Annotated in this window: 51 protein-coding genes, 1 tRNA gene and 2 pseudogenes (1 of these 54 only partly in view); 25 read left to right on the forward strand and 29 right to left on the reverse strand. The window is 66.5% G+C overall.

What is annotated here, in order from left to right; translation table 11 throughout:
- Positions 1-157: pseudogene (locus QZM15_RS22630) on the reverse strand (efflux transporter periplasmic adaptor subunit); the annotation flags it as partial.
- A 399-nt stretch (positions 158-556) separates the two neighbouring features.
- Between QZM15_RS22630 and QZM15_RS22635 the strand changes: the two are divergent.
- Positions 557-1,198 carry a TetR family transcriptional regulator gene (locus QZM15_RS22635; RefSeq protein ID WP_059578528.1) on the forward strand — a complete coding sequence of 214 codons (642 nt, stop codon included), beginning with the start codon at positions 557-559 and terminating at the stop codon, positions 1,196-1,198.
- Between the two features lie 37 nt (positions 1,199-1,235).
- Here the strand turns inward: QZM15_RS22635 and QZM15_RS22640 are convergent, their stop codons facing one another.
- Complete coding sequence (locus QZM15_RS22640) at positions 1,236-1,901, reverse strand: cysteine hydrolase family protein (RefSeq protein WP_302107276.1); 666 nt, start codon at positions 1,899-1,901, stop codon at positions 1,236-1,238.
- A 154-nt stretch (positions 1,902-2,055) separates the two neighbouring features.
- Between QZM15_RS22640 and QZM15_RS22645 the strand changes: the two genes are divergently transcribed.
- A complete protein-coding gene (locus tag QZM15_RS22645; protein ID WP_302107277.1) occupies positions 2,056-3,063 on the forward strand; it encodes a helix-turn-helix domain-containing protein in 1,008 nt (335 codons plus the stop codon).
- Between the two features lie 59 nt (positions 3,064-3,122).
- Here the strand turns inward: QZM15_RS22645 and QZM15_RS22650 are convergent, their stop codons facing one another.
- The 6 genes from QZM15_RS22650 to QZM15_RS22675 all read right to left on the reverse strand — a co-directional run bounded on the left by QZM15_RS22650 (position 3,123) and on the right by QZM15_RS22675 (position 8,501).
- A complete protein-coding gene (locus QZM15_RS22650; protein WP_059578536.1) occupies positions 3,123-3,830 on the reverse strand; it encodes a CoxG family protein in 708 nt (235 codons plus the stop codon).
- A 28-nt stretch (positions 3,831-3,858) separates the two neighbouring features.
- Positions 3,859-4,218 carry a DUF427 domain-containing protein gene (locus QZM15_RS22655; protein ID WP_302107278.1) on the reverse strand — a complete coding sequence of 120 codons (360 nt, stop codon included), beginning with the start codon at positions 4,216-4,218 and terminating at the stop codon, positions 3,859-3,861.
- Between the two features lie 129 nt (positions 4,219-4,347).
- Positions 4,348-4,785 carry a carboxypeptidase-like regulatory domain-containing protein gene (locus QZM15_RS22660; RefSeq protein ID WP_302107279.1) on the reverse strand — a complete coding sequence of 146 codons (438 nt, stop codon included), beginning with the start codon at positions 4,783-4,785 and terminating at the stop codon, positions 4,348-4,350.
- 103 nt (positions 4,786-4,888) lie between these two features.
- Complete coding sequence (locus QZM15_RS22665) at positions 4,889-6,370, reverse strand: DegQ family serine endoprotease (protein WP_059578544.1); 1,482 nt, start codon at positions 6,368-6,370, stop codon at positions 4,889-4,891.
- 118 nt (positions 6,371-6,488) lie between these two features.
- The gene (locus tag QZM15_RS22670) at positions 6,489-7,835 is read right to left on the reverse strand and encodes an ATP-binding protein (protein ID WP_060315136.1); all 1,347 of its coding nucleotides are present in this window, start codon (positions 7,833-7,835) and stop codon (positions 6,489-6,491) included.
- A 3-nt stretch (positions 7,836-7,838) separates the two neighbouring features.
- Positions 7,839-8,501, reverse strand: a complete 663-nt coding sequence (locus QZM15_RS22675) for a response regulator (protein ID WP_050014536.1) — start codon at positions 8,499-8,501, stop codon at positions 7,839-7,841.
- A gap of 186 nt (positions 8,502-8,687) precedes the next feature.
- Here QZM15_RS22675 and dacB point away from each other — a divergent pair, with 186 nt between their 5' ends.
- The 3 genes from dacB (at position 8,688) to QZM15_RS22690 (ending at position 12,679) form a co-directional block, all read left to right on the forward strand.
- Positions 8,688-10,220 carry a D-alanyl-D-alanine carboxypeptidase/D-alanyl-D-alanine-endopeptidase gene (dacB, locus tag QZM15_RS22680; RefSeq protein WP_226225290.1) on the forward strand — a complete coding sequence of 511 codons (1,533 nt, stop codon included), beginning with the start codon at positions 8,688-8,690 and terminating at the stop codon, positions 10,218-10,220.
- 312 nt (positions 10,221-10,532) lie between these two features.
- On the forward strand, positions 10,533-11,447 hold the full coding sequence (locus QZM15_RS22685) for a sterol desaturase family protein (RefSeq protein WP_059643095.1): 915 nt from the start codon (positions 10,533-10,535) through the stop codon (positions 11,445-11,447).
- Between the two features lie 95 nt (positions 11,448-11,542).
- Positions 11,543-12,679, forward strand: a complete 1,137-nt coding sequence (locus tag QZM15_RS22690; protein WP_059643092.1) for an SGNH/GDSL hydrolase family protein — start codon at positions 11,543-11,545, stop codon at positions 12,677-12,679.
- An 89-nt stretch (positions 12,680-12,768) separates the two neighbouring features.
- Here QZM15_RS22690 and QZM15_RS22695 read toward each other — a convergent pair whose 3' ends face one another.
- The 6 genes from QZM15_RS22695 to pyk form a co-directional block, all read right to left on the reverse strand.
- Positions 12,769-13,797 carry an L-threonylcarbamoyladenylate synthase gene (locus QZM15_RS22695; protein WP_302107280.1) on the reverse strand — a complete coding sequence of 343 codons (1,029 nt, stop codon included), beginning with the start codon at positions 13,795-13,797 and terminating at the stop codon, positions 12,769-12,771.
- Between the two features lie 11 nt (positions 13,798-13,808).
- Positions 13,809-15,005: a 5-(carboxyamino)imidazole ribonucleotide synthase gene (locus QZM15_RS22700; protein ID WP_302107281.1), complete on the reverse strand. Its 1,197-nt coding sequence runs from the start codon at positions 15,003-15,005 to the stop codon at positions 13,809-13,811.
- 90 nt (positions 15,006-15,095) lie between these two features.
- Entirely contained in the window at positions 15,096-15,617 is a 522-nt protein-coding gene (gene purE / locus QZM15_RS22705) for a 5-(carboxyamino)imidazole ribonucleotide mutase (protein WP_302107282.1), read from the reverse strand.
- Positions 15,618-15,634: 17 nt separating this feature from the next.
- Positions 15,635-16,525, reverse strand: a complete 891-nt coding sequence (locus tag QZM15_RS22710) for a phosphoribosylaminoimidazolesuccinocarboxamide synthase (protein WP_059643078.1) — start codon at positions 16,523-16,525, stop codon at positions 15,635-15,637.
- A gap of 233 nt (positions 16,526-16,758) precedes the next feature.
- On the reverse strand, positions 16,759-17,823 hold the full coding sequence (gene fba / locus QZM15_RS22715; RefSeq protein WP_059578563.1) for a class II fructose-bisphosphate aldolase: 1,065 nt from the start codon (positions 17,821-17,823) through the stop codon (positions 16,759-16,761).
- Between the two features lie 317 nt (positions 17,824-18,140).
- Positions 18,141-19,577, reverse strand: a complete 1,437-nt coding sequence (gene pyk / locus QZM15_RS22720) for a pyruvate kinase (RefSeq protein ID WP_302107283.1) — start codon at positions 19,575-19,577, stop codon at positions 18,141-18,143.
- Between pyk and QZM15_RS22725 the strand changes: the two genes are divergently transcribed.
- Positions 19,576-19,704 (forward strand): hypothetical protein, encoded by a 129-nt coding sequence (locus tag QZM15_RS22725; RefSeq protein ID WP_023476234.1) that lies wholly within the window; start codon positions 19,576-19,578, stop codon positions 19,702-19,704. The two genes, pyk and QZM15_RS22725, sit on opposite strands and share 2 nt — an antisense overlap.
- A 154-nt stretch (positions 19,705-19,858) precedes the next feature.
- Here QZM15_RS22725 and QZM15_RS22730 read toward each other — a convergent pair whose 3' ends face one another.
- The 3 genes from QZM15_RS22730 to QZM15_RS22740 all read right to left on the reverse strand — a co-directional run bounded on the left by QZM15_RS22730 (position 19,859) and on the right by QZM15_RS22740 (position 22,410).
- Positions 19,859-21,055, reverse strand: a complete 1,197-nt coding sequence (locus QZM15_RS22730) for a phosphoglycerate kinase (protein ID WP_006481732.1) — start codon at positions 21,053-21,055, stop codon at positions 19,859-19,861.
- A 279-nt stretch (positions 21,056-21,334) separates the two neighbouring features.
- Entirely contained in the window at positions 21,335-21,658 is a 324-nt protein-coding gene (locus QZM15_RS22735) for an AzlD domain-containing protein (RefSeq protein ID WP_059578569.1), read from the reverse strand.
- Entirely contained in the window at positions 21,655-22,410 is a 756-nt protein-coding gene (locus QZM15_RS22740; protein ID WP_059578571.1) for an AzlC family ABC transporter permease, read from the reverse strand. Before QZM15_RS22740 ends, QZM15_RS22735 begins: the two co-directional genes overlap by 4 nt.
- A gap of 207 nt (positions 22,411-22,617) precedes the next feature.
- On the opposite strand from QZM15_RS22740, the gene QZM15_RS22745 reads away from it, so the two are divergent.
- The 6 genes from QZM15_RS22745 to QZM15_RS22770 all read left to right on the forward strand — a co-directional run bounded on the left by QZM15_RS22745 (position 22,618) and on the right by QZM15_RS22770 (position 27,177).
- Positions 22,618-23,541 carry a branched-chain amino acid transaminase gene (locus QZM15_RS22745; RefSeq protein ID WP_011546109.1) on the forward strand — a complete coding sequence of 308 codons (924 nt, stop codon included), beginning with the start codon at positions 22,618-22,620 and terminating at the stop codon, positions 23,539-23,541.
- Positions 23,542-23,592: 51 nt separating this feature from the next.
- Entirely contained in the window at positions 23,593-23,787 is a 195-nt protein-coding gene (locus QZM15_RS22750; protein ID WP_006482499.1) for a zinc-finger domain-containing protein, read from the forward strand.
- A 139-nt stretch (positions 23,788-23,926) separates the two neighbouring features.
- A complete protein-coding gene (gene waaF, locus QZM15_RS22755; protein WP_059578574.1) occupies positions 23,927-24,964 on the forward strand; it encodes a lipopolysaccharide heptosyltransferase II in 1,038 nt (345 codons plus the stop codon).
- 115 nt (positions 24,965-25,079) lie between these two features.
- A complete protein-coding gene (locus QZM15_RS22760; protein ID WP_006477934.1) occupies positions 25,080-25,526 on the forward strand; it encodes a nuclear transport factor 2 family protein in 447 nt (148 codons plus the stop codon).
- 33 nt (positions 25,527-25,559) lie between these two features.
- Complete coding sequence (locus QZM15_RS22765) at positions 25,560-26,597, forward strand: hydrolase (protein ID WP_059578575.1); 1,038 nt, start codon at positions 25,560-25,562, stop codon at positions 26,595-26,597.
- Positions 26,590-27,177, forward strand: a complete 588-nt coding sequence (locus QZM15_RS22770) for a DUF2946 family protein (protein ID WP_302107284.1) — start codon at positions 26,590-26,592, stop codon at positions 27,175-27,177. Before QZM15_RS22765 ends, QZM15_RS22770 begins: the two co-directional genes overlap by 8 nt.
- 39 nt (positions 27,178-27,216) lie before the next feature.
- On the opposite strand, the gene QZM15_RS22775 is transcribed toward QZM15_RS22770, so the two are convergent.
- Entirely contained in the window at positions 27,217-28,911 is a 1,695-nt protein-coding gene (locus QZM15_RS22775; RefSeq protein ID WP_302107285.1) for a M48 family metalloprotease, read from the reverse strand.
- A 271-nt stretch (positions 28,912-29,182) separates the two neighbouring features.
- Here QZM15_RS22775 and moaC point away from each other — a divergent pair, with 271 nt between their 5' ends.
- The 5 genes from moaC (at position 29,183) to QZM15_RS22800 (ending at position 36,068) form a co-directional block, all read left to right on the forward strand.
- Positions 29,183-29,671, forward strand: a complete 489-nt coding sequence (gene moaC, locus QZM15_RS22780; RefSeq protein WP_059643063.1) for a cyclic pyranopterin monophosphate synthase MoaC — start codon at positions 29,183-29,185, stop codon at positions 29,669-29,671.
- A 120-nt stretch (positions 29,672-29,791) separates the two neighbouring features.
- A complete protein-coding gene (locus QZM15_RS22785) occupies positions 29,792-32,479 on the forward strand; it encodes a type VI secretion system Vgr family protein (RefSeq protein WP_302107286.1) in 2,688 nt (895 codons plus the stop codon).
- Positions 32,472-33,416: a hypothetical protein gene (locus QZM15_RS22790; protein WP_302107287.1), complete on the forward strand. Its 945-nt coding sequence runs from the start codon at positions 32,472-32,474 to the stop codon at positions 33,414-33,416. Before QZM15_RS22785 ends, QZM15_RS22790 begins: the two co-directional genes overlap by 8 nt.
- Positions 33,417-33,495: 79 nt before the next feature.
- Positions 33,496-34,662 carry a glycosyl hydrolase gene (locus QZM15_RS22795; protein WP_302107335.1) on the forward strand — a complete coding sequence of 389 codons (1,167 nt, stop codon included), beginning with the start codon at positions 33,496-33,498 and terminating at the stop codon, positions 34,660-34,662.
- A gap of 8 nt (positions 34,663-34,670) precedes the next feature.
- The gene (locus tag QZM15_RS22800) at positions 34,671-36,068 is read left to right on the forward strand and encodes a glycosyl hydrolase (protein WP_302107288.1); all 1,398 of its coding nucleotides are present in this window, start codon (positions 34,671-34,673) and stop codon (positions 36,066-36,068) included.
- Between the two features lie 23 nt (positions 36,069-36,091).
- On the opposite strand, the gene QZM15_RS22805 is transcribed toward QZM15_RS22800, so the two are convergent.
- From QZM15_RS22805 to recA, 9 genes are all read right to left on the reverse strand, one after another.
- Positions 36,092-36,442 (reverse strand): TonB family protein, encoded by a 351-nt coding sequence (locus QZM15_RS22805; RefSeq protein ID WP_059578589.1) that lies wholly within the window; start codon positions 36,440-36,442, stop codon positions 36,092-36,094.
- 453 nt (positions 36,443-36,895) lie between these two features.
- Complete coding sequence (locus tag QZM15_RS22810) at positions 36,896-38,674, reverse strand: Wzy polymerase domain-containing protein (RefSeq protein ID WP_302107289.1); 1,779 nt, start codon at positions 38,672-38,674, stop codon at positions 36,896-36,898.
- A 155-nt stretch (positions 38,675-38,829) separates the two neighbouring features.
- Complete coding sequence (locus tag QZM15_RS22815) at positions 38,830-39,426, reverse strand: pilin (RefSeq protein WP_302107290.1); 597 nt, start codon at positions 39,424-39,426, stop codon at positions 38,830-38,832.
- Positions 39,427-39,521: 95 nt separating this feature from the next.
- Positions 39,522-40,226, reverse strand: coding sequence for a TerC family protein (locus QZM15_RS22820; protein ID WP_059578598.1), 705 nt, complete (start codon positions 40,224-40,226; stop codon positions 39,522-39,524).
- 157 nt (positions 40,227-40,383) lie between these two features.
- Complete coding sequence (gene sucD, locus QZM15_RS22825) at positions 40,384-41,265, reverse strand: succinate--CoA ligase subunit alpha (RefSeq protein WP_006477916.1); 882 nt, start codon at positions 41,263-41,265, stop codon at positions 40,384-40,386.
- 69 nt (positions 41,266-41,334) lie between these two features.
- Positions 41,335-42,501, reverse strand: a complete 1,167-nt coding sequence (gene sucC, locus QZM15_RS22830) for an ADP-forming succinate--CoA ligase subunit beta (RefSeq protein WP_006477915.1) — start codon at positions 42,499-42,501, stop codon at positions 41,335-41,337.
- Positions 42,502-42,569: 68 nt separating this feature from the next.
- Entirely contained in the window at positions 42,570-43,178 is a 609-nt protein-coding gene (locus tag QZM15_RS22835) for a DUF2889 domain-containing protein (RefSeq protein WP_060315087.1), read from the reverse strand.
- A gap of 146 nt (positions 43,179-43,324) precedes the next feature.
- The gene (gene recX, locus QZM15_RS22840) at positions 43,325-44,221 is read right to left on the reverse strand and encodes a recombination regulator RecX (protein WP_302107291.1); all 897 of its coding nucleotides are present in this window, start codon (positions 44,219-44,221) and stop codon (positions 43,325-43,327) included.
- Positions 44,221-45,291, reverse strand: a complete 1,071-nt coding sequence (gene recA / locus QZM15_RS22845; protein WP_059578606.1) for a recombinase RecA — start codon at positions 45,289-45,291, stop codon at positions 44,221-44,223. Before recA ends, recX begins: the two co-directional genes overlap by 1 nt.
- A gap of 190 nt (positions 45,292-45,481) precedes the next feature.
- On the opposite strand from recA, the gene QZM15_RS22850 reads away from it, so the two are divergent.
- The 8 genes and pseudogenes from QZM15_RS22850 to QZM15_RS22885 form a co-directional block, all read left to right on the forward strand.
- A complete protein-coding gene (locus QZM15_RS22850; protein WP_059578609.1) occupies positions 45,482-46,210 on the forward strand; it encodes a response regulator transcription factor in 729 nt (242 codons plus the stop codon).
- A 17-nt stretch (positions 46,211-46,227) separates the two neighbouring features.
- On the forward strand, positions 46,228-47,775 hold the full coding sequence (locus tag QZM15_RS22855; protein WP_302107292.1) for a sensor histidine kinase: 1,548 nt from the start codon (positions 46,228-46,230) through the stop codon (positions 47,773-47,775).
- 227 nt (positions 47,776-48,002) lie between these two features.
- Complete coding sequence (locus QZM15_RS22860) at positions 48,003-49,661, forward strand: MFS transporter (protein ID WP_302107293.1); 1,659 nt, start codon at positions 48,003-48,005, stop codon at positions 49,659-49,661.
- Positions 49,662-49,820: 159 nt separating this feature from the next.
- Positions 49,821-49,897, forward strand: a tRNA-Met gene (locus QZM15_RS22865).
- Between the two features lie 115 nt (positions 49,898-50,012).
- Positions 50,013-51,143: a DUF6499 domain-containing protein gene (locus QZM15_RS22870; RefSeq protein WP_302107294.1), complete on the forward strand. Its 1,131-nt coding sequence runs from the start codon at positions 50,013-50,015 to the stop codon at positions 51,141-51,143.
- A gap of 107 nt (positions 51,144-51,250) precedes the next feature.
- Entirely contained in the window at positions 51,251-51,487 is a 237-nt protein-coding gene (locus QZM15_RS22875; RefSeq protein ID WP_302107295.1) for a helix-turn-helix domain-containing protein, read from the forward strand.
- Positions 51,488-51,846: 359 nt separating this feature from the next.
- Positions 51,847-54,042: a phage/plasmid primase, P4 family gene (locus tag QZM15_RS22880; RefSeq protein ID WP_302107296.1), complete on the forward strand. Its 2,196-nt coding sequence runs from the start codon at positions 51,847-51,849 to the stop codon at positions 54,040-54,042.
- A gap of 282 nt (positions 54,043-54,324) precedes the next feature.
- Positions 54,325-55,422: pseudogene (locus tag QZM15_RS22885) on the forward strand (IS110 family transposase); the annotation flags it as partial.
- Positions 55,423-55,526: 104 nt separating this feature from the next.
- Here the strand turns inward: QZM15_RS22885 and QZM15_RS22890 are convergent.
- Positions 55,527-56,144, reverse strand: a complete 618-nt coding sequence (locus tag QZM15_RS22890) for a hypothetical protein (RefSeq protein ID WP_302107297.1) — start codon at positions 56,142-56,144, stop codon at positions 55,527-55,529.
- 8 nt (positions 56,145-56,152) lie between these two features.
- A protein-coding gene (locus tag QZM15_RS22895; RefSeq protein WP_302107298.1) for a ParA family protein crosses the window boundary here: on the reverse strand, positions 56,153-56,742 show its 3' portion. The gene runs 340 nt beyond the window's last position; the window shows 590 of its 930 coding nt (coding positions 341-930); the start codon falls outside the window, past its right edge; its stop codon occupies positions 56,153-56,155.

Below are 56,742 nucleotides of genomic sequence, written 5' to 3' on the forward strand. Positions count from 1 at the left end.
GGTCGGTGAAGACCGGTACGGCTTGCGGCTGGACGGTGACGACGCCGACTTCCGGCGTTTGCGGCGGCGGTGCCGATTCTTTTTTTCCGCAGGCAGCCAGGAAAACCGCGGCTGCCGCGACAGTGATCAAGCGGTATGGAACCCGTTCGACGCGCATGGAGCGACCTCTGTGTGTAACCAATGGAATAAGTGCGGCACCCGGCGGGAGCGCAACACGGATGCGCCTCGCGGCGCAGATCGAACACCGAATTACTGGACTGCTGGATACAGCACGTCGGCACGAGACCTCCGTGCCGACGGGGATGCCGCGAACTGCGGACTGATACTAGGGCGGGAATCAGCAGAGTGGGATATTAACTGATTGCCACTTGGGTCATTCGATCGTAGGGTGGTATTGTATATACATTCACGAATGTATGTAAAAAGCCCGTTCGTGCTCCGCCGGCTGTTCAGTCTTACGGATTGTTACCAATCGCCAGCATAGCCCGTCCGCATGACGGCGACGAGGGGTTGCGGACCCTATATTCATCCACGATCGATCCAATCAGGCCTGCACATGGTCAGACGTACCAAGGAGGAGGCGCTCGAGACGCGCAATCGCATTCTCGACGCCGCCGAACACGTGTTCTTCGAAAAAGGCGTGTCGCACACGTCGCTCGCGGACATCGCCCAGCACGCCGGCGTGACGCGCGGCGCGATCTACTGGCATTTCGCGAACAAGAGCGAACTGTTCGATGCGATGTTCGACCGCGTGTTCCTGCCGATCGACGAATTGAAGCGGATACCGCTCGACGCGCCGGGCGGCAATCCGCTGGAGAAGGTGCGCCAGATCCTGATCTGGTGCCTGCTCGGCGTGCAGCGCGACGCACAGCTGCGGCGCGTGTTCAGCATCCTGTTCATGAAGTGCGAGTACGTCGCGGACATGGAGCCGCTGCTGCAGCGCAACCGCGCGGGGATGAGCGAGGCGCTGCACATGATCGACGCCGATCTCGCGGCGGCCGTGGGGCTCAAGCTGCTGCCCGAGCGGCTCGATACGTGGCGTGCGGCGCTGATGCTGCACACGCTCGTCAGCGGCTTCGTGCGCGACATGCTGATGCTGCCCGACGAGATCGACGCCGAGCAGCATGCGGAAAAGCTCGTCGACGGCTGCTTCGACATGCTGCGCTACAGCCCGGCGATGCTGAAGGACGGCGACTGACCGGGCGGCGCATCGCGCGCCGCGTCGCCGTACCGGGTCAGGCTGCCTTCGCGCGCCGCGCGCGGGCCCGCCGGTTCGACGCGGCCACCGAATCGCGCGCCGGCATCGCCGCGCCGGCCAGCCCCGCGATCCACGTGTCGGTCGACATCACCGCCGCGAAATTCGACTGGAACACTACCCCGTACGCGCGGTGAATCTCTTCGGCGCTCGCCGCGCCCGCTTCGTTCTCGTAAGGCAGCGCGCCCGTCGCGTCGCTCAGGTACTCGACCTTCAGCCCCGCATGCGCCGCGTGATAGACGGTCGACGCATTGCAGTTGTGCGTCATGTAGCCGGCCACCGCGAGCGTGTCGATCCCGTGCGCGTCGAGCCACGCGGCGAGATCGGTGCCGGCGAACGCGCTCGCCTGCGCCTTCTCGATCCGATGCGCGTACGGCCGGCTGGCCACCACCGCGTGCAGCGCGACGCCGTCGGTGCCTGGCGCGAAGATCGGCGCGCCGGCCGGCGCGACGTGCTGAACCACGATCACCGGCACGCCGGCCGCGTGCGCGGCGTCGATCGCGCGGCCGATGTTCGCCAGCGACACGTCGAGCGGCGGATATTCGATCGGCAGGTTGCCGGTCACGTATTCGTTCTGCACGTCGATCACGATCAGTGCGCGACGGGCAGCGGGACGGGAAGCGGAATGCGGGGCCGTGTTCGACATGGCGATCTCCTGGTCGGGGAGGCGCTGCCCCGCCCCGGAGCGGGGCGGCCAGCAGTGCGATGCGATGCATTGTCGGCGCGCGCGACCCGGGCTGATAGTGGCCTGATAGCCATTCTTCGATAGAATCGGGCCATCACCTTCCCGGAACCGCGCCATGCTCGCCGCCGCGTCGCCCGTCAGCTCCATTCCGACCGTCGTCGCGGTGATCGCGTACGACGGCATCAGCCCGTTCCACCTGTCGGTGCCGTCGGTCGTGTTCGGCCAGGCACGCGACGCGGCCGTGTCGCCCGCGTTCGAGTTCCGCGTCTGCTCGGCCGAGCGCGGCCCGCTCGCGACGACGGGCGGCTTCACGATCACCGCGCCGTACGGGCTGGACGCGCTCGACGATGCGGACATCGTCATCGTGCCTTCGTGGCGCGACCCGGACGAAACGCCGCCCGACGCGCTGCTCGATGCGGTCCGCGCGGTCGCCGCGCGCGGCGTGGAACTCGTCGGCCTGTGCCTCGGCGCCTACGTGCTCGCCGCGGCCGGCCTGCTCGACGGTCGCCCGGCCACCACGCACTGGGCGTGGGCCGACGATTTCGCGCAGCGCTTTCCCCGCGTGAAGCTCGATCCGGACGTGCTGTACGTGGACGACGGCAACCTGATGACGTCGGCCGGCACCGCGGCAGGCCTCGACTGCTGTCTGCACGTCGTGCGGCGGCGCTTCGGCTCGGACGCCGCGAACCGCATCGCGCGCCGCCTCGTGATCCCGCCGCACCGTCAGGGCGGGCAGGCCCAGTACGTGCCGCAGCCGGTCGCGGCGCACCCGCGCGACGCGCGGCTCGCGGGGCTGCTCGACTGGGTACGCGGCCATCTCGACGCCGCGCACAGCGTCGATTCGCTCGCCGAACGCGTGCTGATGAGCCGGCGCACGTTCACGCGCCACTTCCGCCAGGCGACCGGCACGACCGTCACCGCGTGGCTGCAGGCCGAGCGGCTCGCACGTGCGCGGCTTCTGCTCGAAACCACCGGCCAATCGATCGACGCGATCGCGCAGGCGGCCGGCTACGGCTCGAGCGTGTCGCTGCGCCAGCATTTCACGGGCGCGCTCGGCACGTCGCCGTCTGCGTATCGGAGGGAATTTCGCGGCGCCGGAGCCGGTGCCGGCGGGGGACGGTGACACCCGCCGCGCGGGCGCAGCGCGGGCCGTGACGCGGAACCGGGCGGCCGATCGGCCGCTCAGCCGCCGTTGAACCAGCGTGCCGCGTAAAGCAGCAGCGCGACGAACACGATCATCGCCGCCCAGGCCCACACGGGCACCGTGCCGGAATCGCGATGCCGGAGCGCGCTCGCCGCCCGCCCGCTCAGCGCGCCGCCGAGATGCGGCGGCAGCGAACGCTTCGTCGCGGCCATCAGCGATGCGGGCCGCAGGAACACATGCTGGCGCCGCTGCGCAGAAGCGCTCGCGCGATTCGGCGCGAGGCCGTGCTTCGCCTGCACGACCGCGCTGAACTCGCGGAAGAACGTGTCGGTCCATTCCCGCAGCGCATTGTCGATCTGCCGCCCCGGCAATTCGGCGAGCGGCCCGCTCGCCGTGGCCCAGACCACGTACTCGATCCGCGTGGCGGTCGCATCGTCATCCGGCATCAGCACGAGTTCGACCTGGCCGCGCAGCGCGCCGAGGCCGTCGGCCCGCGCCTTGAAGTTGAGCACGCGGCGCGGCTGCCCTTGCGCGTCGCCCTGCTCGGCGGCCGCGTGCGCGCGCACGTCGTAGCGGGCGCGCAGCGGGCCGAGCGGCACCGTGATCGTCAGCGCGAACTCGCCGTGCGCGAGTTTCACGAACGATTCGCAATGATCGAAGCTCGCGCGCAGCAGTGCGAGATCCTCCAGCGCGTCCCGCACGACAGGCGGCGCGAGCGGTACGCGTAACGTGTCGTTCAGTTCCATGTCGCCTCCCCGATGAACGCGCGCCGCATCAGGACGTCTCGACGAGACTGTCGACCCGTGCGACATCGAAGGCGACGTAGAGCGCGAGCACGGCCGCCGCCTCCTTCGGCTGTTCGTAACTCCATGCGGCGTTCTCGATCACGCCGTCTTCCGTCTGCAAGTCGAAATGCACGGCCTGCCCCCTGAACGGGCAGGCCGACGTGACGCCCGATTTCACGAGCCGGCGCATGTTGACGTCGCCGCGCGGCAGGTAATGGATGTCTGGAAGCCCCGCCTCACGGACCGTCAGCGCACCGTGCGAATCGGCATAGGTGATGCCGCGATGGATCACGCGCACGCGATGACGGTTCGGCACGATTTCGAGTCGAGGGTCGGTTGCATCGGACATCGTCTCTCCTTCGGGCGGCAGTCAGGCCGGGGCAGGAAACGAAAAAGCCACGGCACGCATGCCGTGGCTTTCATTATGGGCGAAACTTCGTCCGATTGCGCGACCGGGATCGCGGCCGCGTGCGGCGGGCTACTGCGCACTCCACTGGAACGCGGCTTTCGCGCCGCCCTTCGCGCCGACCGTGACGGCGCGCGATTCGTCGCTACCCTGGTACGACGCGTGCACCGTGTAGCGCCCAGGCGGCACCTTCACGAGCATGTAGGGCCCACGCGCATCGGTTTTCAGCACTTCGGCGCCCTTGCCGTCGACGATCCGGACATGGACGTCGGCCAGGAACTCGCCGCCCTTGCCGGTGAAGCGCAGCGCGAGCGGCCACTGCGCCTCGCTGCGCTGGAACGCCGTCGATTCGTCCAGCCCGACGCCGCCGGACACGAAGGTGACGTCGCCCTGCTGGCGCGCGGCGGGCAAGCCGTCCAACTGCGCGTACGCGCCGGTCGCGCCGGCTGCGAGGCCGGCAGCCAGCGCCGCGGCGACGGCAAATCGGGACACGTTGCGTAGATTTTGCATGGCTCTCTCCTTGGGGTCGGAACACATACTGGGCGCAGCGTCACGCGATCGCACGGCGGCGGCGCCCGCCGCAGCCGGGCTGGCCGGCCGCGGCCGCTGCCGGTCAGCTCAGGTCGACCGGCACGAAGATCTGTGCATTATCGCGCTGGATCAGCAGAGCAAGACTGTTGCCCGCGCCCTTCACCGCGTCACGCAACTGCTCGGGGCTCGTGACCGGGCGGCCGTTCACCGCGAGGATCACGTCGCCAGGCTGGATGCCCGCGTTCGCGGCCGGCCCGCCGGCCTGCTGCACGATCAGCCCGTGCGACAGGTTGTCGGCGCTGCGCTCCTGTGGCGACAGCGGACGCACCGCGACACCCAGGCGGCCCTGCTCGACCGGCCCGCCGTCGTTCGATGCGAGCTTCGCATCGGCCATCGCGCCGAGCGTCACGCTGATCGACTTCTTCGACTTGTCGCGCCAGATCTGCAGGTCGGCCTTCGAACCCGGCTTCAGGTTCGCGATCTGCGCGGGCAGCGACGTCGAATCGGCGACCGGCGAACCGTTGACCGACAGGATCACGTCGCCCGGCTGCAGGCCCGCCTTCGCGGCCGGGCCGTTGGCGTCGACCGAGCTGACGAGCGCGCCGTCCGGCTTCTGCAGCCCGAACGAGCTCGCGAGCGTCTGGTTCAGCCCCTGCACGGCGACGCCGAGACGGCCGCGGCTCACGTGGCCCGTCTTCACGAGCTCGTCCTTCACCTTGATCGCCTCGTTGATCGGAATCGCGAACGACAGGCCCTGGAAGCCGCCCGTCTGCGAGTAGATCATCGAGTTGATGCCGATCACCTCGCCCTGCAGGTTGAACAGCGGGCCGCCCGAGTTGCCGGGGTTCACCGGTACGTCGGTCTGGATGAACGGCGTGTAGTTCTCGTCGGGCAGCGCGCGCGACTTCGCGCTGATGATGCCCGACGTGACCGTGTTGTCGAAGCCGTACGGCGAGCCGATCGCGACGACCCACTGGCCGACCTTGCTCTGCGCCGGGTCGCCGATCTTCACGGTCGGCAGGCCGCTCGCGTCGATCTTCAGCACGGCGACGTCGGACTGCTTGTCGGCGCCGACGACCTTCGCCTTGTATTCTCGCTTGTCGGTCAGCTTGACCGTGACGACGTTCGCGCCGTCGATCACGTGCGCGTTGGTCAGGATGTATCCGTCGGAACTGACGATGAAGCCCGACCCGAGGCTCGCGCTCGGCTGGTCGTCCGGCTGCGCGTCGCCGCCCATGCCCGGCACCTGGCCGTAGAAGTGCTTGAAGAACTGGTAGAACGGGTCGCTCGGATCGATCGGCAGCTGCGGCTGCGGCGCGCGCCGCGCGACCTGCTTCACGACATGCTTCGCGCTGATGTTCACGACCGCCGGGCCGTAGGTTTCGACGAGCCCGGAGAAATCGGGGATGCCGGTCTTGGCGGCGGCTTCGGCCGGCATCATGGCGGCCTGCGCGGGCGTGATGATCTGCGGATCGGCGCGGCGGGTGCCGGCGAAATAGCCTGCCGACAGGGCGGCCGCCACGGCGACCGCGACGGTGCCGCGCGCAAGGAATCGGGTGTTCATCGTAGGACCTCCTCGTTGTTAGGACGCAGCGTAACGACCCTGACTTAAAGGAGGCTTAATCAGCCTTAAGCGAGGCTTAAGCGGCTGCCGCGCGGCTACCGGCGGCCGGGCTCGCCCTTCAGGCGGATTCGGAAGGCTGCGGCGCCTGGGTTGGCATCTCGGCGTCGCGGAACACGACGCTGACGAGCAGGCCGCCCGCGGCCGCATCGCCGAGCGACACCGTCGCGCCCTGCTGCGCCGCCACGCGCTTGACGATCGCGAGCCCGAGCCCGCTGCCCGACACGTCGGTGCGTGCCCGCGCCGTGCTGTCGCGGTAGAAGCGGTCGAACACGCGCTCGCGCTCGTCGGCCGGAATGCCCGGCCCGCTGTCGGCGATCTGCACGCACGCGCGGCCGGCCGCGTCGCGCGTCAGCGATACGTCGATGCGGCCGCCGTCCGGCGTGTACTTCACCGCGTTGTCGAGCAGGTTGCCGAACATCACGCGCAGCGCGCCGACGTCCGCGACGACGCTCGCCGCGCACGTTTCCTCGAAGCCGAGATCGATGTCGTGCCGCTGCGCGAGCGGCGCATGCGCGGCCACGCACTCGGTAAGCAGCGCCTGCAGGTCGACCGGCTCGCGCATCGTCGCGCCGTCCGGCTCCGCGCGCGCGAGCGCGAGCAGTTGCTCGGTGAGACGCGTCGCGCGCGACACGCCGTCCTGGAGATCCGCGATCGCCTCGCCGCGCGACGCATCGTCCTTCGCGCGGGCGACGAGCTGCGCCTGGATCTGCACGGCCGCGAGCGGCGTGCGCAACTCGTGCGCGGCGTCGGCGACGAACGCCTTCTGCGTGTCGAGCGCCGCCGACAGCCGCGCGAGCAGCCCGTTCAGCGCCCGCACGAGCGGCTGCACCTCGAGCGGCAGGCGCGCGTCGGGCAGCGGGTCGAGCGCTTCCGGCCGGCGCGCCTCGACCGCGCGCGTCACGCGGCCGAGCGGCGCGAGCCCGCGGCCGACGATCATCCACACGGCCGCGCCGAGGAACGGCAGCAGCACGATCAGCGGCCACAGCGTGCGCAGCGCGACGTTGGCCGCCAGCCGGTTGCGCACCGACAGCGGCTGCGCGAGCTGCACGACGTTGTCGCCGACGATCGCGCCGTACACGCGCCATTCGCCCCGATCGGTACGCTCGGTCGAAAAGCCGAGCTCCGCGCGCGGCGCGATCGGCGCGCGCGGATGCGAGAAGTACATCAGCACGCCGTTGCGATTCCAGATCTGGATCACGATGCCTTCGTCGCCGTTGGTACGCGAGCCGAACACCTGCGAGAACGGCTCCGACGGCAGCGCCGCGGCGATTTCCTGCAACTGGTAGTCGAACAGTTCGTTCGCCTCGGCGAGCGCCTGCCGGTAGATGAGCCAGCCCGCCATGCCCACGCCCGCGACGACGATCGCGAGCAGCCAGATCAGCAATTGATGACGAATCGACCGCACGCGTCAGCTTTCCTTGACGACCATGTAGCCGAGCCCGCGCACGTTGCGGATCAGGTCCGAGCCGAGCTTCTTGCGCAGCGCGTGGATATAGACCTCGACCGTGTTGCTGCCGATCTCCTCGCCCCAGCCGTACATCTTCTCCTCGAGCTGGCTCTTCGACAGCACCGCGCCCGGCCGCGCGAGCAGCGCCTCGAGCAGCGCGAACTCGCGCGCGGACAGCGCGACGGGCGCGCCGTCGAGCGTCACCTGATGCGCAGCCGGATCGAGCGTCAGCGCGCCGTGGCGGATCAGCGACTCGCTGCGCCCGGCCTGACGGCGGATCAGCGCGCGCATCCGCGCGCCCAGCTCGTCGAGGTCGAACGGCTTGACGAGATAGTCGTCGGCGCCGGCGTCGAGCCCCTTCACGCGGTCGGCGACCGCATCGCGCGCGGTGACGATCAGCACCGGCAGCGCCAGCCCGCGCCCGCGCAGCGTGCGCAGCACGTCGATGCCGTCGCGCTTCGGCAGGCCGAGATCGAGCAGCAGCAGGTCGTACGTCTCGCCGCCGAGCGCCGTGAGCGCCGCGTCGCCGTCCTGCACCCAGTCGACCGCAAAGCCGTCCGAGCGCAGCGCCTTGCGCACGCCCTCGGCAATCATTCGATCATCTTCGACAAGCAGAATCCGCATCGCGACAGGCATCCATGGGGCGAATCAAACACGGCGACCATTGTAGCGCCGCGAATCGCGTGCGCGGCACCGTGCAATGCAACAGTAAGGCGGATTGCAAGGGACCTGCCCCGACTTGTCTCTACAATGTGCGCTTCGGCGCCCGCGCGCGCCCTGCCCGAGCCCCTGCTTTTCCCGTATTCGCCCATGCCGATTTCCGATCTTTCCGCCCGGTTCGCCCCGCGCGCGCGCGTCTGCCTGCGCGCGGCCGCCGTCGTCGCCACCTGCACGGCCCTCGCGTTCGCGCCGTCCGCGCAGGCCCGCAAGAAATCCCACAAGGAAGCGCGCAAGACCGCCGTCGTGTCGCCCGCCGCGCGCGCGGCCGGCCTGCCTGCGTCCGTGCTCGTCGCGCTGCAGCGCGCGAAGGTGCCGGCGTCGGCGATGAGCGTCGTGGTCGAGCGCGTCGGCGATCCGCAGCCGCTGATCGCGTGGAATGCGAGCCGGCCGATGATGCCGGCCTCGACGATGAAGCTCGTGACGACCTTCTCGGGCCTGTCGATCCTCGGCCCCGACTACCGCTGGCGCACCACCGCGTACGCGGACGGCACGGTCGATCCCGACGGCACGCTGCAGGGTAACCTGTACATCAAGGGCACCGGCGATCCGAAGCTCGTGCCCGAGGAGCTGATCGACCTCGTCGACAAGCTGCGCAAGGCCGGCGTGAAGCGCGTGGCCGGCGGCCTCGTGCTCGACAAGAGCTATTTCGCGGCGTCGACGCGCGACCTGCCGTCGTTCGACGACGATGCGAGCGCGCCGTACAACGTCGGCCCCGATCCGCTGCTGTACGCGTTCAAGGCCGTGTCGTTCACGGTCACGCCGGGCGACGACGGCAAGGTCGCCGTCGACGTGCTGCCGCCGCTCGCCGACCTGTCGATCGACAACCGGCTCGTCGAAGGCGCCGGCTCGTGCAGCGCGGCCGCGGCGGCCGCGCGCCCGACGCTGACGGCCGGCGGCGGGATCATGACCGCGTCGTTCGCCGGCGACTACCCGCTGCGCTGCGGCGCGCACACGACCAACCTCGCGATCCTCGATCACACGACGTTCTTCGCGCGCGGCTTCCTCGCGCTGTGGCAGCAGGACGGCGGCACGATCGCGGGGCCGGTGAGCGAAGGCAAGGTGCCGACCACCGCACGGCCGCTCGCCGTGCATCACGGCCCGGTGCTCGGCAGCATCGTCTACGACATCAACAAGTTCAGCAACAACGTGATGGCGCGCAACCTGTTCCTGACGATCGGGGCGGTCAGCGGCAAGCCGCCCGCGACGCCCGAGCAGTCGAGCCGCGCGATCCAGGCGTTCCTGCAGAAGAACGGCATCGCGATGCCCGACCTCGTGCTCGAGAACGGTTCGGGACTGTCGCGCGAAGAGCACGTGAGCGCGCTGTCGCTCGCCGCGCTGCTCCAGGCCGCGAACGCGAGCCCGGTCGCGCAGGCGTTCGTCGATTCGCTGCCGATCGCGGGCATCGACGGCACGATGAAGAACCGCCTCACCAACGCGGGCGTGCTCGGCAACGCGCACATCAAGACCGGCACGCTGCGCGACGTGCGCGCGATCGCCGGCTACGTCGCCGGGGCGGACGGGCAGAGCTACGTCGTCGTCAGCTTCATCAACGACGATCACGCGGAAGCCGCGCGCGCCGCGCACGACACGCTGCTCGAGTGGATCTACGCGGGCGCGCACTGACGATCCGCGCATCGTGCATCGGGCCGTCCCGACAGGGCGGCCCGGGCGACCCACGCCGCGCCCCGCGCGGTTTGAAACGCCCCCGCCACCCTCGCGCGATACGCCGCGCGCGCGCCGTGCCCCACAAAACGGGGCCGTACCGCCGGGCCCCGTGCAGTACGGATTCCGTAGAAACCCTGTCCTCAGAGGGAACCCTCTACGCTGCCCCCTCGCCTAGCGCGTGGCGATTGCGTAGGCTGTTGGCCTGACGATATCTACAACGGGCCATACGCCCGGCCTCAAGGCTTGCAGGGGAACGAAGGAGACACGCCCATGCGATTCGACGTCGAATTGCTTCTGCTCGCGCTGGCGCCCGTCTTCCTGCTCTGCATCGCGTGGGAGGCCTGGCACCTCGCCCGCACCCGTGCGCAGGACCGCATCTATGCGTGGCGCGACACGCTGTGCAACGCGGCGCTCGCGCTGATGCACCAGGCCGCCGACAAGCTCGCGTGGCTGTTCGTGATTCCCGTCTATGCGTACTGCTACCGGCACTATCGCGTCTACACGTGGCACGACGGCTGGCTGTCGTTCGCGGTGCTGTTCGTCGCGCAGGACTTCCTCTACTACGTGTTTCATCGCGCGAGCCATCGCGTGCGCTGGCTGTGGGCCGCGCACGTCGTGCACCACTCGTCCGAACGGATGAACTTCTCGACCGCCTTCCGCCAGAGCCTGATGTATCCGGTCGCGGGCATGTGGCTGTTCTGGCTGCCGCTCGCGTTCGCCGGCTTTCCGCCGCAACAGGTCGTCGGCATCGTGCTGATCAACCTCGCGTTCCAGTTCTTCGTGCACACGCAGGCGATCGGCAAGCTCGGCTGGCTCGAATACGTGCTGAACACGCCGTCGATCCACCGCGCGCACCACGCGCGCAATCCCCGCTACATCGACCGCAATTACGCAGGCGTCCTGGTGATCTGGGATCGCCTGTTCGGCAGCTATGTCGAGGAAACGCCCGACGATCCGCCGCGGTACGGGATCGTCGAGCGGCTCGGCTCGAACAACCCGTTCGTCGCGACGTTCCACGAGTGGGTGTCGATGGCGTCCGACGCGTGGCGCGTCGGTGGATGGCGCAACAAGCTGCGCGCGATTTTCGGCCCGCCCGAATGGGCGAGCGCTTATCATGCGCAGATTGCCGAGGCCGCGAACCAGGATCCGCGCACCGTGCCGACAGCGGCCGTGCGCGACCGATAAACCGTTTCAGCCAACGGCCGCCGCGCAGCCCGGAACCGAGCAGGCACGCGGCAGATGAGAAACACATCAGGCCATATCTACGAGGAGATAGAACGATGCAGACACAACAACACGCACCTTCCCGCACGCGTCAGCGCATGCTGCGCACCGCGCAGATCGCGATCGCCGGCGCCGCGCTCGCGCTGCTCGCCGCGTGCGGCGGCGGCGACGACAACAACAGCAGCGCGTCGAACACGCCGCCGTCGGGCGTGAAGATGCAGATCGTGTCGTTCGGCGACAGCCTGTCCGACGTCGGCACCTACTCGCAGATCAAGCTCGGCTTCGGCGGCGGCCGCTTCACGACCAACCCGGGCCAGGTATGGACGCAGAACGTCGCGCAATATTACGGCGACACGCTGCAGCCCGCGAACCAGGGCGGCTTCGGCATCCCGCTGCAGGCCACCGGCGGCCTCGGCTACGCGCAGGGCGGCTCGCGCGTGACGCTGCAGCCGGGCATCGGCCATGCGGACGCCAGCGTGCCGAACTCCGACTACGCGCAGGCGACCACCACGCCGATCGCCGACCAGGTCAAGCAGTACCTGACGCAGCACGGCAGCTTCAACGCCGGCCAGATCGTGCTGATCAACGGCGGCGCGAACGACATCTTCTACCAGGCGCAGGTCGCGCAGGCGCAAGGCAACACGCCGGCCGCGCAGCTCGCCGCGGCCCAGGCGATCGGCCTGGCCGCGCAGCAGCTCGGCGGGATCGTCCAGCAGATCGTCGCGGCGGGCGCCACGCACGTGTTCGTCGCGAACGTGCCGGACATCGGCGGCACGCCGCTCGCGTTGCAGGGCGGCACGCAGGCCGCGTTCACGCAACTGTCGGGGCTGTTCAACAAGACGCTGGCCGGCACGCTCGCCGCGCTGAAGGTCGACCCGACGAAGGTCGCGGTGGTCGATTCGTTCACGTGGCAGGACGGCATCGCGGCCAACTTCCAGGCGAACGGCTTCAGCGTGTCGAATACCGACACCGCGTGCAACCTGAAGGCGATGGTCCAGGCCGCCACGCAGTACGGCGTCGCGAACGCGACCGCGTTCGGCTCGTCGCTGTTCTGCTCGCCGCAGAACTACACGGTCGCGAATGCGGACCAGACCTACATGTTCGCCGACACGGTCCACCCGACGACGCGCCTGCATGCGCTGTTCGCGCAGTACGTCGAACAGCAGATCGCGAAGGCGGGCGTCGGCAAGTAAGCCGCCGGCCACGCGCCCCAACGCAAACGCCCGACCGGGTTCGCCGGTCGGGCGTTTTTCGTTGGTGCGGACGGATGAGGACGGATGCGTCAGTCGCGCGCTTCGAACGCGGCCGCCGCGCGGCCGAGGCGATCGTTGACCGCGATCCATTCGACGGTCTCGGGCAGCTTCTCGACGAGGATGCGCGCGACCTGCGCGCGATCGAGCGCCCGCAGCATCCCGTACAGCTCGCGCGCATAGGCCTGCGGATCTTCCGGCGCCGCGATGAAATGCACGCCGTCGGCCTGCGCCCAGTGCCCTGCCCGTGACGCACGCGCGACGAGCGCGACGCGTTCGCCGTCGGTTTGCGCGGCCGCGAGCAGCGGCTCGAGCGCGTCGAACGGCAGCAGCGCGAGCGGCGTGCGCGGCGCGTAATGCGCTTTCAGCGTGCCGGACGCGCGTGGTGCCGTCGCATCGCTGCCGTCCGGCAGTGTCGGCGCGCGGCCGAGCACGTCGGCGATCTGCTGCGGCGTCACGTGGCCCGGGCGCAGCAGCGCCGGGAAACCGCGCGACAGGTCGAGAATCGTCGACTCGATGCCGACGTCGGACGCGCCGCCGTCGAGCACGTGCACGCTGTCGCCGAATTCGTCGCGCACGTGTTGCGCGGTCGTCGGGCTCACATGGCCGAACCGGTTCGCGGACGGCGCAGCCACGCCGCCGTGACCACCGCGCCGCGCGCTGAACGCGGCCAGCAGCGCCTGCGCGACCGGATGCGACGGGCAGCGCAGCCCGACCGAATCCTGGCCGCCGCTGACGGCGTCGGGAATGCGCGCGTGACGCTTCAGGATCAGCGTGAGCGGCCCCGGCCAGAATGCATCGATCAGCGCCTGCGCGTCGGCCGGCAGACCGTCGGCCCAGTAGCCGGGATCGCCGCCGGGCGGCAGATGCACGATCACCGGATGGTTCGCGGGCCGCCCCTTCGCCGCATAGATGCGCGCGACGGCTTCGGGATTCGCCGCGTCGCCGCCGAGCCCGTACACGGTTTCGGTCGGAAACGCGACGAGCTGGCCCGCGTCGAGCAACGCAGCGGCCGCGTCGATCTGCGCGGGCGTCACGTGCTTTGGGAGATCGATGGACATCGGCCCGCGCCTCAGTCGAGCGGCACGCGCAGCAGTTGCGCGCACGCGTGGGCGGCGGCGACGGCTTCGTCGCGCGTCTCGGCCGTGAAGTTCACGTGGCCCATCTTGCGGCCGACGCGCGCTTCTTCCTTGCCGTACAGGTGCAGGTGCGCGGCCGGCATCGCGGCGACCGTGTCCCACGGCGGCGTGACGGCCTCGGCCGCCGCGCCGTCGGGGAACCACACGTCGCCGAGAATGTTCAGCATCGCGGCCGGCGAATGCTGGCGCGGATTGCCGAGCGGCATGCGCGTCATCGCGCGCACCTGCTGCTCGAACTGGCTCGTCGCGCACGCATCGACCGTGTAGTGGCCGGAGTTGTGCGGGCGCGGCGCCATTTCGTTCGCGACGAACGAACCGTCCTCCAGCACGAAGAATTCGACGCACAGCACGCCGACGTAGCCGAGCGTATCGGCGATCCGGATGGCCGCCTGCTGCGCTTCCTCGACGCGCGCCGCATCGGCGGCCGGCGCCGGCACGACCGTCAACGCGAGGATGCCGTTGTGATGCACGTTCTGCGCGAGCGGGAACGCGGCCGAACGGCCGTCCGCGCCGCGCGCGATCAGCGCCGACACTTCGTATTTCAGCGGCAGGCGCTTCTCCAGCACGCACGGCACGCCGCCGAGCGCGGCATGCGCGTCGCGTGCTTCCTGCGCGGTGGCGACGCGCACCTGGCCCTTGCCGTCGTAACCCAGGCGGGCCGTCTTCAGGATGCCCGGCAGCACGGCGCCGAGCGCGGCATCGTCGAGCGCGGCGAGCGCCGCCGCCGATTCGATCACGACGTGCGGCGCGACCGGCACGCCCGACGCCTCGATGAAACGCTTCTCCGCGATCCGGTCCTGCGCGACGGCGACACAGCGGCCGGCCGGCGCGACGAACGTCGTGCGCGCGAGGAAATCGAGGCTCGCGGCCGGCACGTTCTCGAACTCCGTCGATACGGCCTCGCACAGGTCCGCCAGTTCGGCGAGCGCGGCTTCGTCGTCGTACGCCGCGCGCAGGTGGCGATCGGCGACCGCGCCGGCGGGGCTCGTCGGATCGGGATCGAGCACGGCGACGCGATAGCCCATCGACTGGGCGGCAAAGCAGAACATGCGGCCGAGCTGGCCGCCGCCGACCATGCCCAGCCACGCGCCGGGCAGGATCGGGGAAACGGAATCAGGAGTTGCGGTCATGTCAGTGGTCGGTCGCGGCGGAACGCGGAAATGCCCGCCGCAGTGGGAAAATCCGGCGCCGGCCGCGTCGTGCGGCCGCGCGCCATGCCGTCATTCCAGCGGCGGCAGCACCATCGCATGCGCGGCTTCGTTCTGGCGCACGCGGAACGCGGCGAGCCGGTTCGCGTAGTCGACCGAGTGGCCGGACAGGATCGACACCGCGAACAGCGCGGCATTCGCGGCGCCGGCCTCGCCGATCGCGAACGTCGCGACCGGCACGCCCTTCGGCATCTGCACGATCGAGTGCAGCGAATCGACGCCCTTCAGGTACTTGCTCGCGACCGGCACGCCGAGCACGGGCACCGTGGTCTTCGCGGCCAGCATGCCGGGCAGGTGCGCGGCGCCGCCGGCGCCCGCGATGATCGCGCGCAGCCCGCGCTCGCGCGCCTTCTCCGCATAGTCGAACATCTCGTCGGGCATCCGGTGCGCGGACACGACCTTCGCTTCGTACGGCACGCCGAATTCCTGCAGGATGGCGACCGCATGCTTCATCACGTCCCAGTCGGAACTCGAACCCATCAGCACGCCGATGAGCGGCGCGCTGTGCGTGTGGGCGGTCTGGATTTCACTCATTTCGTACGTTCCTTCTGTCAGGCGAGCGACTGGCCCGTGATGCGCTCGAGCGCTTCCTGGTACTTCGCGGCCGTCTTCTCGACGACGTCGGCCGGCAGCGCCGGCGCCGGCGCCGTCTTGCCCCACGGCTGCGCCTCGAGCCAGTCACGCACGAACTGCTTGTCGAACGACGGCGGATTGGTGCCGACCTGGTACTGGTCGGCCGGCCAGAAGCGCGACGAATCGGCGGTCAGCACTTCGTCCATCAGGTACAGCTTGCCGTGGTTGTCGAGGCCGAATTCGAACTTCGTGTCGGCGATGATGATGCCGCGCGTCGCCGCGTAGTCGGCCGCTTCCTTGTACAGGCGGATCGAGATGTCGCGGATCGTCGCGGCCAGCTCGGTGCCGATGCGGCGCTCGGTTTCCTCGAACGTGATGTTCTCGTCGTGCTCGCCCATCTCGGCCTTCGCGGCCGGCGTGAAGATCGGCTCGGGCAGCTTCTGCGCGTTCTGCAGGCCTTCCGGCAGCTGCACGCCGCACACGGCGCCCGACGCCTGGTATTCCTTCCAGCCGCTGCCGGCCAGGTAGCCGCGCACGACCGCTTCGATCATGATCGGCTCGAGGCGCTTGACGACCACGCCGCGGCCCTTCACCTGCTCGACCTCGTCGGCCGCGACGACCGCTTCCGGCGCGTCGCCCGTCAGGTGGTTCGGCACGATGTGCGCGAGCTTGTCGAACCAGAAGTTGGCCATCTGGTTCAGCACGCGGCCCTTGTTCGGAATCGGCTCGCCCATCACCACGTCGAAGGCCGACAGGCGATCGGTCGTGACGATCAGGAGCTTGTCGTTGCCGACCGCGTAGTTGTCGCGAACCTTGCCGCGACCGAGGAGCGGCAGCGAGCGGAGCGTGGATTCGTAAAGGGTAGACATCGTCTTTTCGCAGATAAGGAGCCAAACAAAAAGGGAAACGCCGTTCCCCGCGGCAGGCGGGAACGGCGGTCTTGCAATACGTCGGCGAACCGGCGGGCGCAGCGCCCGGGCGGCTGCCGGCCGGCCCTCGTTCGGCCGGACGGAACGGCTGCCGGGGCCGGATCGGATCCGGCCAGCCAGGCGGCCAGCCCATGCCCGGCGGCAGAACCGGGCGGGGCAATCGTACTACAGTCTCAGCGCACGACCTGCGCGAGCGCGCCCGACTTGTACTGCTCGGCGATCTTGTCGAGCGACACCGGCTTGATCTTCGCGGCCTGGCCTTCGCAGCCGAACGCGAGGTAACGGTCGACGCAGACCTTCTTCGCCGCTTCGCGCGCGGGCTTCAGGTAGTCACGCGGATCGAACTTGCCCGGGTTCTCGAACAGGTAGCGGCGAATCGCGCCGGTGATCGCGAGACGCAGATCGGTGTCGATGTTGATCTTGCGCACGCCGTGCTTGATGCCTTCCTGGATTTCCTCGACCGGCACGCCGTAGGTTTCCTTCATGTCGCCGCCGAATTCGCGGATCTCGGCCAGCAGCTCCTGCGGCACCGACGACGAGCCGTGCATCACGAGGTGCGTGTTCGGGATGCGCGCGTGAATTTCCTTGATGCGCTGGATCGACAGGATGTCGCCCGTCGGCTTCTTCGTGAACTTGTACGCGCCGTGCGACGTGCCGATCGCGATCGCGAGCGCATCGCACTGCGTGAGCTTCACGAAGTCGGCGGCCTGCTCCGGATCGGTCAGCAGCTGCTCGCGGGTCATCGTGCCTTCCGCGCCGTGGCCGTCTTCCTTGTCGCCCTTCATCGTCTCGAGCGAGCCGAGCACGCCGAGTTCGGCCTCGACCGTCACGCCGATCGAGTGCGCCATCTCGACGACCTTGCGCGACACGTCGACGTTGTACTCGTACGACGCGACCGTCTTGCCGTCGGCTTCGAGCGAACCGTCCATCATCACGCTCGTGAAGCCGCTGCGGATCGCGGCCATGCAGACCGCCGGCGACTGGCCGTGATCCTGGTGCATCACGACCGGGATGTGCGGATACGATTCGACCGCTGCTTCGATCAGGTGGCGCAGAAACGGCTCGCCCGCATACTTACGCGCGCCGGCCGATGCCTGCATGATCACGGGCGCGCCGACCTGGTCCGCCGCCGCCATGATCGCCTGAACCTGCTCCAGATTGTTCACGTTGAAGGCCGGCAGGCCGTAACCGTGCTCTGCCGCGTGGTCCAGCAATTGACGCATTGATACGAGAGGCATTGTGGAACTCCTTGGAATGAAAACCGGTGCGCCCTGACGCCGGCGCGGCGCTCGCTCCCGGCTGAACCGGGACGGCGCGGCGCGGCTGAGCGTCGAATAGCCGCATTTTATCGCGAAGCGCCTCCGATTCCGACCGCCCGGTGGCCCCCGCTCGCAATTTGTTACGTTCGCACGGCACAATCCGGCCAAAAAGGAGAAAAAAAGCCGCGCGGGGCTTCGGACCCCGCGCGGCTTGCGCGTAAAAAAACGGTGCCAGTTCGATTCCGGCCGACCCGGCCGTCGGCGCGCGGGCCGGCTCGAGAAGGCTCAGCCGGCGCTCAATAGTGCTCGCCGACCCGCACGATCTTCAGCGTGTTGGTGCCGCCCGCCTGCCCCATCGGCTCGCCGACGGTCAGCACGACCATGTCGCCGTGCTGCACGTAACCCTGCTTGACGACGATCTCGAGCGCCGCCTGCAGCGCCGAATCGCGGTCGCTGTTGAAGTCGACGTGCAGCGGCGTCACGTTGCGGTACAGCGCCATCGTGCGCTCGCTGCCGACGCGCGGCGTCAGCGCGAAGATCGGCACGTGCGTGTAGTGACGCGACATCCACAGCGCGGTCGCGCCCGATTCGGTCAGCGCGATGATCGCCTTCGCGCCCAGGTGGTACGCGGTGAACAGCGCGCCCATCGCGATCGACTGGTCGATCCGCGTGAACGTGCGGTCGAGGAAATCCTTGTCCAGCTCGACTTCTTCCGACTTTTCCGCCTCGACGCACACGGCCGCCATCGTCTCGATCGTGACGACCGGATACTTGCCTGCGGCCGTCTCGGCCGACAGCATCACCGCATCCGTGCCGTCGAGCACCGCGTTCGCGACGTCGGACACTTCCGCGCGGGTCGGCACCGGCGCGTAGATCATCGATTCCATCATCTGCGTCGCGGTGATCACGAGCTTGTTCGACTCGCGCGCCATCCGGATCATCCGCTTCTGCAGCGCCGGCACGGCCGCATTGCCCACTTCCACCGCGAGATCGCCGCGCGCGACCATGATGCCGTCGGATGCGTCGAGGATGCTCTGCAGCGCCGGGATCGCCTCCGCGCGCTCGATCTTCGCGATCATCTTCGGCTTGATGCCATACGGCGCGCCCGCGATGTTCGCGAGCTGGCGCGCCATTTCCATGTCGGTCGCGTTCTTCGGGAAGGACACCGCGACGAGGTCCGCGCCGAGCGACATCGCGGTGCGGATGTCTTCCATGTCCTTCGCGGTCAGCGCCGGGGCCGACAAGCCGCCGCCCTGGCGGTTGATCCCCTTGTTGTTCGACAGCTCGCCGCCCACCTTGACGATCGTGTGGATCTCGTCGCCGAGCACGCGCTCGACGGTCAGCACGATCAGGCCGTCGTTCAGCAGCAGCAGGTCGCCCGCCTTCAGGTCGCGCGGCAGCTCCTTGTAGTCGAGGCCGACGCGCTCGTCGTTGCCGAGCTCACAGCCCGCATCGAGAATGAACGGCTGCCCCGGCACGAGCGTGGTCTTGCCGTTCTCGAACTTGCCGACGCGGATCTTCGGGCCCTGGAGGTCGGCCATGATCGCGATCTCGCGGCCAACCTTGCGGGCGGCCTCGCGCACCATTTCGGCGCGCTGGCGGTGATCGTCGGCCGTGCCGTGCGAAAAATTGAGCCGCACGACGTCGAGGCCCGCCTGCATCATCTGCAGCAGAATCTCCGGCGAACTGGAAGCCGGGCCGATCGTGGCGACTATCTTGGTGGCGCGCTGCATGAAACTCCTCATCTGGATCAAGGTGGATGCGCTGGGTGAAACGCTGCGAGAGCCGGAAGCGGCAGGCCCAGCGGCCGCCGCTCCGGGGAGCGTGCCGGTGCTGGCGCCCGGCATCGCTTTGTTCTGAATCTCGTGGTGCTGCACGGCCGCGTCGCCGGCGGCCGCCGGTGCGCGCGGGGCGGTGTTCGCCCGCGCGGGCGCGCGTGTGCGCTTGCCCGCGCCGGCCGGCTGCTCCGCTTTCGCGGAGCGCGCGGCCTTCACCCCTGCGCGCGCCGCCACGCTCAGGCCGCCCGCGTTTCGAGCACTTCCACCGCCGGCAGCTTCTTCCCCTCGAGGAACTCGAGGAAGGCGCCGCCGCCCGTCGAGATGTAGCTGACCTGGTCGTGGATGCCGTACTTCGCGATGGCCGCGAGCGTGTCGCCGCCGCCCGCGATCGAGAACGCGGACGATTTGGCGATCGCTTCGGCGAGCGTCTTGGTGCCGTTGCCGAACTGGTCGAACTCGAACACGCCGACCGGGCCGTTCCACACGATCGTGCCGGCCTTCTCGAGCTGGCTCGCGAGCGCCTTGGCCGTATCCGGGCCGATGTCGAGGATCATGTCGTCCGCTTCGATGTCGGCGACCTGCTTCACCGTGGCCGCGGCCGTCGGCGAGAATTCCTTGGCCGTCACGACGTCGGTCGGGATCGGCACCGACGCGCCGCGCTCGCGCGCTTCGTCGATGATCGCCTTCGCCTCGGCGACGAGATCGGCTTCCGCGAGCGACTTGCCGATCGACAGGCCGGCCGCAAGCATGAACGTGTTCGCGATGCCGCCGCCGACGATCAGCTGGTCGACCTTGCCGGCCAGCGACTTCAGGATGGTCAGCTTGGTCGACACCTTCGAACCCGCGACGATCGCCACCAGCGGGCGCGCCGGGTTGCCGAGCGCCTTGCCGAGCGCGTCGAGTTCGGCGGCCAGCAGCGGGCCCGCGCAGGCGACGGGCGCGTACTTCGCGATCCCGTGCGTGGTCGCTTCCGCGCGGTGCGCGGTGCCGAACGCGTCGTTCACGTACACGTCGCAGAGCTTCGCCATCTTCTGCGCGAGCTCGTCCGAATTCTTCTTCTCGCCCTTGTTCACGCGGCAGTTCTCGAGCAGCACGACCTGGCCCGGCGCGACGTTCACGCCGTTCTCGACCCAGTTCGACACCAGCGGCACGTCGCGGCCGAGCAGTTCGGCGAGACGCTTCGCGACCGGCGCGAGCGAGTCTTCCGGCTTGAATTCGCCTTCGGTCGGACGGCCGAGGTGCGACGTGACCATCACGGCCGCGCCGGCGTCGAGCGCGGCCTGGATGGCCGGCACGGACGCACGCACGCGCGTGTCCTCGGTGATGTTGCCGTGATCGTCCTGCGGGACGTTCAGGTCGGCGCGGATGAACACCCGCTTGCCGGCGAGCTGGCCGGCGGCGATCAGGTCGGTAAGACGCTTGACTTGGCTCATGTTGAACAGATTGAAGTAGTGGATGGGGAAAAGGGGTTCACGCTGGACGTGCGCGGGCTGCCGCGAAAGGGCGCCGGATGCGGCCGTGGCTGGCGGTTCGCATGACGCGCACGGGTCAAAATCTCGAACGGGCATTCTAGCCGATCCACCCGGCAGACTGACCCGTGCGGCGGCGAATTCCGCCTATTTGGGATGACGCGCCGGCAGCGACGCATTGCTGCAACGCAACAATGTGTGCGCGCAGCCGGGCGGCACGCGCCGAACCGGAACGGCACGCCATCAGAAGATCAGGCGCAGGAGGGTGAACACGAGCATCCCGACGACGATCGTGCCGAGCATGCTGCGCCGCCACAGAAACCAGCCGAGGCCGGCGAGCGCCGCGTAGAACGGATGGTTGGACAGCGCGAACGACAGCCCGGCCGGCGTTTCGAGCACATCGGGCAGCACGACGGCGACCAGCGCGGCGGCCGGCGCGTAGCGCAGCGCGCGCTGCGCGCGTTCGGGCAGCACGGTGCGCTCGCCGCCGATCAGGAACAGCGCGCGCGTGACGGCCGTGACGATCGTCATCCCGACGATGACGATCCAGATCTCGGTCGCGCTCATTCGATTTCCTTTTCATGCACGGTTTCGGTACGGATGCGCCGCCAGTCGGCCCGCTCGACGAAGAAATCGGCCGTGCAGCCGGCCGCGAGCGCGGCGAGCACCGCAAGCGGCAGCGCGAGCCGGTACGGCAGGTCGAACGCGATCAGCGACACGATGCCCGCCACCGCGACGGCCGCGAGCGTCGAGCGGTTCGCGACCGCCGACACCATGATCGGAATCAGCGCGAGCGTGCCGGCGAGTTCCAGCCCCCAGCTCGCGGGAAAGACGCTCGCGAGCAGGATGCCGGCGAGCGACGACACCTGCCACGACGCCCAGCTCGCGAGCGCCATCCCCCAGAAATACGCTTCCTTGCCCGGCACGCGGCCGTACGCGAAGCCCTGTTTCTGGAACAGCAGGTAGATCACGTCGCCGTTGAAATAGCCGATCGCGAGACGCCGCCACAGCGGCAGGTAGGAGAAATGGGGCGCCAGCCCGGCGCTGAAGATCACGAAGCGCAGGTTGACCATCGCGGCCGTGAGCAGCACGGTCCAGATCGGCAGCTTCGCCGCGAGGAGCGGCAGCACGGCGAGCTGCGACGAGCCCGCGTAGACGAACAGCGACATCGCGCTCGCCTGCCCGAGCGTCATCACGGACTTGCTCATCGCGATGCCGGTGACGAGCCCCCAGGACAGGATCGCCATCAGTGTCGGGGAATAGTCGCGCGCGCCCTGAATCAGCGCGAAGCGGTCGGTGGCGGACAATCGAGCGAGCATGGGAAAGCGGGCCGCGGCGGGCGGTTCGTCGGGACGCCGGCGCCTCCTGCCGGTGCGGCCCGTCGTTATTGGAATCGGTACCGGACGATTATAGCGCCGGCTCCGTGCCGTCCGACCGGATCGCCCCCAAATGACGCTAAAATAAGCGTCTTTCCGGCTCAACGCTGCACACCACCCGCAGCACATCACCGCTTCCAGGAGAATCGTATGTCAATGGCCGACCGCGACGGCAAGATCTGGATGGACGGCAAGCTGATCGACTGGCGCGACGCCAAGATCCACGTCCTCACCCACACGCTGCACTACGGCATGGGCGTCTTCGAGGGCGTGCGCGCGTACAAGACGGCCGACGGCGGCACCGCGATCTTCCGCCTGCGCGAGCACACCAAACGTCTGCTGAATTCGGCGAAGATCTTCCAGATGGACGTGCCGTTCGACCGCGAAACGCTCGAAGCCGCGCAACTCGCGGTCGTGCGCGAGAACCGGCTCGAGTCGTGCTACCTGCGCCCGATCATCTGGGTCGGCTCCGAAAAGCTCGGCGTGGCCGCGAAGGGCAACACGATCCACGTCGCGATCGCCGCGTGGCCGTGGGGCGCGTACCTCGGCGAGGACGGCCTCGCGAAGGGCATCCGCGTGAAGACGTCGTCGTTCACGCGCCACCACGTGAACGTGTCGATGGTGCGCGCGAAGGCGTCGGGCTGGTACGTGAACTCGATCCTCGCGAACCAGGAAGCAACGGCCGACGGCTACGACGAAGCGCTGCTGCTCGACGTCGACGGCTACGTGTCCGAAGGCTCCGGCGAGAACTTCTTCCTCGTGAACAACGGCAAGCTGTACACGCCGGATCTATCGTCGTGCCTCGACGGCATCACGCGCGACACGGTCATCACGCTCGCGAAGGACGCCGGCATCGAGGTCATCGAGAAGCGCATCACGCGCGACGAAGTCTACACGGCCGACGAGGCGTTCTTCACCGGCACGGCCGCCGAAGTCACGCCGATCCGCGAGCTCGACAACCGCACGATCGGCAGCGGCGCGCGCGGCCCCGTCACGGAAAAGCTCCAGTCGGCGTTTTTCGATATCGTGTCTGGCAAGAACGCGAAGTACGCGCACTGGCTGACGAAGGTCTGAGCGCGCCGCGCCACCGACCGCCCCACACAAAGAGTGACAAGAGAAAGTCTCATGAGCGAAATCAAGGAAATGCCGCTGGTCGAGCTGACGGCCAAGGATCTCCCCGCCTACTGCCCGAACCCGGCCATGACGCGCTGGAACGCGCACCCGCGCGTGTTCATCGACGTGTCGCACGGCGAGGCGCGCTGCCCGTACTGCGGCACGCGCTACAAGCTGCGCGACGGCGAGGTCGTCAAGGGCCACTGAGCCCCGGCGCCGGGCCTCACGGCCCGCCGACCCGCAAGGCGGCGCAGCCGGACGCCCGGCGCGCCGCCCTTTCCCATTCTGGCAACCCGAACGCGGCGCCCGCGCGCCGTGCTTCATTACGACATCGGAAGTCGACCTGATGCGTCGAGCGCTGGTTATCGCACCGAACTGGATCGGTGACGCATTGATGGCGCAGCCGCTTTTTGCGCTGCTGAAGAAACTCCATCCCCGCATCGCGATCGATGCCGTCGCACCGTCGTGGGTCGCGCCCGTGCTCGAGCGGATGCCCGAGATCCACGATGTCCACGCGACCGATCTCGCGCACGGCAAGCTGCAGCTGCTGCGCCGCTGGCAGCTCGCGAGCGACCTGCGCGACGTCGGCTACGACGCGGCGTACGTGCTGCCGAATTCGCTGAAGTCCGCGGTGATCCCGTGGCTCGCGAACATCCCGCTGCGGATCGGCTATACGGGCGAGCACCGCTACGGGCTGCTGAACGTGCGGCACGCGAACCCCGACAAGTCGGGCGAGCGGCCGCCGATGACCACCCACTACGCGGCGCTCGCGTACGCGCCGGGCGCGAAGCTGCCCGAGTCGATGAAAACCCTGCCCGCGCCGCGCCTTGACGCCGACCTGAACGAGACGGCGCGCGTGTCCGCACGTTTCAATCTCGATACACGCAAGCCGCTCGTCGTGTTCTGCCCGGGCGCCGAATACGGCCCGGCCAAGCGCTGGCCGCCCGAGCACTTCGCGTCGCTCGCGACCATCGTCCATCAGTCGTTCCCGTATACGCAGATCGTCGCGCTCGGCTCGCAGAAGGACGCCGCGGCCGCGCAGGCGATCGCCGACCACGCGCCGAACGTGCGCAACCTGTGCGGGCAGACGTCGTTGTCCGAGGCGTGCGCGCTGATCGCGCGCGCGAACGCCGTCGTCACCAACGATTCGGGGCTGATGCACGTCGCGGCCGCGTTGCGCCGGCCGCTCGTCGCGTTGTACGGATCGACCGATCCGCGCCATACCCCTCCGCTGTCGGACCTGGCGAAGGTACAATGGTTACATCTCGAATGCAGTCCCTGCTTCGAACGCGAGTGCCCGCTCGGCCACCTGAAGTGCCTGCGCGAACTCGGTCCCGAGCAGGTATTCGGCGATTTGCGCGGCATGCTCGTCGGGCAGCGCTGACCCTGGCCGGCAGCGCCGCACGGCGCGCCGGGCAATCCGATTCACCGGTGTGCGGCGGCTCCATCCGGGCCGCCGCGCTGAATACGGCGCGCGACGCGCGCGAGAGACAACCCCGATGCCACGTTTTGCCCGCCTCTTCGAAGCCGCTGCCGATACGCTGAACGCCTACTACCAGGCCGTCGCGGATGCCAATCTCGACGCGCTGCTGGCGTTGTGGATCGACGAGGATTTCGCCAGCTGCGTATGGGCGGACGGCGAGCATCTGCACGGTCTCGACCAGATCCGCGGCGGGCTCGCCAACCGGCTCGCGACGCGCCCGGTCACGATCGAGCCGCTCGACATCCGCGTGTACGACAGCCTCGGCACGGTCGTCTATACGATCGCCGAAGCGCATCAGCAGGCCGACCTGACGGCCGAACCCGACATGGTTTTCGCGACGTACGTGATGATCCACGAACGTGGCGAGTGGCGGATCGCGCACATCCACGCGAGCCCGATTCCCGAACAGGCGGCCGGACAATTCGCCGCGAAGATCCGTCATGGGCAGGGTCCGCTGCACTGACGAAAAACGAAGCAACGCATTAGCGGGGCGATCATGAGTACGGCTTCTCCGCCCACCTCGCCGCTGACCGGGGCCCCGGCCCCCGCCGACGACACACTGCGCTATCGCGCACCGCGCTGGCTACCCAACAGCCATGTGCAAACCATCGTGCCCGCGCTGTTCGCGCGGCGTCCGGTTGTCGCCTACCGGCGAGAGCGATGGGAAACGCCCGATCACGACTTCATCGATCTCGACTGGGTCGCGCACCTCGACAGCGCGGCGCCGGCGCCCGACGCGCCGCTGTTCGTGCTGTTCCACGGCCTCGAAGGCAGCTCCGGCTCGCACTACGCGCTCGCGATGATGGCCGCCGCGCGCGCGAAGGGCTGGCACGCCGTCGTCCCGCACTTTCGCAGTTGCAGCGGCGAGATCAACCGCCAGCCGCGCTTCTACCATCTCGCGGACAGCGCCGAGGTCGACTGGATCCTGCGCCGGCTCGCCGGGCAGCATCGCGGGCCGCTGGTCGCGGCCGGCGTATCGCTCGGCGGCAACGTGCTGCTGCGCTGGCTCGGCGAGCATCGCAGCGACACGTCGATCGTGCGCGCCGCCGCCGCGATCTCGACGCCGATCGACGTGCACGCGGGCGGCCGCGCGCTGTCGCAGGGGTTCGCGATGGTCTACACGCGCAGCTTCCTGAAGACGCTGAAACGCAAGGGACTCGCGAAGCTCGAGCAGTATCCGGGGCTGTTCGACCGCGACGCGATGCTGCGGGCCGTGACGATGCGCGACTTCGACGAAGTCGTGACCGCACCGCTGCACGGCTTCGCGAACGCGGACGACTACTGGACACAGGCCACGACCCGCCCGCTGCTGCGCGCGATCGACGTGCCCACGCTGCTGCTCAACGCGCGCAACGATCCGTTCCTGCCCGAATCCGCGCTGCCGGGCGCCGCCGACGTGTCGCCGGCCGTCGAGCTCGACCAGCCCGCGCACGGCGGCCATGCGGGCTTCATGACCGGCCCGTTCCCCGGCCGCCTCGACTGGCTGTCGGCGCGGGTGTTCGGTTATTGCTCGAAATTCGTCGACCATGGATGACATCGTCAGGCAGGCGCTCGCCAAATGGCCGAACGTGCCGCATTGCACCGGCTGGCTGCTGCTCGACCGGCGCGGCACATGGCGGCTGCGCGACGACGCGGCGCAGGCGGCCGGCGAGCTCGGCTCGCCGGTCCGGCATGCGGCGCTGAACGCGTTCATCGGCCGCAACTACGCATGCGACGCGCAGGGCCAGTGGTTCTTCCAGAACGGGCCGCAGCGCGTGTACGTCGAGCTCGCCTATACGCCGTGGATCGTGCGGCTCGCCGAACGCGACGGGCAGCTCGCGCTCACCGACCAGACGGGCGCCCCGTTCGAACCGGACGCAGCCTGGCTCGACGACGGCGGCGGCGTGCTGTTTCGCGAGGCCGGCACACCCCCGCGCATCGCGGCGCTGCACGACCACGATCTCGGGCTATTCGCCGATCACGCGGATTTCGATGCCGAGCCGCCCGTGCTGCGCTGGCGCGACGACCGCACGCTGCCGCTCGGCAGCATCGCCTGTGCCGACGTGCCTGCGCGGTTCGGCTACGTCGCGAGCCCGGCGCGCCACGCATGCGACGCCGCCGGCAGCAGCAACTGACCCGCCCCGGCGCCGTCGGCGTTCGCCCCGTGGCGGCCGCTACCCGCGGCCGTTCTTCTCGTCGTCGCGCTCTTCCTTGTAGCGCGCCTCGAATTCCAGCAGCCGCGCGCCGATGATCGACTGCTCGTAGAACGACACGTCCTTCGCATCGCGCGCTTCCTTCAGTTGCCGGATCGCCGACGGCCACGCGCCGTCGAGCGCCAGTTTCTCCGCCAGCGCCCGGCGCCGCGCGAGCACGTCGCCCTTGCCGTCGCTCGCCTTCGCGAGGTAATCCCACCAGTCCGGCTGTTCGGGGTCGGCCTTCGCTTGCGCCTGGGCGAGCGTCTGCGCTTCGGCGAAACGGCGCGCGGCGAGCAGCGCCTGCAGGTGCGCGACGATCGCCGCGTGCGACGCCGGCCAGCGCCGCTGCGCGAGCGCTGAGAGCCGCACCGCGTCGTCGGTGCGGCCCGCGCGGCGGGCGATGTCGGCGGCCAGCACGTCGAGGCTCGGCGAACTCGTCGCCGGATCGTCGTCGCGCCGCTCGCGCGCATCGAACGCGCCGCGCGCCGACGCGAGCGCCTTGTCCGCCGTGTCGTACTGGCCGAGCAGCGTGTTCGCGAGCGCGATGCCGTACCAGTTCGCCGCGACGTTCGGCGCGGTGCGATCGTCGATCTCGAGCTGCATCCGCCGCGCCTCGGCCGAGATGTCGGTCGGCGCCCGGTTCTGCAGCACGCGAAGACGCGCACGCACGAACCCGTATTCGGCCGACTGGCGCGGCTGCCGGTACGGCGCGCGGCGCGCGCGATCTTCCATGTCGGCAATCCGCTCGCCGGTCAGCGGGTGCGTGCGCGCATAGGCCGGCACGCCCGCATCGCCCATCGACGCGCGGTCGAGCCGCTCGAAGAAGCCCGGCATCCCGTACGGGTCGTAGCCGGCCCCCGCGAGCAGCTGGAAGCCGACGCGATCGGCCTCCCGCTCGGCCGACCGCGAGAAGCGCAACTGGTTGTCGACCGCATACGCCTGCCCGCCCATCGCGATCGCGCTGCCGAGATCGCCGCTGCGCGCGAGCACGCCGGCCAGCACACCGAGCAGCATCGTCGCGAGCGCCGTGTAGCCGGTCTTCTCGTTCGCGCCGATCATCCGGGCGATGTGCCGCTGCAGCACGTGGCCCATCTCGTGGCCGACCACCGATGCGAGCTCCGATTCCGTCTGCGTCGTCACCACCAGCCCGCTGTTGATCCCGATGAAGCCGCCCGGCATCGAGAACGCGTTGATCTGCGGATCGCGTACCGCGAACAGGTCGAAGTCCGGCGTGTAGCCGCCGATGTAGCGCGCGGCCGCCGCGGCCGCGAGCCGCGCCGCCATCGCGTTCAGGTAGTCGCGCACGAGCCAGTCGTCGAGATAGTCGGGATCGCGCCGCACTTCGCGCATCACGCGCTCGCCGAGCCGGCGCTCGGCTCGCGGCGTCAGCGAACCGCCGGAGCCATCGCCGAGATCGGGCAGCTCCAGTGCACGCAGCGGCGCGCGCAAGCTCGCGACGGGCGCCGACGCACCGGCCGCGCCCGAGAATCGGCTCTCCGCGCCGCCGTATGTACCGAACACGCCGGTCGCGATGCCGGACGGCACGGTGGAAATCGACGTCCCGCCGCCGGCCGCCGGCTCGAGCGGTGGCGCGGATGCGCTCTGAGCATGGCCGCCCGGCGGCAGCGCGAGCGCCGCCGACAGCGACACGGCAAGCAACTGTTTGACACGCATGGCAGGATGAAAACGACGCCGTCCCGCGCGAGCGGCGCGCATCGCGGCGTTTGGTCTGAATATTCGGGTCATTGTACCGGCGCCGCGACGACTGTCCCGTGCCGCGCGTGCATCATCTGCGCCCCCGGCGACGCAGACGCCGCTGCTATGATAGGCGCCCGTCGCGAGGCTGGATCGGTTCGCCGCGTCGGCATGGGTTCCGGTACCCGGCCGATCGCGAAGCAGCGATCGACGGACGTGCGCGCGCACTCCGTTCTCACAAGAGGAAGACATGTCAGGACTCACCCATTTCGATGCCGCCGGCCATGCGCACATGGTCGACGTCGGCGACAAGCAGGAAACCCGGCGCATCGCGATCGCGCGCGGCACGATCCGGATGCTGCCGGCCACGTTCGCGCTGATCCGCGACGGCAAGGCCAAGAAAGGCGACGTGCTCGGCGTCGCGCGCATCGCGGCGATCCAGGGTGCGAAGCGCACGGCCGACCTCATCCCGCTGTGCCACCCGCTCGCGCTCACGCGCGTGGCCGTCGACTTCGAACTCGACGACGCGCTGCCGGCCGTGCATTGCGTCGTGCAGGTCGAGACGTTCGGCCGGACCGGCGTCGAGATGGAAGCGCTGACGGCCGTCCAGGTCGGGCTGCTGACCGTCTACGACATGTGCAAGGCCGTCGATCGCGGAATGGTGATCACCGACGTGAGCGTGCGGGAGAAACGCGGCGGGAAGTCGGGGGATTGGAAGGCGGAAGACGCGGCGGGCTGAACGGCCGGGCGCGGCCGGCCCGCAAATTCGAGATAAAACCGTTTATCTCATACAATTACCGGATTCCGCACGAGAGAGCGTGCGAACCAGCAAAACAGCACAACAAAGCGAGCCCTGGTGATGAATTCGCAAGCGTCAAGAAGCGCGTTGCTGGCCGGACCGGTCCAGCACCAGCGCCTCGTCAAGCTGGATACCCCGCTCGGCCCTGACGTCCTGTTGCCGCAGCGGGTCACGGGCCGGTCGCGGCTCGGACGCCATTTCGAGTTCACCGTCGATACCGTGTCGGTCTCCGACGACGTCGAACTCAAGAAACTGATCGCGCAGCCGGTCACGCTGTGGATCCAGCAGGCCGACCAATCGTACGCGCCACACCACGGCTACGTGCATGCGATCCGCCGGCTCGGATCGGACAGCGGCCTCACGCACTATCAGGTCGTTTTTGCGTCGTTCCTGCACTTCCTGAAGTTCCGCCGCGATCAGCGGATCTGGCAGGACCGGTCGGCAGACGACATCATCGCCGACGTGCTGAACCAGCACCCGCAGGCCAAGGGCCGCTTCACGTTCAAGCTCAACCAGCCGCTGCCGTCGCGCTCGTTCTGCATGCAATACGAGGACGACTGGAATTTCGTCCATCGCCTGATGGAATCGGAAGGCCTGTACGGTTTCTGGGAACAGGACGACGACGGCAAGTCGCACCGGCTCGTCATCGTCGATCGCCTCGATGCATTGCCCGCGCTGTCGCCGCGAACCGTGCGCTTTCATCACGCGGGCGCGGGCGACGAAGCCGACACGCTCGTCCAGTTCGCCGGTACGCGCACGCTGCGAAGCGTCGCGCGCACTACCCGCACGTTCGACTACAAGCAGCCGCCCACCGCGTCGAATCCGAAGGCCACTCACACGCCGACGATCGCGAACCAGGGCGACCTGCCGGGGCAACTCGAAGTCTACGAATACACGGGTGCTTACACGTATCCCGAACAGTCGCGCGGCGACCATCTGTCGAAGATCTGGATGGAGGAACAGGAATCGCACGCCAAGCGCTTTCACGGCGTCGGCGGCGTGCGACGCATGGACGCGGGACGCACGTTCGAGTTCGCCGATCATCCCGAACACGACAAGGACGATGCCGGTCAACGCGAATTCGCCGTGATCGAGACGACGTGGGTCATCGTCAACAACCTGCCCGTGGCCGACGAGTCGGCCGTTTTCCCGCACAGCCTGCAGGCCGAAATCGGCCGCCTCATGCGGGAAACCGATAACGACCTGTCGCGCGTGCGGCATCCCGACGGCAGCGAGGGCTTCTTTCAGATCCGCATCGAAGCGCAGCGCACGACGGTGCCGTTCCGCAGCCCGTTCGAGCATGCGAAGCCGCCGATGCACCTGCAATCGGCGATCGTCGTCGCCCCGCAGGGCGAAGAGGTTCACACGGACGAGCTCAACCGGGTCAAGGTCCGATTCCACTGGGACCGCTTGAACGACGGCGACGAAAAGGCGTCGTGCTGGCTGCGCGCCACGGCGTCCGATTCGGGCAATGGCTACGGCGCCGTTCACCCGCACCGCGCCGGCGAGGAAGTGCTGGTCGATTTCCTCGGCGGCGACTGCGATCGCCCGATCGTCGTCGGCAAGGTCTACAACGGCGCGACGCGTCCGCAATGGCACAGCAACGGGCTCCTGTCCGGATACCGGTCAAAGGAATATGCGGGCGCCGGCTACAACCAGCTGGTGCTCGACGACGCGACCGCACAGAACCGCGTGCACCTGTACAGCAGCCAGGCCAACACGCACTTGCACCTCGGCTACCTGATCGACCACACGGGCAACAACCGCGGCAGCTATCTCGGCAGCGGTTTCGACCTGCGTTCCGACGCATACGGCGCGGTGCGCGCGAACCGCGGGCTGTATGTGACGACGCATCCGAAGCAGGCGGCAAGCCAGCCGCTCGACGTCGACGAGACGCGGGAGCAGCTCGTGCGCGCGCAAGGGCTGATCGACGCCATGTCGCAGGTCAGCGCGCAGCATCAAGGCGAATCGCTCGACCCCGGCCACACGGCGCTGAAGCATTTCAGCGATGCGACGCAGCACAGCGTGAGCGGCAGCAGCGCCGGCGGCAGGACCGCAGGTGGCGGAACCGGCTCGGCCAATGCGTTCAAAGAGCCCGTGATGTTGTTCGGCAGCCCGGCCGGCATCGGGCTGTCCACGCAGCAATCCGCGCAATTTGCCGCGGACCAGCACATCAACCTCGTCAGCGGGCAAAGCACGCACGTCGCCGCCGGCAAATCGCTGATCGCCAGTGTCCTCGACCGGATCAGCCTGTTCGCGCAGAACGCGGGGATGAAGCTGTTCGCCGGCAAGGGCAAGGTCGAAGTGCAGGCGCAGGCGGACAACATCGAGCTGACCGCGCAGAAGGCGCTGAAGCTGATCGCCGTCACGCAATCGGTCGAGGGCGCCGCGGCGAAAGAAATCCTGCTGACGTCCGGCGGCGCTTATATCCGCATCGCGGACGGCAACATCGAGGTGCACGCGCCCGGCAAGATCGACATCAAGGGCGCGCAGCATGCGTTCAGCGGCCCCACCCACCCGTCGCAAACGATGCCGACGCTGCCGAACTCCAGCGGCAACTACGACCAGGCGTTCATCGCGCACTGGGCCGGCACCGACATTCCGGTCGCGAACACGCGGTACCAGATGTTCTCGAACGGCAAGCTGATCTCGGAGGGCGTCACCAACGCGGCAGGCGAGACGGGGCTCACGCAGAGCCACGTGCCGCACGACGTCGTCGTCAAGTTTCTGGGGAAATCGAATGGCTGACGGACAACACGACAAGGTGCTCGGGACAGGTGCGGCGATGCTCACCCCGACGGGATACCAGGATCGGCCGAAGGTGCAGATCAACATCTGCGACAAGCATGTGACGCCGGCGGCGGATTCCATCGTCGGCACGTGTCCGTTCTACTACCAGCCGCTGCACGGCGAGTACTGGGAGACGGTCGAAAAAGTCAGCAAGTCGAGCGCATGGGAAACCGTGAAGAAATTCGCGACCTCGTGGGATCCGTGGAAAGACAAGGAAGTCGCGCGCCGTCTGCTGCATCGGCGTGAAAAGTTGATCGAACTGAAGAGCACGGATTCCGACTGGTCGCGCCACGGCAATTTCATGATGCGCCATATCGGTTGCGGCCACAAACCGCCCGATTATTACGTGAGCTACGGCTATTACTATTGTTCGGATTACGGCCAGAATCTGTATCCCACTCTCACGGCAAAAGGAAAGAAATGGCTGGAAACCGCACGGTGGTGGCTGCAGCGCTATATTGAAATTGGGCTGCAACAAAACATGCAAGGGGACCAGATCGCATTCAGCAGTGCGAAGCCGGGCAACGGTGAGCTTTCGATGCAGGTGAAACGATACGAATTGGAGCTCGAAAATAACGGAGATACGTTCAAGACCTTCGCGTTCGTCACGCATCCGTTGGCTTATCTGGACGGAGGGCTGGCCGGTCTACCCGTCTCGGATCTGACCAAGATCGGCATGCGGCCAAATCTTCAGGAATGGGGCGATGGCCGGACGCTCAAGCAAGCGTGGGACGCGGGTATCCCCGTCGCCAAACAAAAGGCGCATGACTGGAGCTCGGAAGCGGTCGATCAGGTCCGTGAATGGGGCTCGGACGCGGCTAAAAAGGCACGCGAGTGGGGTTCGGACACGTCCGACGAAGTCAGCCGGGCGCTGGATCGTTTGCTAAATAAGTGACATGCCAAAACTCAAACGCTGGAAATGGATCGCCGGGGGTCTTGTTGCCCTGGCCATTGCAACATACGGGTACGTAAATATGGCGACGGGTTGGGAAACAATTTCGACAAATTTCATGCGGAACGACACACCGTATGGCGGCGGCAACTTCCGCATCAAGGGCAACGACGTGATGAGCGTCAAGCTCGCCAATCCCGTGGTGACGTTCAAGCCCACGGCTGAATCGAAGGAACCGCAGCGGCCCGAGCCGACCGAAGCATGGATGAACGACACGGGCGAGTTGCTGAATCGCATGACGATCAGCTTCTTCCGCGGAACCATCGACGGGGGAATGAAGCGCCAGTTCCAGCAGGTCGGCCAGAGTGCCGCATGGTGGTATTCCCCGGACTGGTCGGTTCAGTTCATCAGCACCTCATGGATGAACTACAAGGCGCCGGAGGCACACGGCGGCGATGCACCGCAAACGACGAAGCTGTGGAAGTCGCTCGACGGCGGCCAAACGTGGTCTCGACTGCAATGGCCCGAAAACCAGAACATTGGCCGGCTGCTCTTCGTCGATCCACAGCGCGGCTACGCGATCGGCTGGGGGCCTAGCGTGTGGCGGACCGCGGACGGCGGTAACACGTGGCAGACGATCGATGTGCCGACCGATGCACGCGTCGCCGACGAGACGCGCAAGAATTTCAATGCGGTGAGTCTCGGCCCTGATGGTGTACTGCGCGTCGCCTACTCCATCGCTCCGACTGCAGAGGCCCCGTCGCACAGTGTGATCGGCCGGCTCGACTGGGAGCAGCACGCATTCGTGACGGAAACCAAACTGCCGGGCCAGATCGTCACCGCGCTCGATACCACGCCGGGACCGGCAGCACACTATTCGCTGTACGCGCTGTCACGTCTCGACAAGCCGCAAAGCGGCGAGAGTCGCGACAACGGGCGTCGGGCGGGCGCAATTTCCACGTGGACCAACGACCATCCCGAGTCCGTGCTCCAATTGCGCACGTTCGACGAGACGCTCCGGCTCGACAGCCTGAGCGTCGGTCGTGACGGCCTCCTGCTCGTCTACGCTACCGACCCGAACTCCGGCAGCCGCGGCGGTGCCCCGATCGATCTGACGTTCACCAGCACCGACGCCGGCAAGTCGTGGGATCAGACAGCCGACAAGGTTGCACAAGGCGGCTACTTCGACGCACAGACCAACACGCTGTACTGGCTGCATGCTTATACGCTGAAGAAGCGGACTTTCTGATAGCGCGGATGACGGCCACCGAGGAATTTCCGCATCGGCGCAAAAACCGGATCAAAACGGCAAGCACCGATACGCTCTCAGCCAGCCCCATGCGCAACCGGTCCCGCCTGAGGCGGCTAGCCGCTATCGCGACCGGCAGCATCGCATTGATTCTGCTGTTCGAAAACACAGGCCCTCGATGGGAAACCGTTTCGTCGAAGGTGACGTGGCCCGACCGACTGGCGGGTGTAGGTGATTTTTACGTCACCGGCAATGAAATCATGTCGCTCACGGTCGCCGACCCTGTGGTGACGCTGAAGCCTCCCGGCGAGTGGAAGAATCCAATGGTCGCGGAACCCACCGAAGCGTGGATGAACAACGCAGCAGAAACCCTCAATCGGCGGACCATAAATTTCTTCCGTGGCACCCTCGATCAAGGGCTGCAGCGCTTCTTGCAAGCGCCGGGCCAACACACGGCGTGGTGGCATTCGCGAGACGGTCAGGTCCAGGTCATCGGCGTCGGCCGGACTAGCGACACGGCGCCACATCCGGCAGACGGCCTCGTCTCGCGGCAAACCGGTGTCTGGAAATCGCTCGACGGCGGCCGTCACTGGTCCGAGCTGGACTGGCCCGAGCACGAGGATATCGATCAGTTGCTCTTCATCGACGCGCGACGCGGCTATGCGATCGGTCGGGGCCCAGCCGTCCGCCGAACATCCGACGGCGGCGTGTCCTGGGAGCGGATTGCACTACCGCCGGATGCAGCCGTCCGCGGTGCTCGCTGCCGCAGTTTCGCAGCAGCAAATCTTGGCCCCGACGGCACCCTGCGAGTGATTTGTCCTATCGACCGATCGGCTACGGTCCCTGCCCGCAGCGTCGTATACCGACTCACGCCAAATCAGCAAGCGTTCGTTCTCGATACCGTCTTGCCTAACCAGACCGTCACTCGACTCGTGTCTGCGCCCGCCACGGCTGGCGGCTACGTGCTTTACACGCTGTCTCTCCTCGATAACGAGAGCGGCGAGGATACTGCACCGGATCGCGCACGCCGGACCGGCGTGCTTTCGACGTGGGCGAACACGCGCCCCGACCAAGTCCGGCAAGTGACGACGTTTGACAGGAAGCTCATCCTGAGCGGCCTCGACGTGGGCCGCGATGGCCTATTGCTCGTCTATGCGACCGACCCCGGGCAGGCAATCGATGATCCACCGATCCCCCTGATGATCAGCAGCACTGACGCAGGCAAGACCTGGAAGCAGAATATCGACGCGATCGTCTATCACACTCGGTATTTCAATCAGGATACGAACACGCTGTACTCGTTGCTCGATGAAAGACTGAGGAAACTGTCGTTCCCGGTCCGAAATAACCGTGCCTTACAAGACCGAATCCCGCTGCTACGACGGGAGACTCAATTCGATGAATAAATCACTGCGCCGCGCCGCGCTCGTCATTCGGCGCGCCGCGGCTCGAACACGAACGGTTGCGTGAGCAGGAACGGATTCGCCGTCGCGCCCGTCTGCGTGCAACTCGCGTGCGTCATCGCCTCGACGGCCGCGCGATCGGCCGCCGCGTTGCGGCTGCTCGTCGTCACGGTCACGTTCTGCGCTTCGCCGGACGTCGTCATCAATGCGCGCACCAGCACGGTCGCCTGGCGCGTGAGCGGCTTCGCGGTATCCGGATAGACGGCGCGCGGAATGTGGCAGGTCAGCTTGCTTTCCTGCGACGACGTCAGCATCGCGCAGCCGGAAAACAGCATCGCGACGGCGGGCAGGATCAGGTAGGTCGAGCGGATAGCCATGGTCGAATATCGTTGTTGATTACTGGTCTGGGCACGCGCGCCGCGCGACGGAAGCCTTCCCCGGCCGCGCCGCGTGTGTCGCACCGCGCCGCGGCCATCGGACCGGCGCCCCGTTACGGCCGCACGGCCGAGCGACGCTCGACCGCGATCCTGTTCGGTGGAATGTCCCGGATAGTCGCGGGCGTTTTCTACGCTCGCACCGGTTAGCCCCGCGCCGCTTTCATGCGAGCGCTTTCGCGCATTGTGCACGCGCCACCCGGTCAACGGCGGCGATTTGACAATGGTTGACGCGAATCGCCGCCCATTCGAGCGGACTCCACGCCATCCGCGATGTAATCGATACCCGACCGGCGTGGCGCGTTGCGCGTGCACCGGGCCGCGGGGCCCGACGTCGCTCCGCCTTCATCGCAACCGATAGACGCCGGCATTCCCCGTGCCGGCACGCGCAGCGCGTCAATCCGAATCTTCGTCGTCCGAGTCGTCGCCCGCGTCGGCCGGCGCCTCCCCGTACTTCGCGGCCAGCGCGGCCCGGAACGTCTTCAGCGCCGGCTCGTCATCGCACAGCTTGTACAACGCGGCCAACTGTTGCGGCCAGTCCTTCAATTCCTTTGCAAACACATGCAGGCGCGCGACGGTATCGAGCGCGTCGGCTTCGCGGCCGGCCAGCGCCTGCAGCACCGCGTAGCGGCGCAGTACCGTCTCGCCCGGCAGCAGCGCGATCGCGCGCTCGTGCGCGGCGAGCTTGAGCGGCAGGTTCTCCGACGAAATGGTGAGCAGCGTCGCCGCACCGTAATCGCCCCACGCGCCGAACAGCCGCGACGGCGCATCGCGATACTGCGCGGCCGGGCTGCTGCCGTAATAGAGCACTTCCGCGCGCTGGTAGTCACGCAGCACCGGCACGGCCGCCAGCACGCCGCCGAACGACAGCAGCGCGAACAGCCCGAATGCCGCGCGCCCCGGCAGGATGCGCAGCGGCTTCACGTCGAGCAGCCCGATCACGAACATCGCCGGCAGCAGGAAGAACATGTATTGCTGCGGATACTCGACCAGCGCGTGCATCAGCAGGATGCCGATCAGCGCGAAACCGAACACGCGCATGCTCGACTGCGGCGCCCGCACCGCGCGCACGAACCACGCGACGAGCGTGACGGCGAGCACGCCGAGGCCGACCAGACCAGACTTCGCGAGCAGATCGATGAAGATGTCGTGCGAGTTGTTCGCGATCTCGACGCCGCCGAGCGTGCGCGCGAGCGCAAACTGGTGCGACGGGAATTCGCCCCAGCCGACCCCGAGCAGCGGATGCTCGCGGAACATCGCGAGCCCGTACTTCCACAGCGCGAGGCGCGGCGCGATCTGCCCGGCGTCGCGCATCCGGTCGGCTGCCGACTCCGCGAGATTCAGGTGGTAGTGCACGTTGGCCCAGCGCACCGCGACGTTCACCGCGATGAATGCGACGGCGAGCACGACCGGGATCAGCCACGCACGCGCATTGCCCTGCGTGCGGCGCGATTCGACCCACGCCATCCAGAACCCCGCGACGACCATCACCGCGACCTGCAGCCACGGCCCGCGCGACACCGTCAGCGCGAGGCCGACCGACAGCACGATCGACAGCGCGAGCCATGCCCACACCGCGAGCCGGCGGGTCTGCACCAGATACAGCGCGCCGGCCATCGCGAACGCGATATAGCTGGCCAGATGGTTCGCCTGCGCCATGTTGCCGTACGGACGGCGGTCGACCGCGATGTTGTACACCACGACGAACGGCGAGACGGCCGACTCGAGGTGGAACAACTGCACGATCTGCGTGCCGACCGCGAACACGCCGCCGACGAGCAGCGCACCGGCCATCATCCGCGACACGGTTTCCGCCATCCCGTCGCGCGCGAGCGCGTAGCCGGCCTGCATCGCGACGAGCGCGGCGGCCAGATAACCGAGCGCCAGCCAGTTCATCGACGGCACCTTGAGCGGGATCAGCGCCAGTTGCGCGATCAGCACCACCGCGAAACCAATCGGCACGACGAACGCAGCCGGCGCGGCGAACGGCTTGACCGGCCGGCCCGTGCGCGCGAGCAGCACGACCGATACGCCCAGCAGCAGATACAGCACGAGCGCGGAAAACTCGGAATAGAAGGTCGGGATCGGATACGTGTGATTCGTGATCGCATACGGCACGATCAGGGCGACAGCCAGCGCAACGAGCGACAACGAACGGGAAAAAGTAGAAGGCATGAGCGAACCGGGTGTCAGCAACCGGCGCACTATACAAAACTTTCCCCGCTCTGTGCGGCGCACGCGCGATGAACCGCGGCGCGGCCGCCGCCGCATCGGACACGCGGCGGCCGGCTTTGCGCACGGGCCGCCGCCCTTCCATACCGGCGGCGGCGCTACGCACGGCACTCCGCGGGCGCATATTTCGCGGGCAGCGTCGCGGCGTTACCCGGCAACGGCCCCGCTCCCGGCGCGGGCAGCGACGATGCGTCCTTGCCGGCGGCGAAACATTCCCACGCGATCGCGCCCGCCTGTATCGCCCCCTTTTTGAGCGGTACGCGCGCGGTGGGCGCATCGGCCTTGTCCGGCGCCGACGGCACGAGCACCAGCGTATTCGCGCCGGCCGCGGCGACGCGGGGGGTAAACGCGACCGTGATCTGGCCGGTGGCGCCGTCGATCGCAACCGATTCGACGTTGCGGGTCGGGGCAGGCGGGCTGTAGCCGCCGTCGAGGCTCGCGCCGCTCGCCGCGTTGTCGGCGACCGCGAGCCGCGCCGACGACGCGAGCGCAAGGCCCTCGCCGACGCGTGACCGCGCGAGGTAATCCTGGTACGCGGGAATTGCATAGGCGGCGACGACGCCGACGATCGCCAGCACGATCATCAGTTCGATCAGCGTGAAGCCGGCCGGCCGCCAGCGCGGCGACGGCCGGTTCGCGCGCCGCAGGTCGGCGGCAACGCGACGAAACAGGGAAACGGAAAAAGCTTCGAACATGACAGGCTCCGGAAACGAAAAACGCCTGCCGATACAGGCAGGCGTCTCGATCGTAGCCAGCGGGCCGCGAAGCCGACAGTCGGCCGGATGGCCAGTCAGGGCGCGTGCGTCACGCCGCGGCGCTTCCTGAGCGCGTAACCGATCGCCACGACGAACAGCGCGCCGGCGATGCTTGCGCCATAGACCACCGACGGCGAATCGAGCACCGGCCAGCGGTCGCCGACCGGGTCGTTCACGATCAGCCCGCCCGCGATCCAGCCGAGCAGCCCCGCGCCAAGCGCCACGACGACCGGGAAACGGTCGAGCAGCTTCAGCACCAGCGTGCTGCCCCACACGATGATCGGCACGCTGACGACGAGCCCGAAGATCACGAGCGCGAGCCGGTGCGACGGATCGGCCTGCTCGGCCGCGCCGGCGATCGCGATCACGTTGTCGAGGCTCATGACCGCATCGGCGATCACGATCGTCTTCACGGCATCCCACAGCCGGTCGGCCGGTTTGATGTTGTCGTGCGCGTCGGCGGCCGGCGCCATCAGTTTGATACCGATCCACAGCAGCAACAGCCCGCCGCCGAATTTCAGGAACGGTACGTCGAGCAGCGCGACCGCGAACGTGATCAGCGCGACACGCAGCAGGATCGCCCCCGCGGTGCCCCAGACGACGCCGCGCAGCCGCTGGTTCGCCGGCAGGTTGCGGCACGCAAGCGCGATCACGACCGCGTTGTCGCCGCCGAGCAGGATATCGATGATGACGATCTGGAGAATGGCGCCCCAGTGCAGCGAGGTCAGGAATTCGAGCATGGAGGTGAGGAAAGGACAACGGCCGCCTCGCGGGCGACCCGGTTCATCGCCGGCACATGCATGACGCATGCCCGGTGCTTACGAATTCATTGCGGGAGCATAACAAAAAACGCCGGCAAAGCCGGCGTTTTCTGCAGGACGAGCCCAACGGAAACAATTACAGCGCCTTCTTCAGCAGACGGCCCATTTCCGACGGGTTGCGCGTGACGGTGATGCCGCACGCTTCCATGATTTCCAGCTTCGCTTCGGCCGTATCCGCACCGCCCGAGATCAGCGCGCCGGCGTGGCCCATGCGCTTGCCCGGAGGCGCCGTGACGCCCGCGATGAAGCCGACGACCGGCTTCTTCATGTTGTCCTTGATCCACTCGGCGGCATTGGCTTCGTCCGGACCGCCGATTTCGCCGATCATTACGACCGCATCCGTATCCGGATCGTCGTTGAACATCTTCATCACGTCGATGTGCTTCAGACCGTTGATCGGGTCGCCGCCGATACCGACTGCCGACGACTGGCCGAGGCCCAGTGCCGTCAGCTGCGCAACCGCTTCATACGTCAGCGTGCCCGAACGCGACACGACGCCGATGCGGCCCTTGCGGTGGATGTGACCCGGCATGATGCCGATCTTCAGCTCGTCCGGCGTGATCGTGCCCGGGCAGTTCGGCCCGAGCAGCAGCGTCTTGCGGCCTTCGCGACGCATGCGGTCCTTCACTTCGATCATGTCGCGCACGGGGATGCCTTCCGTGATGCAGATCGCGAGATCGAGGTCGGCTTCGACCGCTTCCCAGATCGCAGCGGCCGCGCCTGCCGGCGGCACGTAGATGACCGACACGGTCGCGCCGGTTTCCGCCTTCGCTTCCTTGACGCTCGCGTAGATCGGAATGCCTTCGAAATCTTCGCCGGCCTTCTTCGGGTTCACGCCCGCGACGAATGCTTCGCGGCCGTTTGCGTATTCACGGCAGGCGCGCGTATGGAACTGACCGGTCTTGCCGGTAATGCCCTGCGTGATGACCTTCGTGTCCTTGTTGATCAGAATCGACATGTATTTTGACCTCTGTTCGATGGGCGTCGCGAGCAAGCCGCGCCGCCCTACGTGTTCATTAGCGCGTGCTTACTTGCCTGCGGCAGCCGCGACGACCTTCTGCGCGGCTTCTTCCATGCTGTCCGCCGAGATGATCGGCAGGCCCGAATCGGCCAGCATCTTCTTGCCGAGGTCCTCGTTCGTGCCCTTCATGCGCACGACGAGCGGCACGTTCAGGTTCACGGCCTTCGAACCGGCGATCACGCCTTCCGCGATCACGTCGCAGCGCATGATGCCGCCGAAGATGTTCACGAGGATCGCCTTCAGGTCCGGGTTCTTCAGCATCAGCTTGAACGCTTCCGTGACCTTCTCGGTGGTCGCGCCACCGCCGACGTCCAGGAAGTTCGCCGGCTCGCCGCCGAACAGCTTGATGGTGTCCATCGTCGCCATCGCGAGGCCCGCGCCGTTCACGAGACAGCCGATGTTGCCGTCGAGCGAGATGTACGCGAGGTCGAACTTCGACGCTTCGATTTCAGCCGGATCTTCTTCGTCCAGATCGCGGTACGCGACGATTTCCGGGTGACGGAACAGCGCGTTCGAATCGAAGTTGAACTTCGCGTCGAGTGCGGTGACCTTGCCGTCGCCGGAGACGTTCAGCGGGTTGATTTCCGCCAGCGATGCGTCGGTTTCCCAGAATGCCTTGTACAGGCCTTGCAGGATCGCGCGCGCTTGCGGAATCGACGCGGCCGGCACGCCGATCTTCGCGGCGAGGTCGTCGGCCTGCGCGTCCAGCAGGCCCGTCGACGGCTCGACGATGACCTTGTGGATCAGTTCCGGGTGCTTTTCGGCGACTTCCTCGATGTCCATGCCGCCTTCGCTCGAACCCATCAGCACGATCTTCTGCGAGATGCGGTCGACGACGAGGCTGACATACAGTTCCTGCTTGATGTCGGCGCCTTCCTCGATCATCAGACGGTTGACCTTCTGGCCTTCCGGGCCCGTCTGGTGCGTGACGAGCTGCATGCCGAGGATCTGGTTCGCGTATTCGCGCACCTGTTCGATCGACTTCGCCACCTTCACGCCGCCGCCCTTGCCACGGCCGCCCGCGTGAATCTGAGCCTTCACGACCCATACCGGGCCGCCGAGTTCTTCCGCCACCTTGACGGCCTCGTCAACCGAGAACGCCGGCTTGCCGCGCGGTACCGCGACTCCGAATTTCCGCAGGATTTCCTTACCCTGGTACTCGTGAATCTTCATGCGTGATTCCCTTCAGTCTGAGAGTTGGATGAAAAGTCGCTTAAGACGCTTCTTCGAATGATTTCCGTTCATTCCTTCGTGCTGCCTTCACCGGGCAGATCCGGCCGAATCGGGCCGTACCAGCGCGGGTAGTACTGCCGCACGACCTCGCCGTCGAATCGCAGCGCCCGGCAGCGGCCGAGCTGGAAAGGCGGTTCGGCGTGCGCGCCGTCATGATCCGGCCCTTCGCCGCCCTCCTCGCGCACGTTCCACACATCACCGGCGAACGCCTGGATCGCGGCCGTCGGCAGCACGGCGCACAGTTCGGTGAGATGGGAACAGCCGGCGACGCCGGCGAGCAGCCGGTTCGCGTTGCGGCGGAAATTGCGGAAGAGGTTGAGCCCGATGAGGGCCCGATAGGCGGGGGAAGCGGATTGACAGTGACCGGGATAGGGAACCCATTCCGAAGACGCTTCGGCGTCGACGACATTGAGGTCACGATCGATGGTCACGCGCAGCCAGAGTTCGTGGATCGGCAGGCCCTGGGGCCGGATGCCCGACGCAAGCGCGACATCGCGCGGCTTGTGGTCGGTTAGGCAGGCTTCGATGTCCCACAAGCCGTCGCCGCGCTCGTAGGCTTCCGCTCGGATTGCGCGTCGATGTCGCAACTGACGGGGCACGGGCTCGGATAGCGGCATGCTGGAGGTTGAGGCCGAAGAGGAAAACCCGTGGATTTTAGCATATTGGGTATTTGAGACATCCGGCCTCGACGGCGGGTATTCCCGCCTGTCCGGAAGCGGTTGCGATGCAGCAAAATCGCGCGCCCCGCGCGCGACCGGGCGGCTCAGTCGTCGAGCGGGAAATCGTCGCCGACCTTCAGCAACTTCACGATGGTCGCGCTCGAGAAGCCGCGCGCGGCAAGGAAGCGCGCCTGCTTCGCGCGTTCGGCGGGCGTTTGCGGCAGCGCACCGAATTTCTTGCGCCACACGGCCTGCGCGCGCGTCAACTCGGTCTCGCGCAATTGGGCATTCACCGCTTCGACGAGGCTGTCGCCGACCGCGTGGCGCTTCAGTTCGCTGACGATGCGCGCGACGCCGACGCGCGACGCGCGGCGATGCACGAGACTCTCGGCGAAGCGCGCGTCGGACAGCCAGCCTTCCTGTTCCAGCGCATCGAGCACCGGTTCGACGGATTCGTCTTCGCCGACGTAGGGGGCGAGCTTGCGCGCGAGCTCCGCGCGGCTGTATTCGCGCCTTGACAGATAGCCGAGCGCACGGCCCTTCAACGACCGCGGCGGTTTCGACGGCTTGCGCTCGCCTACGCCCGACGCGTCGCTTGAAGCAGCGCCGCGGGAAGATGCGCCGGCTGCGCGGCGTATGCGGCGCGGATGCTGGCTGCTGCGCGTATAGACATCTTCCGTCGCGGGCGCATCGGCTGCGCGATCGTCCGGGACGCGATCGTCCGGGGCGCGATCGCCCGGGAAGCGGACACCGGACACGCGACGGCGGGAGCGGTCGTGCGCGTCGAACGACTCATCGTCGTCGAACGGATCGTCCGGTGCGGCAATCTCAAACGAAACGAGGGCATCGTCGGATGCCCTCGTCGCGGTGCGGTTCGCGGCGTTGCCGCCTGCGCCCCGCCGGTCGGCGCCCGAGGATCCGGCTCGCCGCCCGGAGCGACCCGCCGTTTCGGGCGTGTCGTGCTCCGCCGGCTCGCCAGCCTGACCTCGGCGCGCAACCATCACTCTTCTTCGTCCATCGCCTCGGCTTCGTTGACTACGCCATCGGGCATCGCGACGACACCGAGCGATTCGCGGATGCGGTTCTCGATCTCGCGCGCGATTTCCGGATTTTCGCGCAGGAATTCACGCGCGTTGTCCTTGCCCTGGCCGATCTTCTCGCCGTTGTAGCTGTACCAGGCGCCCGCCTTGTCGACGATCTTCGCCTGCACGCCGAGATCGATGATCTCGCCCTGGCGCGAAATGCCTTCGCCGTACAGGATGTCGAAGATCGCTTCGCGGAACGGCGGCGATACCTTGTTCTTGACGACCTTCACGCGGGTTTCGTTGCCGATCACCTCGTCGTTCTTCTTGATCGAGCCGATCCGGCGGATATCGAGACGCACCGACGAGTAGAACTTCAGCGCGTTGCCGCCCGTCGTGGTTTCCGGGTTGCCGAACATCACGCCGATCTTCATCCGGATCTGGTTAATGAAGATCACAAGGCAGTTCGTGCGCTTGATCGTGCCGGTCAGCTTGCGCAGCGCCTGCGACATCAGGCGGGCCTGCAGACCCGGCAGCGAATCGCCCATCTCGCCTTCGATTTCGGCCTTCGGCACGAGCGCCGCGACCGAGTCGATGACGATCATGTCGATCGAGCCCGAGCGCACCAGCGCGTCGGTGATTTCGAGCGCCTGCTCGCCGGTGTCCGGCTGCGAGATCAGCAGCTCCGGCACGTTCACGCCGAGCTTCGCGGCATATTGGACGTCGAGCGCGTGCTCGGCGTCGATGAACGCCGCGGTGCCGCCCAGCTTCTGCAGTTCGGCGATGACCTGCAGCGTGAGCGTGGTTTTGCCGGACGATTCCGGACCGTAGATCTCGACCACCCGGCCGCGCGGCAGGCCGCCTACGCCCAGTGCGATATCGAGACCCAGCGAGCCCGTGGAGACGACCTGGATATCCTCGGCCGCTTCGCCGTCGCCCATGCGCATGATCGAGCCTTTGCCGAACTGCTTCTCGATCTGCGCGAGTGCGGCCGCCAGCGCCTTGCTCTTCTCGGCGGTCATCCCGGAGCCCTTCTTGCTATCTTCCATGAATCGTCCTTTGCTATGATGAGCAGCGTCTGTTAAAGGCGCGCCCGCTTTCAAGCGCCGCCCACGAATGCAGACACTGTATAAAAAAACAGTGTTTTATGCAAGCCCGCAATGCAGGCTGCGTTGTACACGGATAACTTCGGAGACAGCCGCGCCGGCGCGAACGCCTCGCCGGCCATCGGTCAGCAACATGCGAATTCTCATCGCCGAAGACGACAGCATACTCGCGGACGGCCTCACCCGGTCACTCCGCCAATCGGGCTATGCCGTCGATCACGTGAAGAGCGGCGTCGACGCCGACACCGCGCTGTCGATGCAGACTTTCGACCTGCTGATCCTCGATCTCGGGCTGCCGAAAATGTCCGGGCTCGACGTGCTCAAGCGCCTGCGCGCCCGCAATTCCAATCTCCCCGTGCTGATCCTGACCGCCGCCGACAGCGTCGACGAGCGCGTGAAGGGGCTCGACCTCGGCGCCGACGACTACATGGCCAAGCCGTTCGCGCTCAACGAGCTCGAGGCGCGCGTGCGCGCGCTGACCCGGCGCGGCGCGGGCGGCGGGCCGACCGTCGTGCGCCACGGCTCGCTCGCGTTCGACCAGGTCGGCCGCATCGCGTATGCGAACGATCACGTGCTCGATCTCTCGGCGCGCGAACTCGGCCTGCTCGAGGTGCTGCTGCAGCGGATCGGCCGCCTCGTGTCGAAGGAACAGCTCGTCGATCACCTGTGCGAATGGGGCGAGGAAGTCAGCAACAACGCGATCGAAGTCTACGTGCACCGGCTGCGCAAGAAGATCGAACCGAGCGGCGTGCGGATCTCGACCGTGCGCGGCCTCGGCTATTGCCTCGAGAAGGTCGCGCCCGCGACGCCGGCCGACCCGGCGGCGCCCCAGCCCGCGGCGGCCGGCACGCCGCTGCGCTGACGCCGGGCGGCGCCGCGATGGCCACGCCGGCCCATTCCCGTCACCCGACCGGCGCGCCGTCGTCGGCCGCCGACGAGGCGCGCGACGCGCGCTACGAGAACCCGTTCGCGCCGCCCGACGAAACCGAATCGGCCGAAACGCCGCGCCCGCGCTCGCTGTTCGGCGAAATCCTCGACTGGATGCTCGCACCGCTGCTGCTGCTGTGGCCGATGAGCATCGCCGTCACCTATCTCGTCGCGAAGACGATCGCGAACAGCCCGTTCGACCGCGCGCTGGAGACCAACGCGTACGTGCTCGCGCGGCAGATCCATCCGGTCAACGGCGTCGCCGAGCTGACGCTGCCGGAGCAGACGCGCGACTTCCTGCGCGCGGACAACATCGACAGCGTCTACTTCCAGGTGCTCGGCACGCGCGGCGAGCTGGTCGCGGGCGAAGCCGACATGCCGCTGCCGCGCGACGAGGACCGCCCGCCGCCGGGCGTCGTCGTGTTCCGCGACGACCTGCTGCGCGGCAACGACGTGCGCGTCGCGTACACGACCGTCGCGCTGCCGCAGGCGAGCGGCGCGCAGCCCGTGCTCGTGCAGGTCGGCGAGACGCTCGACAAGCGCAACGCGCTCGCGAACGACATCATCAAGGGCGTAATCCTGCCGCAATTCGTGATCCTGCCGCTCGCGATCCTGCTCGTCTGGTTCGGGCTGTCGCGCGGGCTCGCGCCGCTCAACGCGCTGCAGGCGCACATCCGCGCGCGCCGGCCCGACGACCTGTCGCCCGTCGAGGCGCAGCGCGCGCCGCCTGAGATCGAGCCGCTCGTCACGTCGTTCAACGACCTGCTCGCGCGGCTCGAACAGAACATGGCGCTGCAGAAACGCTTCATCGCCGACGCCGCGCACCAGATGAAGACGCCGCTCGCGGGCCTGCGCACGCAGGCCGAATTCGCGCTGCGCCATCCGGTGCCGCCCGACGTGCAGCGTTCGCTCGAGCAGATCGCGACGAGCTCCGAGCAGGCCGCGCGGCTCGTCACGCAACTGCTCGCGCTCGCGCGCGCCGAGAACCGCGCGAGCGGGCTCACGTTCGAGCCGGTCGAGATCGGCGCGCTCGCGCGGCGCACCGTGCGCGACTGGGTGCAGGCCGCGCTCGCGAAACGCATGGATCTCGGTTACGAAGGCCCGGACGACGACGCGCCGCTCGACGTCGACGGCAATCCGGTGATGCTGCGCGAGATGCTCGGCAACCTCGTCGACAACGCGATCCGCTACACGCCCGAAGGCGGCCGCATCACCGTGCGCGTGCGCGCGGAGCGCGCAGCGCGGCTCGTGCATCTCGAAGTCGAGGATACGGGCCCCGGCATCCCGGCCGGCGAACGCGAACGCGTCGTCGAGCGCTTCTACCGGATCCTCGGCCGCGAAGGCGACGGCAGCGGCCTCGGGCTCGCGATCGTGCGCGAGATCGCCACGCAGCACGGCGGCACGCTGACGCTCGACGATCACGTCTACCAGCACACGCCGCGCCTCGCCGGCACGCTCGTGCGCATCAGCCTGCCGCTGACCGACACCACCCCGGATTAACCCTGACGTGCGCCGCCGCGGCTGGGTGCAAATATGCCGAAACCGGCGTTTTACCGGACGTTCGCATCACGATCGACACGCGAAGCGGCCGATTCGACACGGGTTAACGCGCAGTCGTTTTGTACGCGCGAGTCAGTGCGCCGTAAGTTTCCGTGCCAATAATCGTCCACAGGCCCGCCCCTCCCAAGGCGGCCGCACATCTATATCAAGGGACTTGGAGACGATTCATGGCAACGTTAGGCGGGCAAATTTCGCACTCGCCGATGACGGGCGAAGAGAAGAAGGTGATCTTCGCGTCGTCGCTCGGCACCGTGTTCGAGTGGTACGACTTTTACCTGGCCGGCTCGCTCGCGGCCTACATCAGCAAGAGCTTCTTCTCCGGCGTCAATCCGACCGCCGCGTTCATCTTCACGCTGCTCGGCTTCGCGGCCGGCTTCGCGGTGCGGCCGTTCGGCGCGATCGTGTTCGGCCGGCTCGGCGACCTCGTCGGCCGCAAGCACACGTTCCTCGTGACGATCGTGATCATGGGCGTGTCGACGTTCGTGGTCGGCTTCCTGCCCGGGTACGCGTCGATCGGCATCGCCGCGCCGGTGATCTTCATCGCGATGCGGCTGTTGCAGGGCCTCGCGCTCGGCGGCGAGTACGGCGGCGCGGCGACCTACGTCGCCGAGCATGCGCCGGCCAACCGGCGCGGCTTCTACACCGCGTGGATCCAGACGACGGCCACGCTCGGCCTGTTCCTGTCGCTGCTCGTGATCCTCGGCGTACGCACGTTCATCGGCGAGGAAGCGTTCGGCAGCTGGGGCTGGCGCGTACCGTTCGTCGCGTCGATCCTGCTGCTCGGGGTGTCGGTGTGGATCCGGTTGCAGTTGAACGAATCGCCGGTGTTCCTGCGCATCAAGGCGGAAGGCAAGACGTCGAAGGCGCCGCTGACCGAGGCGTTCGGCCAGTGGAAGAACCTGAAGATCGTGATCCTCGCGCTCATCGGCCTGACGGCCGGCCAGGCCGTCGTGTGGTACACGGGCCAGTTCTACGCGCTGTTCTTCCTCACGCAGACGCTGAAGGTCGACGGCGCCAGCGCCAACATCCTGATCGCGATCGCGCTGCTGATCGGCACGCCGTTCTTCCTGTTCTTCGGTTCGCTGTCGGACAAGATCGGCCGCAAGCCGATCATCCTCGCGGGCTGCCTGATCGCCGCGCTGACCTACTTCCCGCTGTTCAAGGCGCTCACGCACTACGCGAACCCGCAGCTCGAACTCGCGACGCAGAAGGCGCCGATCACGGTCGTCGCCGATCCGGCCACCTGCTCGTTCCAGTTCAACCCGGTCGGCACGTCGAAGTTCACCAGCTCGTGCGACATCGCGAAGAGCGCGCTCGCCAAGGCGGGCCTGAACTACGAGAACGTCGCGGCGCCGGCCGGTGCGCTGGCCCAGATCAAGGTCGGCGACACGGTGATCCAGACCTACGACGGCAAGGCGGCCGACGCGAAGGCGCAGGGCGCGGCGTTCGACAAGACGCTCGCGTCGACGCTGAAGGGAGCCGGCTACCCGGCGAAGGCCGACCCGGCGCAGCTCAACTGGCCGATGACGATCGTGATCCTGACGATCCTCGTGATCTTCGTGACGATGGTCTACGGCCCGATCGCCGCGATGCTGGTCGAGATGTTCCCGACGCGGATCCGCTACACGTCGATGTCGCTGCCCTATCACATCGGCAATGGCTGGTTCGGCGGCTTCCTGCCGGCGACCGCGTTCGCGATCGTCGCGGCGAAGGGCAACATCTACTCGGGGCTCTGGTATCCGATCGTGATCGCGCTGGCCACGTTCGTGATCGGCCTGCTGTTCGTCAAGGAGACGAAGGACTCGGACATCTACGCGCAGGATTGATGTCGGGTGCGCCGCGGGGGACGGCCGGCGGAGGGACTGCTTCCGCTGGCCGGCTCCCGCCCGGGATGGAGGCCGGCACGGGCCGCCGGCAACTTTTTTCGGGAAAGATGGAAAAAGGTATTGACAGCCAGCCGGCCGATCGACATAATTCAAGTCTTCGGCGAATTAGCTCAGTCGGTTAGAGCGACGGAATCATAATCCGCAGGTCCGGGGTTCGAATCCCTGATTCGCCACCATATGCAGAAAGGGCTCAGCGCAAGCTGAGCCCTTTTTATTTGCTACGCCGAAATCGCGTTGCTACTCCTTTGCTACCATCTGCATTGATCTTAAAAGAGACTTGGATCAAGCAGAATGCCCCCCTCCTTCCCTGCGTCACCCGATAATTTCGTCGAATGGGACCTCGCTACATGCGTGGTGGGACGCGTCCAAGATTGGACCAAACAGGAGCATTACCCCACCGACGGCGACATCTTGTCACCCCGCCAGTGGGCTTGGGAGTTCTTACGGCGGAATCGCGCTTATGAACAGGCGTTCAACGAACTCGCGGATTCGTTTGCCCACGTCCCCGCAGTACCTCGTGCAGACGACACACTCAAGCATTACGTCTGCGAGCCATCGCCTGAGAGCCCGGATCAAACCTATGCGGACTATTGCCACTATGGTTCCGAGCATCATCGCGTCTTTCCGATTGCCGACCTCGTTCGGTTCCACTGGAGCATCAACGAACTGATCGACCCCAAGTTGGGTCGCGATTCCCTGCCAGCCAGCTTTCGATTCGTAAGAGACGACGTCTCCATCATCGAACCCCGGCGCGCGCTCAGCTTCGACGGACTCCATTTGGTGGAAGCCACGTGCGGAACAACTGAGGTTCTGGTTCGCCTCGATCTTCGCGGCAACATCGGCGCTCAGATAGCATCGCTCAAGCAGCAGTTGGTTCGATTCACCGAACCGCCACCCGGTTTTGCCGAACAGGAATTCAAGACCGGCACGCTCTACCTGGAATTCCCCGGCGAAATCGATCAGACCGGCGAGTGGGATGAAGCGTTACACCCCCACACTCCACGGCGACATGATCCCGATGAGCCTGTGCTGATAAGGACGATCCCGGCCGATGAACGCTCTCCACGACAGCAAAATCTCAGGATGGTCTTACGCTGCGCCGATGCGATTGCACAATTCGTCCAGAACCCGCCCAAAGACCTCCGGAAATTCATTCCCAAACTCGGGAAACGGTCGGCGCAAGAAACGGGTGACGATTGGTTTGAGGACGGGCAGTTCTACGCGCAGGCGGCGACGTACATTTACAGCTACCTCAACTCGACACCAAAAGAGACTCAAAACCTCCCGGAAAACGCGATATCCCGGGAACCCGTGGACAACTGGATCAAGCTCGCCCGCTTTTACATCCTCGATCGCGGCTATGCCACGCTCGCCAGCCGAAACTTCACTGCCAATCGACCAATCGAGAACCACGGAAAATAACTTCCGTCAATGGCAAGTCTGTCGCGAAGACTCGCCGTGGTTCTCCTTTTCGTGCCTTTCTACACTGCCATCTCCTCAACGAGCATCACCACACGAAAGGAGGCTATATGGCAGTTCACGCAGTACACCCCTTCTCGCCCGACGACCGGGTCACCAACGCGGAGGCCGCCCAGATTCTGGGCGTCGACGCGGCCACGTTGACCCAGTGGCGGTACCTCCAGAAGTTCAATGACCGGCTCCCCTATTTGAAAGTCGGCCGCAAGGTCTTCTATCGCAAGTCTGACCTCCTGGCCTTCCTGCAGGGCTGTGTCGTCGGCGGTACTGGTGCGACGGGAGCCGAATAATGTAAACGACATTGCCCTCCATCTGCTCCACCGACCTCCGTCTGATAGATTGCTTCGGCGCGTGAGTCGTTAAGCAGCCCACTCACGGGTCCACCGGCTGGCTCTGCATCGGCAGTGAAATCGCACATTCGATAAGGTGTCCGAATTTAATGACAAGACATGAATGTGGAGCCGGTGGAGCCGAAATTGAAACATCGTCCTACCCCGCCCTCTTGCCCAAGAGAGGGGACACGGGAAGCGGGATGGTTCCCTCTGATCTCTCTTTTTTCTTTTATAGGAAGAAAAAAGTAAATACCGGCTCCACCTCCTCCACACTCCGCTTTCGGGTTCGGGGAAAGGCGGGCCAGAAAGGAGTATTCATGCCGCAAGACACCAAGATGCTCGTTATATTCAAGCAGCTTTTTCACGGCGAGCGCCCAGCGACGTTCCAGCTCTTCGACAAGCGCACCAACACGTCGAGGATCGCTCATTTGAAATTGACAGGGGCCATACTCGACACGCTGTGCAACGCGAACCGCACAGGTTCGAATATCGCCATGATGATCAATCAAGGCGACGGCAAGGGACGCACGGCCGAGAACGTTACTGGCGTCACGGCGGTGTTCATCGACACGGACGGTGCCTGCACTCTGGAGAAGGTTCTGGCCAGTCTCGTTCCGCCGCATCTCGTTGTTGAATCGTCGCCCGGTAAGTTCCATGCATACTGGCTGATCGACGGATTGCCCCTCGGCCTGTTCCGCAACGTCCAGAAGCAGCTTGCACAACGGTACGGTACGGACGAAAGCGTGTGCGATCTGCCCCGCGTCATGCGCGTCCCGGGCATGCGTAACTGGAAATACCGCTCATCCACCTACGCAACGATCATTCATCACGATCAGGAAGCAACGCCTATCCCGTGGCGGGATTTTTTCATCCGCATGGACCTCGTGGCACCGACCCGCAAGCCCTCGTCACCGGCAACGCGCACTGCCGACGCCGGATCAAACAACGCTGAACGCGTCCGGGCCGCGTTACCATCCATCTCAGCCGATCCGTACCGTAACTGGTTCGATGTAGGTGCGGCAATCCATTCCGAATGGTCGGATCAAACGGGATTCGCCATGTGGACCGAGTGGTCACGACGTTCCGCCAAGTTTGACGCGGACGTACAGCAAGCGACGTGGGAACGATTCTCGGCGGGAAAAGGCATCACGCTTGGCACCCTGTTCTGGATGGCGAAAAAGTATGGCCATGCGGGCACCGCCTCTGCCGAAGCATGTCAGCCCCGCACCGAATTGGAAGTGTCCGAGATGTTTGCGCACACGTTCGAAATGGAGCTGCGCTTCGTCGACGGCACTTGGCACGGCTGGAACAGCCACCGCTGGGAAGCGGATACCCAAGCAGCGGACCGTCGAGCACGCGACTTCGTAAAACGGTTTACGACGGTCCCCGGCAAGGGAGATGGTTCATCGTCTGCCGAGCGTTTGCAAACTCGCTCTGGACTCAACAACCTCGTCGAGCTCGCCAAGGGTGATGCCCGGTTGCGCTCGGCGAAGTCCGCCTTCGATGCGAAGCCGAACCTGCTCGCAGTTACGAATGGCGTCATTGACCTGAAGACCCAGCGATTCCGTCCGGGTGAGCCGGAAGATATGCTGAGCCGCTCAGCGAACGTATCGTACGACGCAGACGCAACCTGCCCGAACTGGGACGCATTTGTGCAGCAGATTGCGGATGGCGACAATGTACTCGCTCGCTTCTTGCAAACAATCGTCGGATACGCGCTGTTCGGCCATGCGAACGAGCAAACCCTGTTCGTGTTGATCGGCAGCGGAGCCAACGGCAAGAGCCTGTTCCTCAACACGACCCGCATATTACTCGGTGACTATGCACTGGCGATCCAGAACAGCCTGCTGCAGGGCTCTCGCGGTAATGCGAACAGTGCTTCGCCCGCGCTGGCCAAGATCGAGGGCCGCCGCATGCTCGCTTGCTCCGAAATGCCGAAAGGCCGAGCCTTCGACGAGGCGCTGGTCAAGCAGCTCTCGGGCAATGATGCGGTCAGTGCACGCGGGTTGTACAGTGATCAGGTGGAATTTACGCCGGTGGCAAAGCTGTTTCTCGCCGTCAATACCTTCCCTGAGGTCCGGTTCGACGACGATGCCATGTGGCGGCGGATCGTGACCATCCCCTTTCGCCGTTCATTCCAAGGCGATCAAGCTGATCCAGCGCTTGGCGACCGTTTGCTGGGCGAGCTTCCGGGAATTTTGAACTGGGCGTTGCGCGGAGTTCGCGATTACGTGGCGTTCGGTCTGTGGAAATGCCCGGCGTGCGACAAGCAGAAGGCGCAGTTGCGCAACAGCGTTGATTCGGTGAAAGCGTGGCTGGACGCTCAGTGCCGGATCGGCTCGAATTTATCGACTACTGCGAAGTCCGCATATACGGCATATTCCGATTTCATGCGCCAGCAGCAACGCAAGCCTTTGTCTCAGGTCGAGTTCAAAGGAACGCTGGAGCGCCGTGGCTTCAAATGGAAGAAAGAGCGTCAGCACAACACGTACTACGGCTTCTGCATGAAGTAGGATTTATCACGATGGCCCCCGTTGTGGGGCCATCGTGGTTCAAAATGCGCCCCCGTTACTATCTTCACGCCCCGATAATCGGGGCTATGGCCAGCTAGGCCCGGCATGATTCGCGCCCCCAGTCGCAGTCATGATCCGGGGGGGTGTTGTCACCGGGCCTGGTGGGTGGCTGGTGATCGCTGATAGGGGTTTGGCCGGGATATCCCGATGCCGTCCGTAACGTGGATGCCGAGACTTGCCACCGTTGTTGCAGGCCAATCTGTTCACTCTGCATAAACTTCGATGCAAGACACTCAACAACGTGACGCCGTCGATGTCTTTGTCGGCGTCGATGTCGGTAAGCGCCACCATCACGCCGTGGCACTCGATCGGAACGGTAATCGCCTGTGCAACAAGGCGCTACCCAACGACGAGGCCAAGCTACGCGCCCTCATCGCCGAACTCGAGACTCACGGTCGACTTCTGTTCGTCGTCGATCAGCCTTCCACCATCGGTGCGCTTCCTGTAGCCGTCGCCCGCGCCGAAGGCGTACTCGTCGCCTATCTGCCCGGACTGGCCATGCGCCGCATCGCTGATTTGCACACTGGCGAAGCAAAGACCGATGCCCGCGACGCCGCGATCATCGCCGAAGCCGCTCGCTCGATGCCGCATACGCTGCGCTCGCTTCGACTGGCCGACGAGCAACTCGCCGAACTGACCATGCTCTGCGGCTTCGATGACGACCTCGCCGCTCAGGTCACGCAAACCAGTAACCGCATTCGCGGCCTGCTTACCCAGATCCATCCGGCGCTCGAGCGTGTTCTCGGACCGCGCCTTGACCATCCAGCGGTACTCGATCTGCTTGAGCGCTATCCGTCGGCCGCCGCGCTTGCCGGCACCAGCGAGAAGACGCTCGCCAATCGCCTGACCAAGTTCGCTCCGCCCATGGGCAAAGGCTTGGCGGCCGAAATCGTTCAGGCACTGAGCGAACAAGCCGTGACCGTGCCCGGCACGCAAGCCGCCACCATCGTCATGCCCCGTTTAGCCCAGCAGCTTGCGGCATTGCGTAAGCAACGCGACGAGATCGCTGCCGAAGTGGAGCGATTGGTGCTTGCTCACCCTCTTTGGCCGGTCCTAACCAGCATGCCGGGAGTCGGCGTCAGGACCGCCGCCAGACTCCTGACCGAGGTCGCTCATAAGGCGTTCGCTTCGGCGGCGCATCTGGCGGCCTACGCCGGCCTCGCGCCGGTTACCCGGCGCTCAGGTTCATCGATACGCGGTGAACACCCATCCAGACGCGGCAACAAGGTGCTCAAGCGCGCCTTGTTCCTATCCGCCTTCGCGGCCTTGCGGGACCCAGTCTCACGAGACTATTACTCGCGCAAGATCCAGCAAGGCAAGCATCTGCGACGCCCCAACTACAGCTCACATTTCCTTGCACCTTGATCAGCCGCTCTCACACCAACGCGCTGGCACCCATACCAAGGGTAAGTGCCAGCGCCGCCCTATCGAGAACCGGATGGTTTGTCCTTATTGCCTTCCGATCCCGTATCCGTTCCCGGCTGGGGGTTTTCGGCGGGCCGTTCCGCGCCTTCACGCCACCCCTTAGCTGCCTCATCGACAAGCGCCCGAACTTTACCAGCCGGAGGCCCACTGTCGGTAGCCTTCTGAGAATGCTCGCCCGACGCCTCGTTACCTCCGTGCGGGCTAGCGCCCGTATCGTGAAATGCACCCCGTATCGCTGCAGATCGAATCCGATAACCTATCGTAGTTTCGACAATTTTTTCCGCAATCTCATCATTCGAATTTTTCTTTCCGACAGGAAGATCGAGCGCTTTCGCGACCACCGTTAATTTTTCCTTGGTCGGCGCCATCTGTTTCAAAAGCGCAACTCCTTCGTCGCGAGCTTTCAACACACGTAGCCTGCCAATAATTCCGTCGATTGCGCTGCGCGCAACTGTATTAACATCATCACTTCGTCGCCGCGCGCCGCCAGAGCGTGGCGCAAGCAATGGCCCACGAGATTCGTCCAATTCCTCAAGCTCATCATCGCTCAAGGCTTCCAACTCGCGTGCAAACCGCCGCAACAACGAGGCGAGAATTTTCGCATTAGTCTTTTTCATCTCAAATCCTACAACCCTAGTTCACTACGGAACTGCACAACAAAATCTTCAAACTCACTGACAACTCTATCGTGAGTCTCATTGTCGTATCTATTTAAAACAACAGGAACCCCCACCTGCGCGGCATCCGCATATATTGTTTTATTTTCGCGAAGAGGCTGATCAAAGACAGGAACCCCCAAACTCTTCGTCTGCGCAATAAACGGCCTCAAGTGGCTGTACGGTTGTCCACTGTAGAAAGATACCATCGTAAATACAACCCCCAGCACCTTCGGGTCCACCGTATCAACCTTAATACCCAAATCTAGCTGGGCATAATCATTGTAATCACCCACCAACTCATTCAGATTTCGGATCAGATAATCTATACCCAATGTCGAAAGATAGTCCGGCTTCGCCGGAATCAAGATATGATCACTTGCAAGAATTGCGTTCTTCGTAGTGATGTTGAAATTCGGCGGACAATCCATCAGGACAATATCGAACTGCTCCGGGTCTAGCGAACTCAGTCCCTCGATAAGTCTGGTATGCACTCGAAGAAAGTTTGCTTTCGATTGCTTTAAATTTGCCCCGCCAAGCTCTGTCGCAAGCTCCAAAT

The organism is Burkholderia sp. AU44665, from assembly GCF_030504405.1.
Taxonomy (GTDB): domain Bacteria; phylum Pseudomonadota; class Gammaproteobacteria; order Burkholderiales; family Burkholderiaceae; genus Burkholderia; species Burkholderia semiarida.

Bases quoted from the DNA above. Each gene is read 5' to 3' on its own strand.
- QZM15_RS22635 (WP_059578528.1), top strand. From the start codon at position 557: ATGGTCAGACGTACCAAGGAGGAGGCGCTCGAGACGCGCAATCGCATT.
- QZM15_RS22640 (WP_302107276.1), bottom strand. From the start codon at position 1,901: ATGTCGAACACGGCCCCGCATTCCGCTTCCCGTCCCGCTGCCCGTCGC.
- QZM15_RS22645 (WP_302107277.1), top strand. From the start codon at position 2,056: ATGCTCGCCGCCGCGTCGCCCGTCAGCTCCATTCCGACCGTCGTCGCG.
- QZM15_RS22650 (WP_059578536.1), bottom strand. From the start codon at position 3,830: ATGGAACTGAACGACACGTTACGCGTACCGCTCGCGCCGCCTGTCGTG.
- QZM15_RS22655 (WP_302107278.1), bottom strand. From the start codon at position 4,218: ATGTCCGATGCAACCGACCCTCGACTCGAAATCGTGCCGAACCGTCAT.
- QZM15_RS22660 (WP_302107279.1), bottom strand. From the start codon at position 4,785: ATGCAAAATCTACGCAACGTGTCCCGATTTGCCGTCGCCGCGGCGCTG.
- QZM15_RS22665 (WP_059578544.1), bottom strand. From the start codon at position 6,370: ATGAACACCCGATTCCTTGCGCGCGGCACCGTCGCGGTCGCCGTGGCG.
- QZM15_RS22675 (WP_050014536.1), bottom strand. From the start codon at position 8,501: ATGCGGATTCTGCTTGTCGAAGATGATCGAATGATTGCCGAGGGCGTG.
- dacB (WP_226225290.1), top strand. From the start codon at position 8,688: ATGCCGATTTCCGATCTTTCCGCCCGGTTCGCCCCGCGCGCGCGCGTC.
- QZM15_RS22685 (WP_059643095.1), top strand. From the start codon at position 10,533: ATGCGATTCGACGTCGAATTGCTTCTGCTCGCGCTGGCGCCCGTCTTC.
- QZM15_RS22690 (WP_059643092.1), top strand. From the start codon at position 11,543: ATGCAGACACAACAACACGCACCTTCCCGCACGCGTCAGCGCATGCTG.
- QZM15_RS22695 (WP_302107280.1), bottom strand. From the start codon at position 13,797: ATGTCCATCGATCTCCCAAAGCACGTGACGCCCGCGCAGATCGACGCG.
- QZM15_RS22700 (WP_302107281.1), bottom strand. From the start codon at position 15,005: ATGACCGCAACTCCTGATTCCGTTTCCCCGATCCTGCCCGGCGCGTGG.
- purE (WP_302107282.1), bottom strand. From the start codon at position 15,617: ATGAGTGAAATCCAGACCGCCCACACGCACAGCGCGCCGCTCATCGGC.
- QZM15_RS22710 (WP_059643078.1), bottom strand. From the start codon at position 16,525: ATGTCTACCCTTTACGAATCCACGCTCCGCTCGCTGCCGCTCCTCGGT.
- fba (WP_059578563.1), bottom strand. From the start codon at position 17,823: ATGCCTCTCGTATCAATGCGTCAATTGCTGGACCACGCGGCAGAGCAC.
- QZM15_RS22725 (WP_023476234.1), top strand. From the start codon at position 19,576: ATGAAACTCCTCATCTGGATCAAGGTGGATGCGCTGGGTGAAACGCTG.
- pyk (WP_302107283.1), bottom strand. From the start codon at position 19,577: ATGCAGCGCGCCACCAAGATAGTCGCCACGATCGGCCCGGCTTCCAGT.
- QZM15_RS22730 (WP_006481732.1), bottom strand. From the start codon at position 21,055: ATGAGCCAAGTCAAGCGTCTTACCGACCTGATCGCCGCCGGCCAGCTC.
- QZM15_RS22735 (WP_059578569.1), bottom strand. From the start codon at position 21,658: ATGAGCGCGACCGAGATCTGGATCGTCATCGTCGGGATGACGATCGTC.
- QZM15_RS22740 (WP_059578571.1), bottom strand. From the start codon at position 22,410: ATGCTCGCTCGATTGTCCGCCACCGACCGCTTCGCGCTGATTCAGGGC.
- QZM15_RS22745 (WP_011546109.1), top strand. From the start codon at position 22,618: ATGTCAATGGCCGACCGCGACGGCAAGATCTGGATGGACGGCAAGCTG.
- QZM15_RS22750 (WP_006482499.1), top strand. From the start codon at position 23,593: ATGAGCGAAATCAAGGAAATGCCGCTGGTCGAGCTGACGGCCAAGGAT.
- waaF (WP_059578574.1), top strand. From the start codon at position 23,927: ATGCGTCGAGCGCTGGTTATCGCACCGAACTGGATCGGTGACGCATTG.
- QZM15_RS22760 (WP_006477934.1), top strand. From the start codon at position 25,080: ATGCCACGTTTTGCCCGCCTCTTCGAAGCCGCTGCCGATACGCTGAAC.
- QZM15_RS22765 (WP_059578575.1), top strand. From the start codon at position 25,560: ATGAGTACGGCTTCTCCGCCCACCTCGCCGCTGACCGGGGCCCCGGCC.
- QZM15_RS22770 (WP_302107284.1), top strand. From the start codon at position 26,590: ATGGATGACATCGTCAGGCAGGCGCTCGCCAAATGGCCGAACGTGCCG.
- QZM15_RS22775 (WP_302107285.1), bottom strand. From the start codon at position 28,911: ATGCGTGTCAAACAGTTGCTTGCCGTGTCGCTGTCGGCGGCGCTCGCG.
- moaC (WP_059643063.1), top strand. From the start codon at position 29,183: ATGTCAGGACTCACCCATTTCGATGCCGCCGGCCATGCGCACATGGTC.
- QZM15_RS22785 (WP_302107286.1), top strand. From the start codon at position 29,792: ATGAATTCGCAAGCGTCAAGAAGCGCGTTGCTGGCCGGACCGGTCCAG.
- QZM15_RS22790 (WP_302107287.1), top strand. From the start codon at position 32,472: ATGGCTGACGGACAACACGACAAGGTGCTCGGGACAGGTGCGGCGATG.
- QZM15_RS22795 (WP_302107335.1), top strand. From the start codon at position 33,496: ATGGCGACGGGTTGGGAAACAATTTCGACAAATTTCATGCGGAACGAC.
- QZM15_RS22800 (WP_302107288.1), top strand. From the start codon at position 34,671: ATGACGGCCACCGAGGAATTTCCGCATCGGCGCAAAAACCGGATCAAA.
- QZM15_RS22805 (WP_059578589.1), bottom strand. From the start codon at position 36,442: ATGGCTATCCGCTCGACCTACCTGATCCTGCCCGCCGTCGCGATGCTG.
- QZM15_RS22810 (WP_302107289.1), bottom strand. From the start codon at position 38,674: ATGCCTTCTACTTTTTCCCGTTCGTTGTCGCTCGTTGCGCTGGCTGTC.
- QZM15_RS22815 (WP_302107290.1), bottom strand. From the start codon at position 39,426: ATGTTCGAAGCTTTTTCCGTTTCCCTGTTTCGTCGCGTTGCCGCCGAC.
- QZM15_RS22820 (WP_059578598.1), bottom strand. From the start codon at position 40,226: ATGCTCGAATTCCTGACCTCGCTGCACTGGGGCGCCATTCTCCAGATC.
- sucD (WP_006477916.1), bottom strand. From the start codon at position 41,265: ATGTCGATTCTGATCAACAAGGACACGAAGGTCATCACGCAGGGCATT.
- sucC (WP_006477915.1), bottom strand. From the start codon at position 42,501: ATGAAGATTCACGAGTACCAGGGTAAGGAAATCCTGCGGAAATTCGGA.
- QZM15_RS22835 (WP_060315087.1), bottom strand. From the start codon at position 43,178: ATGCCGCTATCCGAGCCCGTGCCCCGTCAGTTGCGACATCGACGCGCA.
- recX (WP_302107291.1), bottom strand. From the start codon at position 44,221: ATGGTTGCGCGCCGAGGTCAGGCTGGCGAGCCGGCGGAGCACGACACG.
- recA (WP_059578606.1), bottom strand. From the start codon at position 45,291: ATGGAAGATAGCAAGAAGGGCTCCGGGATGACCGCCGAGAAGAGCAAG.
- QZM15_RS22850 (WP_059578609.1), top strand. From the start codon at position 45,482: ATGCGAATTCTCATCGCCGAAGACGACAGCATACTCGCGGACGGCCTC.
- QZM15_RS22855 (WP_302107292.1), top strand. From the start codon at position 46,228: ATGGCCACGCCGGCCCATTCCCGTCACCCGACCGGCGCGCCGTCGTCG.
- QZM15_RS22860 (WP_302107293.1), top strand. From the start codon at position 48,003: ATGGCAACGTTAGGCGGGCAAATTTCGCACTCGCCGATGACGGGCGAA.
- QZM15_RS22870 (WP_302107294.1), top strand. From the start codon at position 50,013: ATGCCCCCCTCCTTCCCTGCGTCACCCGATAATTTCGTCGAATGGGAC.
- QZM15_RS22875 (WP_302107295.1), top strand. From the start codon at position 51,251: ATGGCAGTTCACGCAGTACACCCCTTCTCGCCCGACGACCGGGTCACC.
- QZM15_RS22880 (WP_302107296.1), top strand. From the start codon at position 51,847: ATGCCGCAAGACACCAAGATGCTCGTTATATTCAAGCAGCTTTTTCAC.
- QZM15_RS22890 (WP_302107297.1), bottom strand. From the start codon at position 56,144: ATGAAAAAGACTAATGCGAAAATTCTCGCCTCGTTGTTGCGGCGGTTT.